Raw genomic sequence first — 57,671 nt, 5'->3', positions numbered from 1 at the left:
CTGATGAATTGGCTTGGCGCCAGCAATATGCTGCTGTCGATTTCGGTCATTTTCTTCGGCGGGTTTCTGCTGACGGCAGGGCTTTTGAGCAGCCCGTACGGCTTATATGCGGTCTCCGGCTCGTATGCGCTGTTTTATATCTTTCTATATTTTATTGCGGAGCCTTGCTACCAGCTGTTTTTCAAAATGATGCCTTTGTCCGAGCGGGACGGCTTCCGGTATTTCGCTCAAGGCATCGCTGCCTCCGGCGGGATACTGATTGGCTCTCTGCTGTCGCTGCTGCATTCCTCGCGTCTGCTGGGGCTTACGCCTCTTGCCTGGATTGGCGTAGCCTTGGCCCTGCTGTTGATCGCAGCGGCTTGGTATGGAAGGCATCTTTATATCCGTGAGCTCGTAATAAGCGTACAATCGCTGTACAACGACGTGTCGGACAGTGCGGCGTCCTTTTTCGGAAGCCTGCGCAGCTCCAAAGCATTAACAGTCATGTTAGGTTATTTGCGGCATCCGAACGATTATGTTCGGGAGGTCGCCCTGCAGCTGATCGGCAAAGCGAATGACTCTTCCTTCCTGCCGCACTTGATCTCGCTGCTCCCGGAAGGCAGCCCGAGAATCCGGGTCTGTGCGCTGCGGGCCATGAATTTGCAGGGCGCCTCGATCCAGGACCTGGTGGAAATCGCCTCGTATCTGGACGATGAAGATTATGAGGTTCGCGCGGCATGCGTGAAGCTGATCGCCAAGGCGTCGCATATGAAGGGCCAGGCGCACTTTTTCCTGCGCATCAAGCTGTTGGATAGCCACCCGCTCGTCGTCTCCGAGGGTGTGAAGGCACTGTACGCGCTGAAGAGCGAGGAGAGCTATCCGGCATGCCAAGAGGCCATTGTGAAAATGCTGGACACCGGCGGCGAATGGGCCGTCTACGGCAGCAGAACCGTGGCGGAGCTCAAGCTGAATGAATATGCGCCTTGGCTCATGAGCCTGCTGGAGGAACCGCGGCCAGCCGTGAAGGAGGCTGCCGTTTACGGCTTAGGCAAGCTGCAGCATCTGGAAGCGGTGGGCGTGCTGCTGGCGATGTATCCGATGGCGGACAAGGAGCTGCGAAGGGCCATACTGGAAGCCTTCGTCGATATGGGGGAGGCTGCCGTACCTCTGCTGATAGAGGGGACGGCGCATCTGAATCCTTTTACCTGGAACGTATGTGTGACTGCCTTGACCCGTATTTGGGAGGAGAGCCGGGTACAGTCCGAGCTTGCCGAGCTATGTACCCAGCGGCTCCTTGCCTCGACGATGGAAGGTACGCTGCCCGTCGCTTTGACGGAGCTGAGCTACAAGGATCTGGCCGAGCTCGCAGCCAAACGCTGTATGGAAATACACGAGGCTTTATGCGACGGGGCCTGGGCGGTGCTGGGAAGACTGACGGATGAACGGGTGGTGGCTTCGCTTCGCGAAACGGTACAGGACGATCATGCGGAAATTCGGGAGAACGGCTTGGAGATTCTGGCGGAGGGGTTCGGTGACCGCAGACTGGCCGGTGCATTGATGGAGCTGTATAGGCAGGATCGCATGAGCGAGAGGACGCTGGAGACCGATCCGCAGACCGTTCTTCGTGAGGCGGTGAATTGGCCGGATGAATGGCTTGCCAGAATCGCTGAATATGCAAGGAGCGATGGAGAGGAGAGCGGGATGAAGGAAGAACGCAAATTTTTATCGATGATGGATAAAGTGATGTTTTTGAAGCAGGCACCGCTCTTCTCGAGCTTATCCGTCGATGAGCTGGGACTTCTCGCAGGCATCGCTCAGGAAGAAGTACATCCGGATCAAGCGTATTTGCTGCGCAGAGGTGAACCGAGTGTCAGTCTGTATTTGATCGTGGACGGCAACATCGAGCTGAGCAATGAGACAGAGGAGGGCGGCGGCGGTACGATCGGCGTGCTGGGTTCCCATGATTCCTTGGGTGAAACGTCGGCATTCGACGGCTCGCCTTCCTCTGTGACGGCCCAGGCCATCTTCGACGAGGTGAGGGTGCTGGCCCTGCAGGGAGAGCAGCTGTCCCGGCTGATGAGACTGTACCCGGAGATTGGCATTGGCCTTCTTCATGCCGCGAGTGCGCGGGTTCGGCTGCTAGAGAATATGCTTTTGAAAATGGGTTAGTCTGCAGCGGCCGGAGCAGGCTCCGTCTTAGCTGCAGACATGAAATTGCCGAAGTTCAAAGGAGGCCGGCGTATGCTCGTATCCCGGGTAGATCTGAGAAACAATTTGCAGGAGCTGAATCGGTTGAATGCTTTTTTGACCGGGCTGACCGATCAAATGGCGATCGATGAGAAGATGCTGTTTCAATTGAACTTGATATGCGACGAATTGATTACGAACACGATTTTATACGGGTATGCGCCCGGAGAAGAAGGGTGTCATGTAATTGAGCTTCAAGTGTCCGTCTACCCCGACCGCCTTGAAATCGGAGTGACGGATGGCGGTGTCCCTTTTAATCCGCTGGACAAAGAGGCACCGGAGCTTGATTTGCCGCTGGACGAGAGACCCGTAGGGGGACTTGGGATACATTTTGTCCGTCAAGTCATGGATGAGCTTCGTTACGAGCGGATTGATGATAAAAATGTGCTTCGGCTCGTCAAGAGACGGGTGCCGATGGAACAGGAGGACCAGGATGAACATTTCGGAAACTATCCATGAGGGTGGAGACATCACGATCGTTACCATTGAGGGCAGGCTGGATGCCAATACTTCCTCCGTGCTGGAGTCACGCTTTGTGGAGCTGACAGAGCAGGGAAGGCGCAAATTCGTATTTGAGCTGCAGGGCTTGGAATATGTAAGCAGCGCCGGGCTCCGGAGTCTGCTGCTGGCAGCCAAGAAAACAAAGACGCTGCAAGGCAAGCTCGCGCTGGCCGGCATGAATGAAAATGTACGCGAAGTGTTTGATATGTCCGGTTTCAGCGCGATTTTCTCCATTTACGGCACGGAAGCGGAAGCTTTGGCAGCAGTACAGGGGGCCTAGAAGTTACAGGAAGGCGAAAGGCAAATCCATTTGGGAAGTGAAAGGTATGGAACTGCTCCCGGGCACAGGATATGGGATCGTGGGCCTTCTGCTGGTGCTGGCGTTAGCGGCAGGATGGTGGCACAGCCATCAAAAAAGGCGTGAGGCCGATTATGAGCTCAGCCGGACGCTGCAGCTGTTCGAAGTAAGCGTGGAGATGAATTCTACGATCCACAAGCAGGATTTGCTGCACAAAATTATGGAGACGAGCGCAAGGGTGATGAACGCCGAGGCGTCCTCTGTGATTTTGGTCGATACGGAACGGAGTGAGCTTTATTTCGAGGTAGCCATCGGGGATAAAGGCGACGAGGTGCAGGAAATTCGCCTGAAGCTGGGCGAAGGCATCGCGGGCTGGGTGGCGGAAACCGGCAAGTCGGTCAAAATCGACGACGCCTCCCAGGACCCCCGGTGGTCGTCCAAGGTGGCCAAAACCGTCGATTATACGACGAGGAATTTGCTTTGTGTGCCCATATTCAGCAAGGGCGCCGTCATCGGCGTCCTGCAAGTTTTGAACAAGCGCGACGGAGCGCGGTTTACGGACAAGGATCTGCGGCTGCTGGAATCCATCGCTTCGCCGACAGCCGTCTCCTTGGAGAATGCGATGCTGTACGAGGCGCTGCAACGATCGATTCAAGCGCTCAAAACAACGGTAGAGGCCAAGGAGCGAATGGAAAGCGAGCTGCGGATCGCGCAGCAAATTCAGCTTGGGCTGCTGCCCTCGGGGTCGCCGGTACGCAACTTTGAAACCGAAGTCGTCATGGACGATGCGGGGATTGGGACCTCCGCTACGTCCGCATTACCCTCGGAACAGACAGGCGGGGAGAAGCGGCTGGTTGATGTTCATTCGATCATCCGCCCGGCTCGGGAAGTCGGCGGCGATTTCTTTGATTATTTCTGGGTCAGCGACAAGGAGCTGTTTTTCACATTAGGGGACGTGTCCGATAAAGGCATTCCTGCAGCGCTGTTTATGACCGTTACCATGACCCTAATCCGAGGCAAGATGAAAGCGGGCATGACGCCGGGAGAGCTGCTGGATGAAGTCAACCGTGAGCTGTATAAGGACGACTCCACGATGTTCGCAACGATTTTTTGCGGTGTGTTGAATGTCGTGACAGGCGAGCTTCAATTCAGCGATGGCGGCCACTGTACGCCTTATTGCGTGAGAACCGCAGGGGAGCTGGAGCCTGTGCGGGGGGCCAAGGGGCTCCCGCTTGGCGTCATGGATGAGATGGCATATACAGATAATCTGCTGCAGCTGCACCCCGGGGACCTCCTCGTTCTGTACACGGACGGCATTACGGAAGCGGAGGATCCCGGGAGCAGCCAATATGGCTCCAGCCGACTGCAGCAGCAGCTGTCGACATGGGCCGACAGTCCGGAGGGAGAACGTTTGCGTCAGCTTGTTACGGATGTGGACCGTTTTGCAGCGGGAGCTCCGCAGTCAGACGATATTGCCGTGTTATCTATTGGCATTCGATTGGATTTATTACCCAAAACGGATCAAGATAATGATATAATAGAATAAATGAGAGTGACATGAGGAACGGACCTCACATGCAATCAACGAAGTAAGTCATGTTACTTATTCGACAAGCCATATCAGGACAAACAAACAGGGGGGATCCGTATGCCGATGTATCAAGCACCTCAACGTAAATTGCAGGATATGACGACACGTCAGCAGCCTTTATCCGGACAAACGGCGCCTGCGCCTTCGCTTGCGGCAGAAAGCGATCCCATGCAGCTGCAGCGTACATTTGGCAACCATGCGGTCGGCAGCATGCTGTCACAGGGCGGCATCGGAGTGCCAGGCTTTCAATCCATGCGGGTTCAAGCCAAAATGACGGTCAGGCCGGCAGGGGACAGCTTCGAGCAGGAAGCCGATCAAATGGCCAAGTCGGTTGTGGAGCGGCTTTCCGCTCCTGCGCCTACAGTCGAGGGAATCCAACGTGAAGCGGAAACGGCGGAGCTGGAGGAAGAAGAGCTGCAGCTGAAGCCTGCAGCGGAGGGAATCCAGCGCGAGGCGGAGTCTGCAGCGGAGGGAATCCAGCGCGAGGCGGAGTCTGCAGAACTGGAGGAAGAGGAGCTGCAGCTGAAGCCTGCAGTCGAGGGAATCCAGCGTGAGGCGGAGTCTGCAGAACTGGAGGAAGAAGAGCTGCAGCTGAAGGGATCGGGCAGCGGATTTGATGCAGCGCCCGCTATTGAGCAGGAAATCCAGATGATGAAGGGAAGCGGGAGCAAATTGGATGGGGTGACCCAACAAAAAATGGAGGGGGCCTTCCAGGCCGATTTCAGCTCTGTGAATATACATACGGATGGCAGGGCTGATCAAGTGAGCCAGGCGATCGGCGCCAGAGCGTTTACGACGGGCAGCGATATTTTTTTCAGGCAGGGCGAGTATAATCCCGAAAGCCGGGACGGTCAGGAGCTTCTCGGTCATGAGCTGACTCATGTCATCCAGCAAGGCAGCGGGAGAGTGTAGGTACACCGAGGCAGCGAAGCTTCCCCAGAAGACCGTCAGCGGTCAAATGAACATAAAAGGGATGTCCCCGGTTGAAAGGATTCAACCGCGAGACATCCTTTTTTTTGACCATATAAGCATTTCCACGTTTCCGGTGAATCGGAAAACAAAATTCGAGCCTTAGCTTAGCTATGTGTCCCGCCTCTAATGTAGGAAGAGACCTTATTTACGATGCAGGGAGGACCAGCCAGCGCACCAGCACATAACCGAAAACCGCCAGCAGCAGGGAAGCCAGCCCGGCCGAGGTGATCGACCGCAGACCTTCACGGCGGAACAAAGCTAGAGGGGTTTGCAGACCGAGCCCGGCCATGGCCATAGCCAGGAAGACATAAGCCAAATCGATGAGCCGCAGCGTTACCGGTTCCGGCAGCAGCTGCAGCGTGTGCACCCCGCTCATCAGCAGAAAGCCGAATAAGAACCAGGGCACGGGCGGACGCTCTTTAGCAGCTGTACGGCTCCGGTACGGGCCAGCGCTTGCGCTGTCGTTCCGCCCCGGCTTGTGCATACAGGAATCCTGGGCGGCATCGGCGTTATCCGCTAGCTGCGGCTTCCATAAGCCGAGCAGCAGCGAGACGGGGATGAGCAGTGCGACACGGGTCAGCTTCATGATGACCGCTGTGTCTACAGCCGCCGCCCCGCCGGGTGCGGCGGCGGCTACCACATGGGCCACCTCGTGGAGGGTGGCCCCGGCGAACATGCCGTACGCCGCTGTACCAAGTCCTAGGACTTGGTACAGCAAGGTGTACAGCAGCGTGAACAGCGTGCCGAGCAGCGCGACGGTCGCTGTGCTCACGGCGATGTCCGCCTGCTTCGCCTTCAGCTGCGGAGCCAGCGCAGCGACGGCGGCAGCCCCGCAGATGGCGGTGCCGCAGGCGGTAAGCAGCGCAAGGCGCGGCTCCACCCCGAACAGCCGCCCCAGGCGGTAGGCTGTCCATAGAGCCATGGCGAGGCAGCTGACTGCTATCGCCACATTGACGACGCCTGCATGGACGATGTCCAGCAGGTTCAGTCTCAGCCCGAGCAGGATGATGCCGAGACGCAGCACGCGCTTGCTTGCGAAGGCGATGCCGGGGGCTAACGCTGCCGGGAGCGGCAACGAGGAACGCCACAGCATGCCGAGCAGCAGGGCGGGGACGAGCGTCCCCATGACGGCCAATGCCGGGAGGGACGCCAGCCAGTTGCCGGCAGCGGCCAGCAGCAAGGTCATAAGAAGCCCCGGCAGGAACCTGGACCCGGGGCCGGACCGGGGTATGGAACCCTGGGATTTACCGAAGCGCAGGCGCTGGCGGAAAGCCGATGTGAAGCTTTTATGTTTCAGATGTGTTTTGGCTGGGTGGGGAATCATGGGAATCACTCCTGTGAGTCAGGTTGTGTCATGGACGGATAACGTCCTGCATGCGGTTCATTCCTGTGTCAGGTACGGGACGTGTCCTTCGTACGCATTTGTTATGCGTCCAATTTCATAGATATGGGTATCGGTTGGCATAACTATAAAGGATTGCCTCAGGAAACGGAAATACGAATACGGAATGGTCATGATAACAAAATCAAATGATTGGACGGAGGCAATGCGGGATGAGTATCGAAAACCTGAAGGTATTCGTGACGGTAGCCGAGCAGCAGCACTTTTCCAGGGCGGCGGAAGTCCTGCATTTGTCGCAGCCTGGCGTCAGCTCCCATATCCGCAATCTTGAGAACGAATTCGGCGCGAAGCTGCTGCACCGTTCCCCGAAGCAGGTGAAGCTGACGGAAGCGGGAACCGTGCTTTACAAGCAGGCCAAGCAAATACTCGCCTACTATGAGGAAGCGCGACAGCGCATTCAACAGCTGCAGCAGCAGGTTACGGGTACACTGCACGTCGGGGCCAGCTTTACGATCGGGGAGTATGTACTGCCCCGTCTGCTCGCCGAATATGTAGACCTGTACCCGATGGTCGATGTACAGGTACAAATCGGCAATACCGAGGAGATCGTACGCGGGGTGAGGTCGCATCAGCTGGATATCGGGCTGGTCGAAGGCCAGATTCCCTTCGCGGATATGGCAACGGAACCGTTTATGCAAGACGAAATGGTGGTTGTATCGCCAGTCGGGCACACCCTGACGCAGGCAGCCCGCAAACGCTCCAGACCTTCGATAGCTGCGGAAGCTTTGCACGATCAAGTGTGGATTGTCAGGGAAGCAGGCTCGGGAACAAGGGATTACAGCGACCGGCTGCTTCAGAAGCTGGGCTTGCGCGTGAAACGGATGTTTGTCTTCGGCAGCAGTCAAGGGGTGAAAGAGGCCGTTATGGCCGGGCTCGGCATCGCCGTGCTGTCCCGTTGGGTGGTTCGCAAGGAGCTGGCGGCCGGGGAGCTGGCGGAGCTTCGATTGGAGGGCCGACATGAGGCGCGAACCTTTTCCATTGTCAGGAGCCGGGAGGCGGTGGAATCGATGGCGGCAGCCATGTTTTTGCATAAAGTGAAGGAAACCGGGTCGGCAGACCCAACGGTTGGTTGATTTATCCTTGTATTTTTTATACGATGGGGTTATTGGGAAAACAAAGGAGACGGAAAGACGATGTCCAAAAAAGTAAAAGTGTCTGACTTGGTAGCAGAATTTCATTTGGAAGTCATTTGCGGCGAAGGCGGCCTGAAGCGGCTGATTACGGTTGCCGACTTGTATCGTCCCGGCTTGGAAATGGCAGGCTATTACGAATTTCACCCTTCAGAGCGGGTACAAATTTTGGGAAAAACAGAGCTGACCTTTTTCGAGGGACTGTCGTCTGCGGAACGAATGGATCGGATGGTCCGTCTGTGCTCTCCTGCGGATACGCCCTGCATTCTGATCAGCCGTGGTTTGGACGTTCCTATTGAGCTGCTGTCTGCGGCGAATGATACGAATATTCCGGTGCTGCGTACCCCAACCTCGACAACCATACTAGCAAGCCGGATTACCGGATTTCTGGAAAATAAATTGGCTCCGTCCACGACGATCCATGGTGTCCTGGTTGATGTGTACGGGATCGGGATGCTGATCTCGGGCAGCAGCGGTATCGGGAAAAGCGAGACGGCGCTGGAGCTTGTCAAACGCGGACATCGTCTTATTGCCGATGATGCGGTTGAAATTCGCCAGACGGCCGACCATGTGTTGAACGGCAATGCGCCGGAGCTGATCCGTCATTTGCTGGAAATCCGCGGCGTGGGCATTATCAACGTCATGACGCTGTTCGGTGCGGGTGCGGTGCGGAACATCAAAAAGATTTCCGTCGTCGTCAAGCTGGAAACCTGGCAGCAGGATAAGCAGTACGACCGCCTCGGGCTGGATGAAGAGACGACACGCATTATCGATACGGACATTCCACTGGTTACGATTCCTGTCCGTCCGGGCCGGAACTTGGCCGTTATTATCGAGGTAGCTGCGATGAACTACCGCTTGAAGCGGATGGGGTATAATGCAGCGTTGCAGTTTACGAACAAGCTGACCGAATCCTTGTCTGAAGATATGGATGATACGGAATAATCCGGCACGTCAATAAGTTTGAGGGGGAAACGTATGTTACTCGCAATCAATCCAATCGCTTTTGGGCTCGGCCCGCTGCAGGTGCACTGGTACGGCATTATTTTGGGGACCGCTGCACTGGTGGGACTGGTTCTTGCGATTCAGGAGGGCAAGCGGTTCGGGATGAATCCGGATTTTTTCATGGATCTGGTCCTGATCGGAGTTCCGTCCGCAATTGTCGGCGCCCGCATCTATTATGTGGCCTTTAAGTGGGAAGATTACCGAGATAATTTATCGGAAATTTATAAAGTATGGCACGGCGGCATTGCCATTTACGGAGCGCTGATCGGCGCCATCATTGCAGCGGTTATTTATGTTCGGAGGAAAGGCTACTCGTTCTGGCGCATTGCCGATTTTTGCGCGCCGGGCCTGATCGTAGGACAAGCCATCGGACGCTGGGGCAATTTTATGAACCAGGAGGCGCACGGGGGACCGGCTAGCGAGGCATTCCTGCGCAGCACGCTGCATTTGCCTGATTTTATCGTCAACCAAATGTACATAGAAGGTCAATATTATCATCCGACCTTTTTATACGAATCGTTGTGGAACCTTGCAGGGCTGCTTCTGTTGTTCTGGCTGCGCCGCAGACCGTTTCTGCGTGCCGGCGAATTGTTCATGAGCTATTTCATCTGGTACTCGATTGGACGTTTCTTTATCGAAGCCCTGAGAACGGACAGCTTGGACTTTACCGGTCCGGCTTGGCTGGCCAGCCTGATGCACGCGCTTTGGGCGCCGATGACGTGGCTAGGGTTCGAGCAAGGCTTTATGACCTACGGGGGCAACGTGCGGATTTCCCAGCTGCTGGCTGTGCTGATTGTACTGTTCGCATTTGTGTTTATGGCCTACCGGAGAAAAACGGGAGCGGCCTCCACCCGTTATTCGGACCCGGTAGAGCGCATCGGCGGTGGCGGAGCGCAGGAGCAGGAAAAGGCCGAAGCAGTACGGTCTGACCGCGATGCGGTACACATTCCATCCGCAGGCTCAGTATCCGAGGAGAAGGACCCGGCAGAACCGATCGGAAAGCCGGGCGAGCAGGGGTAAGCCACGGACTTATAGAGAAGAAGTACAAAGGAGCAGGAGCAGCATGATACAAACCGTACTGTTTGATTTGGATGGAACAATTATTGATACGAACGAGCTGATCATTCAGTCCTTTTTGCACACGTTCGAAGGGGTTACCCCGGAACCGGTGACGCGTGAGCACATCATTCCGAATATGGGGCGCCCCTTGGTGGAGCAAATGCAATATTTTACGGGCAGAACCGAGGTCGAGGACCTGGTGCAAAAGTACCGGGCCTTCAATGTAGGCAAGCATGATGACCTGGTGACGGAGTTCCCGCGGGTGAAAGAAACGGTTGCCCAGCTGCATGCGGCAGGCATCAAGCTCGGCATCGTCACAAGCAAGGTAAGGCTGACTTCGCTTATGGGATTGAAGCTTTGCGGCTTGTCCGATTATTTTCAGACCATCGTATCGGTAGATGACGTGCAAAAGGCGAAGCCTGATCCGGAAGGCATCCGCAAAGCCATGAAGGAGCTTGGCTCCAGTCCGGAAACGACTTTAATGGTAGGCGACAGCCACTATGATATTGACGCGGCGCACAATGCAGGTGTCCAATCGGCCGGGGTGGCCTGGTCCATGAAAGGCATCGAATACCTGAAAAGCTACAATCCCACTTATATCATCGATGATATTACGGAGCTGCTGCCGATCGTAGGCGTGAAGGGCTAATAGCTTACTGGAAAATAGCGCCGGATAGGGACATAGAAGAACAGAGGGGATTCCCGTTGAGAAAGACAGACCGATTTCCTGTGGAAGGACCGAATTCGCTGTGGCAGGTGTATCGGACGGTAAGCCGGTTTAAGGCGGTTCGTAACTTTATATGGATTCAAATTTCCAGGTATGCTCCCTCCTTGCCCCTGAAACGGTGGATTTACCGCCACATCCTGGGGATGAAGGTAGGGGAGCATGCCTCCTTTGCTTTGATGGTGATGGTGGATGTGTTCTTTCCGGAACGCATCGAAGTGGGGGACAATTGCATTATCGGCTACAACACGACGATTTTAACGCACGAGTATTTAATTAAGGAGTACCGGATTGGTACGGTTCGTATCGGGTCCCACGTCATGATCGGGGCGAATACGACGATTTTGCCAGGGGTGACCATCGGCGATCATGCGGTTATTGGGGCGGGCTCGGTCGTACATAAGGACGTTGCGCCCTACAGCTTTGTAGCCGGCAATCCGCTACGGGTTATCCGCGAGGACGTGCGGCAGCAGGACTCCTCTCAGGAAACCCGTTGAAATCGCAGCTGCGGGCGGAGTTCATCCGGTGAACCGTTAACGGGTAGGATGGGGTATAGGTGAAGCAGAGAGGGCGAAAGAAGCGGACGACTTCCATAGTCCTCTTTTTCATAGCATGGGGACTGCCTAAACGCACGCGCAGCCTCCAAGCCGGTTCCCCCTAATATCAGTGTGGTTTGGGTAATCTTGATTTCACAGGATGGAAGGCTTTATGAAAAACGAAGGGCTTGGGTCATCAGCTAAAAACGTTGACGGAAGAGGGCCGGAATGATAAACTTACGATTACATTCTTTATTTTGGTAGTATGGTAGCATATTAGCGAACTAAAGCGAATAAGATAAAAATCATTTATGTTTATATAGGCGGTGAGGATCGGTGTCGAAACCGAAAGTATTTGAAAAGCCGACCGGCGTGAAGGATTATCTTCCCGAGGCGGTAGCCAAATTGCGTACCATCAAGTCGAATGTGCTGGAATGTATGGAGCGGTGGGGATATCGCGAGATTATGACCCCGACGCTGGAATTTTACGATACAGTAGGGGTAGCCAGCTCGACAGAGGACCGCAAGCTCTTCAAGCTGCTCGATCGCAACGGCACCACACTGGTGATGCGTTCCGATATTACGGCGCCGATCGCTCGGGTGGTCGGGTCCTTGTTAAAAGAAGAGGCGTTTCCGATCCGGTTATCGTACCACGCCAATGTGTTCCGTGCCTTTGAGGCGGAGGCGGGCAGAGACGCTGAGTTTTTCCAGACGGGTGTCGAGCTTGTCGGGGATGCTTCGTCGGAATCTGATGCCGAAGTGATTGCTTTGGCCATTGCAAGCCTGCAGGCCGCGGGTGTGAAGGAGTTCAAGATTGCCCTGGGTCATGTCGGCTTCCTGACAGGATTGTTTAATGAAACGCTGCAGGCCCGGTCGGAAGCACAGCAAGCGTTGAAGGAATGTTTGTTGAACCGCGATTATGTCGGTTACCGCGACACGATCAAGTCGCTTGAGCTGGCTCCGGAAGTGCAGAAGGAGCTTGAAGGCATTCTCAGGCTTCGCGGCGGACAAGAAATTTGCGCCCAAGCGAAGCAGGTGACGAAGGATCCGATGGCTCAGCAATCCATCGCGCATCTGTGCGAGGTATGGGACGTGCTGCAGGCTTACGGTGTCAGCGAGCATGTACTGATTGATTTGACGATGATTGGAGATTTCTCCTACTATACAGGCATGACTTTCGAGGGGTATGCATCGGATCTTGGCTTCCCGGTATGCAGCGGGGGGAGATACGATAACCTGCTCACCCAGTTCGGACGACCGGCCCCGGCGACCGGCTTTGCCCTCAAAACAAACCGGATCCTTGAAGTGGTCAGCAAGCAGCCGAACGAGCCGCTCCAACGCATATTGGTTGCTTATACGGCAGCACAGCGGGAGGCGGCCTTTGCGAAAGCAAGGGAGCTGCGCGCTCTTGATGGAGTTATGGTAGAGACGCGATTAACTGAGGGTGCTACAATAGAGGCTGTCCGTCAGGGCGATGATTCGTACCGTGTGAACGGCATCGTATACCAAGACGTGATTCAACTAGGATAAGGAGGCGTGAAGCATGCAGGACGTATTGAAAGTGGCAATGCCCAAAGGGCGTATCTATAAGCAGGCCTCCAAGCTGTTTCGCGAGGCGGGACTCCCGATTCCCGAAGATATGGACGATTCCCGCAAGCTGATTATTCCGGTGCCGGAAGCGAACATGGAGTTCATTATGGCGAAGCCTGTAGACGTGCCTATTTATGTGGAATACGGCGTGGCCGATATCGGTGTGGTCGGCAAGGACGTACTGATGGAAGAAAACCTTGACGTGTATGAGCTGCTGGATCTGGGCATCGCCCGCTGCCGCATGTCGGTGATCGGTCTGCCGGACTGGCAGCCGGTACTGAATCCAAGGGTGGCTACGAAGTACCCGAATGTCGCTTCGCAATATTTCCGTGAACGGGGCCAACAGGTCGAGGTTATCAAGCTGAACGGTTCGATTGAGCTTGCACCTTTGATCGGCTTGGCCGACCGGATCGTCGATATGGTCGAAACCGGACAAACGCTGCGTGAGAACGGGCTGGTGGAGCAGGAGCAAATTTTTGCGATTACGAGCCGTCTGATTGCCAATCGCGTCAGCTACCGCATGAAGAACGAGTCCATACAGGCGCTGTGCGACAAGCTGCAGCAGACGATGGCGACGGCGGGGAAATAGGTTGTAAGGTGTATGCCTAACCGAAAGAATAGATCCGCTTGAAACCGGGCGGAACTTTTACACATACAGAATTGAAGGGGGAATGCGTGATGAAAATCATGCCGGCTAATGCGTTCGCGCTAAAGCGCGAGGTAGAATACGGCTCGCCGGAGCAGAACGAAAGCGTGCAGCGCATCATTGAAACGGTGCGCCGCGAAGGCGATGCGGCGCTGCGCCGCTACGCCGAGCAGTTCGACAGGGTAACCGTCGACGAGCTGCGCGTGAGCGAAGCGGAGATCGAGTCCGCCTATGCACAGGTGGACGAGAGCTTTCTCGCCGCGATCCGGGAGGCGGCGGACAACGTGCGGCGCTTCCACGAGAAGCAGAAGCGCACGTCCTGGATGGATCTGCAGCCCGACGGCAGCATCCTGGGACAAGTGATCCGGCCGCTGCGCCGGGTCGGCCTGTACGTGCCGGGCGGGAAGGCGGCGTACCCGTCCTCCGTTTTAATGAACGCAATCCCCGCACAAGTAGCGGGCGTGCCGGAGATCGTCATGGTGACGCCTCCGGCAACCGCTGGAGCCGCAGGCATCGATCCGCACATTCTCGTCGCCGCCTCGGAAGCGGGCGTACGTGAGATCTACCGCGTCGGCGGCGCGCAAGCCGTAGCGGCACTGGCCTACGGCACGGAGTCGATCGCGGCCGCGGACAAGATCGTAGGGCCCGGCAACATCTACGTCGCCTTGGCGAAGCGCTACGTCTTCGGCGCTGTCGACATCGACAGCATCGCGGGCCCTAGCGAAATCGTCGTGCTCGCCGACGAGACAGCCGACGCCGCTTATGTAGCGGCGGACCTGCTGTCCCAGGCGGAGCATGACGAGATGGCCTCGGCGATTCTCATCACGCCGTCGCAGGCACTGGCGGAAGCCGTGCAGGCGGAGGTAGCCCGCCAGCTCGAAACGCTGCCGAAGAAGGACATCGCTTCGCAGTCGATCCGCGACTACGGTGCGATTCTCACGGTCGCCAGCCTCGAGGAAGGCGTGCGCGTCGTGAACCAGCTCGCACCTGAGCATCTCGAGATCATCGCAAGCGAGCCGTTCCAGTATTTGAGCGCCATTGAGAACGCAGGCGCTATCTTCCTGGGTCCTTACAGCTCGGAGCCGGTTGGCGACTACTTCGCCGGGCCGAACCATGTGCTGCCGACGAACGGTACGGCGCGCTTCTCCTCCCCGCTGAACGTGGACGACTACATGAAGAAGTCCAGCGTGATCTACTACAGCAAGGAAGCGCTGCTGCAGAACGGAGACAAAATTATCGCGCTTGCGAAGCATGAAGGGCTCGAAGCCCATGCCCGCGCGATTCAAATACGACTTGAGAAAGAAGGGAAGTCCCGTGGCTGATTCCAATGCATTGTCCCGCACGGCCAGCATCGCGCGCAAGACCGGTGAAACGGACATTAAGCTGTCCTTGAACGTGGACGGCTCCGGTGTGGCGGAGATCGAAACCGATGTACCGTTCTTCAATCATATGCTGCATGCCTTTACCAAAAATGCAATGTTCGATTTGAAGGTAGAAGCGACGGGTGATATCGAAATCGATGACCACCATACGGTGGAGGATATCGGGATCGTGCTCGGCCAGGCCCTTCGTGAATCGCTTGGCGACAAGTCCGGCATTAAGCGCTATGCTAGTGCGTACATTCCGATGGATGAAGCGCTGGCACAGGTCATCATCGATATTAGCAACCGGCCGCATTTCGAATACCGTGCGGCGTATCCGTCCCACCAGGTGGGGAGCTTCTCCACCGAGCTGGTGCATGAGTTCTTATGGAAATTCGCGCTGGAAGCCAGAATTACGCTGCATGTCATCCTGCATTATGGCCATAACACGCATCATATGATCGAGGCCATTTTCAAAGCGCTTGGACGTGCGCTGGACGAGGCGACAAGCATCGACCCGCGCGTGAAAGGCGTGCCATCGACGAAGGGAGTGCTGTAGCATGATCGCCATTTTCGACTATGGTATGGGCAATTTGCACAGCGTGGCCAAGGCCGTCGAGAGACTCGGCTTTGAAGCCGTCGTCACCTCCGACGAAGCGCAGATTCTGGCAGCAGACGGAGCCATTCTGCCGGGCGTCGGCGCGTTCGGCGACGCCATGCAGCATCTGCGCGAGTCGCGTCTGGACGGCACGGCGATCCGCTATGCGCAGAGCGGCAAGCCGATGCTTGGCATTTGCCTCGGCATGCAGCTGTTGTTCAGCCACAGCGAGGAGCATGGCTCCCACGACGGGCTGAACCTGCTGCCGGGCAAGGTCGTCCGCTTCCGCGGCGACTACAAGGTGCCGCACATGGGCTGGAATCGGCTGCAATTCGTGCAGCCCAGCCCGCTGTTCGAGGGCGTAGAGCCGGGGCACGTGTACTTCGTGCACTCGTATCATGTACAGCCGGAGCAGCCGTCAGACCTGCTTGCCGTTACGGACTACTATCAGCAGGTGACGGCGATTGTGGGCCGTGACAACGTGTACGGCATGCAGTTTCACCCCGAGAAGAGCGGCAGCATCGGGATGCAGCTGCTCGGCAACTTTTTGAAGCTGTGCGAGAGGAGGGACGGTTAGCATGCTGGCGAAACGAATTATTCCCTGCCTGGATGTAAAGGACGGCCGAGTCGTTAAAGGCGTGAATTTTGTCAACCTGCGCGATGCGGGAGATCCGGTCGAGCTTGCGGCTATTTATGACCGGGAGGGCGCCGACGAGCTGGTGTTCCTGGACATCTCCGCTTCGGTGGAAGGGCGTGCGACGATGGTCGAGGTCGTGAAGCAGACCGCAGGCGAGATCACGATCCCGTTCACGGTGGGCGGCGGCATTTCGAGCGTGGAGGATATGAAACGGATGCTGCGCGCGGGCGCCGACAAGATTGGCATTAATACGGCAGCGGTCAAAAACCCGCAGCTTATTTCGGACGGGGCACGCCGCTTCGGCTCCCAGTGTATTGTTGTTGCGATCGACGCGCGGTACAATGAGGCCTGGGGCGAGTGGGAAGTATTCACGCACGGCGGGCGCAATGGTACGGGAATCAAGGCGCTCGAGTGGGCGAAGAAGGTCGAGGAGCTCGGAGCCGGTGAAATTTTGCTGACCAGCATGGATGCGGACGGCACGAAGGATGGCTTTGATCTGCCTCTCACACGGGCTGTTTCCGAGCGTGTAACGATTCCGGTTATCGCTTCGGGCGGGGCGGGAACGAAAGAGCACTTCTACGATGTGTTTACGGAAGGCAAGGCGGATGCCGGCTTGGCCGCCACCATTTTTCATTATAAAGAGATTACGATCGATGAAGTGAAGACGAACTTAAGAACCAAAGGGGTGGAAGTGCGGTGAGTACAGAACAAATCGAACAACTGGCTGCAGATATTAAATGGGATGCACACGGCTTGGTACCTGCCATCGTTCAGGATGCGGCAAGCAAAGAAGTATTGATGATGGCTTATATGAATCAAGATTCACTCAAGCTGACGGTCGAGTCCGGGGAAACGTGGTTCTGGAGCCGCTCGCGCAGCGAGCTGTGGCATAAGGGCGCGACCAGTGGCTATCTGCAAAAGGTGAAGTCGCTGAAGTACGATTGCGACGGCGATACACTGCTTGTTCTGGTTGACCAGACAGGCCCGGCCTGTCATACCGGCAAATACAGCTGCTTCTTCAACGAGGTGCAGCTGAACGGTGGAGACGTCACCGAAGCTGCTGAGCCGGCGGCCGATCGTTTCGAGATTTTGTCGAAGCTGGAAGCGACGATCGCTTCCCGCGAGGCGGAGCGTCCGGAGGGAGCTTATACGACGTACTTGTTCGAGAAAGGCGTCGACAAAATTTTGAAAAAGGTGGGCGAGGAAACCGCCGAGGTCATCATCGCCGCCAAAAACCGCGATCATGATGAGCTTCGTTACGAAGCCAGCGACCTGATTTTCCACCTGATGGTGCTGCTCCGTGAGCAGAAGCTGCCGCTGGATGACGTCATGAAAGAATTGGAACGCCGCCATCTTTCCAAAAAATAAACGACAATCATCGACAACCACGGTTGAACGGACCGTCGGGATGTCATAATAAGGGCATTGGACTGAAGTGATCCGAACAACGGGACTTCTTCCTTGCCCTTCCTCTATGTACGGATCGTGGCAGCACTTGTTAAATTCAGGATAGAGGGACACAATCGTGCAACCGAAACCGGCCTGCTGCGTAAGAAATGGGTAAAACTACCCTTCATTTCACGGAAATGCCTTTTTCTTAATCGAATCTTTTCATGTATAATGGGGTTGAGGACATTTTTATTGTATAATGACTCTTGGTGTCATAGATGCTCGGACAGCAACCCCTTGTGAATTTTTAAACGTAAACGTAAACAATCCATTGCGGAGGTAACCATGTTAAGCGACAACATTAAAGTATTTTCGGGTTCATCCAATCCCAAGCTTGCTCAAGCAATCTGTAAGGAGCTGGATGTTCCTCTTGGCCAAATCAAGCTTTCCCGATTCAAGAGCGGTGAAATTTACTGTCTTTTCGAAGAAACGATTCGTAACTGTGATGTATTTTTGGTTCAAACGTTCTCCCATCCGATCAATGAGCACTTTATGGAGCTGTTGGTTATGATGGATGCGGCCAAACGTGCATCGGCCAGAACCATCAACCTTGTCGTGCCATACTATGGTTATTCCCGTCAAGAACGTAAAGCGGCGCCGCGTGAACCGATTTCCGCGAAGTTGGTTGCCGATCTGTTGAATGCTGCGGGAGCCGATCGTGTTGTAACCATCGACCTGCACGCTCCGGCAATCCAAGGCTTTTTCAATATCCCTGTCGATCATTTGACGGCGATGGATTTGTTAAGCGATCATATTAAGAAGAAAAACATCCCTGACCTGATCGTCGTATCCCCGGATGCGGGCGGCGTGACACGGGCGGAAAACTTAGCGAACGTGCTGGAAGCGCCTATCGCGATGATGTTCAAGAAACGTTATGCTCATAATGAAGCGGTAGTTACCCACGTTATCGGTGATGTGAAAGGGAAGACGCCGGTTATTATAGAAGACTTGATCGATACAGGCACAACGATTGTCAATGTTGTCGAAGGCTTGAAAGAACGCGGTGCGAACGATGTGTACATCTGTGCGACGCACCCGGTATTCTCAGGACCGGCGCTGCAGCGTCTGGATCACCCGAACATCAAGGAAGTCATTATTACCGACTCGATTGCCATTCCTGAAGACCATTCTTCGAGATTCCAGGTGCTTTCTATCGCGGGACTTTTGTCCAATGCGATTCGCATCATCAAGGACGGCGGCTCCATCAGCTCGTTGTTCAAATACGGCGGTGTTTAACGGATATAGGCGTAGGCACAATGTGCTTGCGCCTGTCCTGCATGTGCATTTGTTTAATTTATGCTATACTTGCTAATGACTAACGCTGGTTTCTTACACAATTCCAGACGGAACCGGAGGTGCCTTACTTAATGGAGAAGAAAAAGCGTGCCACCCCAACCCAAGCTGCGAAGGTCATACCGATGAAAATGGATGCCACGTTCTTTTTCGAACGAGCTGTTCAGTCCCTGGACCGATATCATTACGATAAGGCATTAAAGTATTTTCGTCGCGCTGCCGAATACGAGCCGGAGAATCCGGTTAATCATTGTAATTTGGCAGGCCTTCTCTCGGAGATGGGGAATTATGAAGAATCCAACAATATTCTTCAACACGTATTGGATCAGATCGATCCGGCCATGACCGAATGTTATTTCTACATGGCTAACAATTTTGCGAATATGGAAAACTATGAGTCGGCGGAGAAGGCCATTATTCATTACCTCGAGCATGATGAAACCGGTCAGTTCCTGGAGGAATCTGAGGAAATGATTGAGCTGCTCAGCTACGAATTGGACCGCCCGACCAAGCTGACTTCGATCAAAAGCCGGGAAGGCATGTTCGAGCACGACCGTGCCCGCAGTATGCTGGAGGAAGGCAAGTTTGGCGAAGCTGTTCGGATTCTCGAGAAAATTATAAAAAAACACCCTGATTTCATGGCCGCACGCAACAATTTGGCGTTGGCTTACTACTATATGGGTCATTTTGACAAATCCGTCGAAAAGATCAAGGAAGTGCTGGAGCTTGACCACGGAAACCTTCATGCGCTGTGCAATCTGGCTATCTTTTACCAGCATTTCGGCGATAAAGAGAATCTGGGCGAGCTGCTTACGGTGCTTCGCAAGACGTATCCGTTCCACCAGGATCATGTGTTTAAATTAGCTACCACAATGGGTATCTTAAGTGAGCATGAGACAGCTTTCCGTCTGTTCAAGCGGCTGCTTAAGACCGGAGAGGCGGGACTTGATCCCTGCTTGTTCCATTACACAGCGGTGGCCGCCTATAACACCCAAAGGTACGATGAGGCGGAGCGTCAGTGGCGCCAAGCGGATAAATTCGACCCCGGGTCGGAGATTCCGAAGTTTTATTTGAACATTTTGCGCAACTCACGCAATGAATCGGTCAAACCGCCGGTGAGCTATCATTACCATCTTCCATTCGAAGAGCAATTCCGCGGACTGGAGAAATCCACCGAAGGCTTACCCGACCATTTGAAACGGGACCCGCTGGTGCGCTCTTCCTTCTTCTGGGCGCTGCGCCACGGGGATACGGACACCAAGCTGCAGGTGATTCAGGCGTTCGGCCTCATAGCCGATAACGAAGTGAAGGAAGCGCTGCTTGAGTTTATTCAAGAGCCGAGCGAGGACGACTATTTGAAAAAGGTCGCCATCTTCGTGCTTCGCAATATGGGCCTGCAAGAGCCGGTTACAGCTGTGCTGGACGGCTTGAAGCGGACCGTGCCGGCTGCGCCTTTCTCCCCGAATCTCCCGGTTTGGGAGCCGAAGTGGCAGGCGATAATGGATATGGCCTTGCAGCAAATGAGCCGCAGATACGATATGGTTCAGCAATATGATTTACAAACCTTATGGGTGGAGTTCTTAACCCGCATGTACCCGAACACGCCGAAGATCGCCAAGATCGAAGGATGGGCCGCAGCACTGGAATATTTGACGGCCAAGATGCATCGCCGGGCCATCTCATTTCATGAGCTGTCCAATCGGTACAACGTATCGGTAGCCACCATCAGCAAGCATGTAAAAGTGATTGATGAAGCCTGCGGACTGAAGGAGAAAATGGAAGCTATTTTCCCGACCTTCCTCAAGCTTTAGCTATATTGCCTAATCTATAGGAGGAGTTCTTCATGTACAAAGCAATCGTCATCGGGACCGGACCTGCCGGTCTGACAGCAGCTATTTATTTGGCTCGCGCCAACCTGAACCCACTGGTCATTGAAGGACCGGAGCCAGGCGGGCAGCTGACAACCACGACCGAGGTGGAAAATTTCCCCGGCTTCCCTGAAGGCATCATGGGGCCTGAGCTTATGGACAATATGCGCAAGCAAGCGGAGCGTTTCGGCGCCGAGTTCAAAACAAGCTGGGTCACGAAGGTCGATCTCTCCAAACGTCCTTTCAAGCTGACGGTTGAAGGTGTCGGTGAGATTGAAACCGAGAGTCTCATTATCTCGACAGGCGCTTCCGCGAAGCTGCTCGGTATCGAGAATGAAAGAGAAAGCATCGGACGCGGTGTGAGCACTTGCGCAACCTGTGACGGCTTTTTCTTCCGCGGTAAAAAAATTATCGTCATCGGTGGCGGGGATTCCGCTATGGAAGAGGCGAACTTCCTGACGCGCTTCGCAACAGAGGTTCGCGTAGTGAACCGCCGCAGTGAGCTGCGCGCCTCCAAAATTATGCAGGATCGTGCCCGCGAGAATGCAAAAGTAACCTGGAGCTTGAACCGGACGCCGCTCGCGGTCATTTCCGGTGATAAGGGCGTAATCGGCTTGAAGGTGAAGAACAACGAGACCGGCGAAGAAGAAGTCATTGAAACCGACGGCATCTTCGTAGCGATCGGGCATAAGCCGAACACGGACTTCCTGGGCGGCCAAATTACAACCGACGATCATGGCTATATCTTGGTGAAGCCGGGCACGTCCATGACGAACATCGAAGGCGTATTCGCTTGCGGAGACGTACAGGACAGCAAATATCGCCAAGCGATTACAGCGGCAGGCAGCGGCTGTATGGCAGCCCTCGATTGCGAGAAGTTTTTGGATGGGCATGCGGTTCATGACTGGAGCCAATCGGTATAACTATAAGGAAAAACGTGGGGCGGAAGTTCCACGTTTTTTTCAGTAGCTAAGAAGTGTTCTCATACTTCGTCTACCTTGACAAAGGAACGCCATCTTGAAAGACGGCTTAGGTCGTTTATCCTTGTGATAAAGATATAACGCTTGAGCACGTGCCTTGACCTGTAGTTAGGGTTGGCTTATAGTTAAAATGGAGCATTTATGCATGACCGTCGTAACCGTCCGCTGCAGGACGGTGCATTCGTTTATTTTTCTTATGTGATCATATGTTTATGAGGTGACCAAGGCATGGTAGAAAAAGTGTACGTTGGAGTCGATTTGGGCGGAACGGCCATCAAGGTGGGACTTTGCGATGAGTTTGGAAAGCTGCTGCAAACCTATGAAGGTCCGACGGGGACCGAGCATGGAGCCGATGTCGTTCTGGAGAACATCGCGCAATATGTTCGTAAGCTGGTAGCGGATTCTCCGTATGAATGGGAGCAGGTTGCAGGTATCGGAGCAGGTATCGCCGGATTTATGGATATTCCCGAAGGCTTCATCAAGCTGTCCCCGAATTTGGGCTGGCGCAACGTGCCTGTCAAAAAAATACTCGAAGAAAAGCTCGGCAAAACAGTGAAGATTGATAATGACGCTAACGTGGCTGCGCTGGGCGAAGCTTGGAGCGGCGCCGGAGCAGGCTTGCCGAATGTGGTATGCTATACGCTTGGAACAGGCGTAGGCGGCGGAATCATTATAAATGGAAAGATCTTTCAAGGCTATAAAGGGATGGCCGGCGAGCTCGGGCACATGAGCGTGGTACCGGATTTGGAAGCAATCAACTGCAACTGCGGCCTAAAGGGCTGCCTGGAGACCGTTTCTTCAGCGACGGGCATTATCCGTATGGCGAAGGAAGCGGTGGAACGCGGAGAACATACTTCTCTGGCACTGGTGGAGAACATCATGGCGAAGGAAGTATTCGAGGCGGCGGATTCCGGTGATGAGGTTGCCCTGCGTATCGTGAATCGCGCAGCCTTATATTTGGGTAAATCGATGGCCGCTGTATCTGTTGTCCTGAACCCGCAGCGATTTATTGTGGGCGGGGGCGTATCGAAGGCCGGAGATATTTTATTCGATGCGATCCGCAAATATTTTAATGAGTATGCACAAGAGTCCGCCAAGGAAGGCGTGGATATCGTTCCGGCCATTTTGGGTAATGATGCGGGTGTTGTAGGTGCGGCAGGCTTGAACCTCCGTTCTTAGTCGCCTCAAGCATATAATAACTTTATTCCACAGGTCGCAGCCGGCCGCAGCCTGCATAAGATACAGTAAAGGCTTATCGGGCGGTGGCATGCAACAGAATCGGCGCAGAATGCAAGCTGTATCGGCAGGCTTGAACGTCTAGCCGTGTTTGGCTTCGCTTTTTTGCTTGGTCATAGTTTCTCATAAGTTGATAGATTGATAGTTTTGAAAAGGGGAGGGAACCATCCCATGGAAGAAATGCATACCTTAGGAAAGCTGGTTATCATTACCGGCATGTCCGGCGCAGGCAAAACCATTGCGGTACAAAGCTTGGAGGACTTGGGCTTTTTCTGCGTGGATAACCTTCCTCCTGTGTTGATTCCCAAATTTGCCGAGCTTATTGAACAATCCAAAGGCCGTATCGGCAAAGTAGCGCTTGTGATCGACCTACGGGGAAGAGAGTTTTTCACTTCTTTGTCGGAGTCGCTGCGCTACGTGCAGGAGAACCATACGCTCACCTACGAAATCCTGTTTCTTGACGCCACCGATGGAGTACTGGTTCAGCGTTACAAGGAGAGCCGCCGCAAGCATCCGCTGGCCCCGACGGGTGCCCCTCTGGAAGGCATCCATCAGGAGCGCAAGCTGCTGGAGGAGCTCAAGGGATTGGCAACGCAGGTTATCGATACAAGTAATCTGAAGCCTGCGCAGCTGAAAGAGAAGATTATTGCCAGGTTTACGAACATCGAGTCGAATGGCATTTCCATTAATGTCATCTCGTTCGGGTTCAAATATGGCGTGCCGATCGATGCCGATCTGATCTTTGATGTGCGATTCCTGCCCAACCCCCACTATGTGGAGACGCTTCGGCCGAACACGGGCCAAGATCCGGACGTGTACGAGTATGTAATGAAATGGAACGAAACACAGGAGTTTTTGACGAAGCTGCTGGATATGCTGCACTTTCTTGTACCACAGTATAAGAAGGAAGGCAAGAGTCAGGTGGTTGTCGGTATCGGCTGTACGGGAGGCAAGCACCGTTCCGTAGCGATTGCCGAATATTTGGGTAAAGTGATGGGCAACAGCGAAACCGAGATTGTCAGGGTTAATCATCGGGATGCTGAACGCGATCGGGTCGAGGTGAAAAAATGACAACCGGCCATGGGGGAAGAGGTCGGCCTCGGATTGCCGTGATCGGCGGTGGCACCGGACTCTCCGTCATGCTGCGCGGATTGAAGGAGAAGCCTTTGGACATTACGGCGATCGTCACGGTTGCCGATGACGGGGGCAGCTCAGGCATTTTGCGCTCAGAGCTGGAGATGGTGCCGCCCGGCGATATACGCAACGTTTTGACGGCAATGGCGGATGTGGAGCCGATGCTCGGCAAGATGCTGGAGTACCGATTTGAGAAAGGGCAGGGATTAGCCGGCCATAGTTTGGGTAATCTAATTTTGGCAGCGATGAGCGATATTACCGGTGATTTTGTTACGGGCGTTCGCGAGCTAAGCCGTGTGTTTGCCGTTCGGGGGCAGGTGCTGCCGGCTGCGAATCATGCGATTGTGTTAAAAGCGGAAATGACCGACGGTACGATTGTCGAGGGCGAGTCCAAAATTCCGAAGGCTGGGAAAACCATCAAGCGGGTATTTATCGAGCCGGAGCAGGTATCTCCTTTGCCCGAAGCGATCGAGGCTCTGGAGCAGGCAGATGCGATTTTGGTCGGGCCGGGCAGTCTGTACACGAGTATTTTGCCGAACCTGCTTGTACCTGAAATTACCCGTACCATTGTCGAATCCAAGGCGCTTAAAATGTTCATTTGCAATGTGATGACGCAGCCTGGAGAGACGGATCACTATGCCGTCAGCGACCATTTGAGGGCAGTCCGAGATCATGTCGGGCAGGACTTATTCGATTATGTTATCGTCAATAATGGGGAAATTCCGCCTCAGGTGCAGGATCGTTATGCGGAGAAGGGTGCAAAAGTGGTTCATCTGGATCTGGATGAGGTCACGAAGAAAGGCTATAAAGTCATTGCAGACCAGCTGATTTTGTTCCGGACCTATTTAAGGCATGACGCGGAGAAGCTGAGTCAGCATATTTATCAATTGGTGGAGAGCTGGATGCTCAAGAAGGGGTGATTGCCATGTCCTTCGCCGCGCAAACGAAGAAAGAACTGACCATGATCCAATCCGAGGCGTGCTGCGAGACGGCTGAGCTGTCCGCACTCATTCGGATGAACGGCTCCGTTCAGTTGACGAATCAGCGTATCGTGCTGGATATTTCAACCGAGAATGCGGCCATTGCCCGACGGATTTACTCGCTTCTGAAGAAAGAGTTTCATGTCCATACCGAGCTGCTGGTTCGCAAAAAAATGCGGTTGAAAAAAAACAACGTCTACATCGTCCGCGTGCCGAATCAGGTACAGGAAATTTTATCAAGGATGCACATTGTATCCGAAGGATTTATTTTCACGCCTGGCATCGAGAAAGAGATTATTAAGGAAGACTGCTGTAAGCGTGCGTATTTGCGTGGAGCTTTCCTCGCCGGAGGCTCGGTAAATAATCCGGAAGGCTCATCGTATCATCTGGAAATATCATCGATGTATGAAGAGCATTGCCAGGCCCTTTGTGAGCTGGCCAATGAGTTTGATCTGAACGCCCGTTGTATCGAACGCAAGAAGGGCTTTGTGCTGTATATTAAGGAAGGCGAGAAAATTATCGAGTTTCTCAGCCTGATCGGGGCGCATCAAGCGCTGCTTCGTTTCGAGGATGTGCGGATTATGAAGGATATGCGCAACTCGGTCAATCGTCTGGTGAATTGTGAAACCGCGAATTTGAACAAAACGATCGGTGCGGCTGTGCGTCAGATTGATAATATTCGATTGCTGCAAAAGGAGCTCGGCCTGGAAAACCTGCCGGACAAATTGCGCGAGGTGGCTGAAATTCGGCTGAAGCATCCGGATATGAATTTAAAAGAAGTCGGCGACCTGCTTAAGGGTCAAGTCAGCAAGTCCGGTGTGAATCACCGTCTTCGTAAAATTGACGAGATGGCCGAGAAAATCCGGAAATCGTAGGCGCACCATCGGTAAATATAGATTTTTTGTGTAATTTTGCAATATTCCTAGTGTATCGGTTAGGAAAATGGTATAATAGTTGAAAAATCGCTTTTTCATGGTCATTTATATGAAGAATGGTCATTTGCAATTTATGATTGTAGGGGGTATGGGTTGGAATGTCGAAACGCCCAGTAGTTGTGAAGTTGAAAACAGGCCTTCATGCCAGACCAGCGGCACTTTTCGTTCAAGAAGCGAACAAATTCTCTTCCGAGATCTTTGTGGAGAAGGATGAGAAGAAAGTGAACGCCAAGAGTATCATGGGTATCATGAGCCTAGCCATCAGTACAGGTACAGAAGTATACATTAGTGCAGAGGGTTCGGACGCCGAGCAGGCTGTAAACGCTTTAGTCACTTTGGTCAGCAAAGAGGAACTGGAGAATCAATAATACTGCCACGGGCTTCCGTTAAGGAAGCTTTTTTCTCTGGTACAAGGAGTACCGTTCATCGGTATGTCAAATGATGGACGGTATGCGAACCGCAGAAAAGCGCAACCTTTTCTTGAGTAGAGCGTCTATAAAGACGTGTCTTCTGTAGGAAAGGTTTTTTGCTGTCCTTATTTATTTATTTTAAAGGAGTAGAGAGATGAAACAGTTAAAAAGAGAAATGTCGCTAATGGTTCTCATCACCATGCTTTGTACCGTTCTCTTCACACCGTTGGCCTCTGCGGCCGGTATTGCGTCGACCTCGACGTACATCCTGCTGTATGTGGACAAAACGGACGCTTTTCTGAACGGACAGCAGGTGAAGCTGGAGTCCCCGGCGACGATCATTAAGGACAAGATGTATGTGCCGGCTAAGTTTTTGGGCGATGCGATGGGGTTGAAGGTAGAATGGAACGACAAGACCCGTCAAGTGGAAATGAATACCCCAGGCTATAACATTATTTTGGACAGCGATCGCAAGCAAGTTTGGATTAACGGCGTCATGGAGCCATTCGATTCCGCGGCGGCGATTAGTCCGGAAGGCAAATTGATGGTGAAGCTGACTTGGTTGGCTGATTATATGGGAGCACGCTACACATACAACGACGAGCTTCGTCGGGTAGAGGTGATTCACACTCAACTGCCTAACGGCATTTATATTCCGAACACGGGCAACTCCAAGCCGGTTGCGAAGTTTTCCTTTGCGAAGGACACGTACCGTATCGGGGAACCTGTGAAATATGTGGATCTGAGCTATGATCCGGATGCGGAAGGCATAGCCAGAGCGGAATGGACGAATAAAGAGGAAGCTTTCTTTCAACCGGGAAAATACAATGTGACTTTGACCGTATGGGATGCGCACGGCAACAAAAGCGAGACGTATTCCCGTGTCATTACGATTTCGAATGAAACCTACTTAAGTGCAATTGAGTACCCGATCTACATGAAGCCTGTCGGCGGCTTTATCAAAACGGATTGGAGCACGCTGTGGGGCAACTTCTGGAAGCTGCCTGAGCTCCCTAAGACAGTGACGGAAGACTCATCCCGCAAGCTGCTCGTGAGTGACAGCCCTGAGGAATTCACGGAAAAAGGAATCCTATACCAGGATACGGTGAACGGGAAAGGACGCCTTTACGCAGATCACGTGAATGGAACGAAGGAAAAGGTCAATCTTGCCATCCTGGCAAAGAATACGACCGATAAGCCGGTCACGATCAAAACGACCAACAAAGGGGAAGTATGGCCTTCTGTTTACGCCAACCTGATTGGGAATGAAGCGAGCGTGGAATTCCTGATGAATGATCCGCAAAACGGAAGTATGGTCATTCCTCCGAAAACAACGCTTATTTATTCGCAAATGCCGGAATTTTATCCGAGCCAAGGTGTTAATCTGTTCTATGACGTAGAAACAGACGGTGAAATTCAGTTTTCCTTCGTAGCTACATCGGAAGTGAATCAGAACTCGTTGAACCTCCCGCTGCTGCCGTTTACCGGCCATGTTCGCGGCTCGTTCCAGGTATCTCAAGTGAATTGGAACATCGATGCGAGCTCCTTCACGACACCGTCGCGGCTTATTATCGGAGACGGGAAATCGGATCCGTTCCAGCCAGGGTATGACCCGATGCGCAAGGAGAACGTGAAGAACGAAGGAAACTATGGCATGGTGTACAAGATTCATGCCGACAAGCCAAGAAAGATGGCGGTCATGATAATGCCGTACGGCGGTATTTTCAAGGGGCCATTCAAAATTAACGGTGAAATCCGTTTGGTGCCGGAATCCGGCGTGCTGACTGCTTTTGACGGCATGCAGATCCTGGCGAAGACAACGGGCAAGGAAGACTCCCTGGATATCGAGTTTACGCCACCGGCAGGTTCGGCGTTCCCGATTGATCTTATCTTCTATCCTTTGGACGATAAAGAGTAGGGCGTAGAGAAAAGGCAGCTCGCTTCGCACCTGCGACACACTCCTTTCCCCTCCGTCGGTGCCTTTTCTCCACGGAAGTGGGAGTACAAAAGAGCAACGCTGCAAAAGAAACAGGACAGTCCGATTCGGACTGTCCTGTTTCTTTTTTTTCAGCGAATTATACTCTCTCGATCACTTTATCGATCAAGCCGTAAGCTGCCGCTTCTTCAGCATACATGAAGTTGTCGCGGTCCGTATCCTTCTCAATTTGCTCGAAGGTTTGGCCTGTGCGCTCAGCCAGGATGTGGTTCAGCTTATCGCGCATTTTGAGAATGCGCTTCGCGCGAATTTCGATGTCGCTCGCTTGGCCTTCGGCTCCGCCCAGCGGCTGGTGAATCATGACTTCGCTGTTCGGCAGCGCAAAGCGTTTGCCTTTGGCTCCGGCAGCGAGCAGGAACGCGCCCATCGAAGCGGCCATACCGACACAGATGGTCGATACATCCGGCTTGATGAACTGCATTGTATCGTAGATAGCCATGCCCGCAGTAATGGAACCGCCAGGGCTGTTAATGTACAAGGAGATGTCTTTATCCGGATCCTGAGCAGCCAGGAACAACAGTTGAGCGATGATGGCATTGGCCACAACGTCATTAACCGGGGTACCTAGAAAAATAATGCGATCCTTCAGCAAACGGGAGTAGATGTCATAAGCGCGCTCTCCTCTTGCATCCGGTTCAACGACCATGGGAATGAAACTCATAAGCTGCAGCCTCCTTAAAGTTCATATATGGTAACACTATAACCATCATAGCGGAAAAACAAACAAAGGTCAAGAAAGGTCAAACAAGAGGCACAAAAAAACCTTTGATCAGGTTCATTGCCCAAGGACAACGATGCAAGAATCAAAGGTTCTTTCATGGTAGTACCATATTACGCGCCCGTAAGGAATCGAACCTTAATCTCAGGCTCCGGAGGCCTACGTCATATCCATTGGACCACGGGCGCACAGCGTGTACGAAAAATGCGAAGCAAGAGTTATTATATGATACGCGGGAAGAAAAATCAACCCTCTTGCGAAAAACTATGGATTCGCCAGCTCGATCCGCCCGTTATCGGGGTCGGCTCCATGCTGAATACAGCTGAAGAAGGCCTGCTCCGCCGGGGTAAGACAAGAGCTTTTCCGGTGAATAAAGCCGTTCTTTCGGCTGATGTGAAGCCCGCAAACCGGAATGGTTCTCAACTCCCCTTTGCTGATTTGCTCCCGGACGGCGTAATAGGGAAGGAAGGCAATGCCCAACCCGGATTTGACGGCTTCCTTGATCACCTCGAAATTACTCATGGCTACGGTCGTCAATTGAATTCGTGCCGATTGGAGAGGGGAAACAATGCAGCTCTGCAGCAAACGGCTTTGGGGCAGCAGCAGCGTCGTATGGTTCAAATCGCGGGTGTACAGCAGCTTTCTGTCGGTCCATGGATGGCCGCTCGGGAAGACCAGAAGAAACTGATCCTCGAAAAGCACAGTACGGTAAAACTCCGACTGAATGTACGGATCATTCTCGTATAGCGGCATGAAGGCAGAATGGATTTTATCCTGTTTCAATAACTGATGCAGCGCATCATAGCCGTACGTATGCAGCTCGAACTGCTGGGCAGGGTAGCTCTCATGATATTGGCGCAGCCATTCGGGTACAACATAGACGCCCATATAATTGCTGGCATAGACGGAGAGTATCGTTTTGGGCGGGGCGGCCTGTTTTATCGCAGCGGCGGCTTCGTCGAAGAGCCGGGTTATTTTTTGAGCGTATTCATAAAAGATTTTCCCCTGCAGGGTTAGCTCGACCGACTTGCCCGAACGCTCAAAAAGCTTCGTACCAAGCATTTCCTCCAGCTGCTGGATGTGATTGCTGATGGTTGGCTGTGAGCAGAACAGCTGCCGGGCTGTCTCAGTGAAAGAACCGCAGGCGGCGAGGATTAGAAACGTTTCCAGCTTCTCAAACATTTTCACGGATTGGATCTCCTCCAAGATGCGATTCTGAATAAAATTATACCTTAAATGATAATGATTATCAATATCATATAAAACAAGCGAATTCTGCTTATTCAAGATGGTAATAACATTATTAAAAATTAAAATGATAGCGCTATCACCAGGGTAATAAGCGAATTTTTCATTTTTAGGCCATCTAATTGATATTGATAATTATTCTCACTAGTATTATGATCACTTTTAGATATCCGGACATTATCACTGTAAATCTTACATAGGAGTGGTTTTTCATGCTATCCCGATCCAGACGGTCGTTGGCCGTATTGTTAAGTTCTATCGTTATCTTATCCGGCTGCAGCTCTGCAAGCTCTCTGTCATCAACGGATGCGAGCAAGGAAAAGGCGCCGGCAGCGGAAAGTAAAGCAACCGTCGCTCAGGAGAAGCCTTCGATCCGAATCGGCTGGCAGAAGAGCGGTTATCCGTCGCCATTTGCTTTCAGCTCCTCCGGGCCCGGGGGCTACTTGCATAACAGCTTCCTGTTCGACACGCTTACATGGAAGGATGATAAGGGCGTTATTCCGTGGCTCGCGAAATCGTGGAAGCAGTCGGATAGCGGTCTCAGCTACACGTTTGAACTGGAGCAAGGTGTGAAGTGGCACGACGGCACGGCATTTACAGCGGACGATGTCGTATTTACGTTCGATTATTACAAAAAGTACCCGTTCCCTTGGACGGGCGATATCAGTCAAATCGAATCCGTGAAGAAACTAAACGAAACGACCGTCGTTTTCCAGCTGAAAAACAAATACGCTCCGTTCTTGAGCGACCTGGTCGGCATTATGCCGATTATTCCCAAGCATATTTGGGAGAAGGTCGATAAACCGATGGCTTACCGTGACCCGGGCGCTGTCGTCGGGACAGGTCCTTTTACATTGAAGGCGTATGACGAGAAGTCGGGACAGTATTTGTTTGCGGCCAATGAGCAGTACTTCAAAGGTCAAGTGAAGGTGAAGGATGTCGCTTACCTGGATGTGCAGAACAAGGTGCTCTCTTTGCAGAAAAACGAGATCAATGCCGGAACGACATTGAACTATCCGGAGGTCGAGCTGATTCAAAAGGACGGCTTCGATACGATGAAAAATGAGCAGACCGGCAGCGCCGTTCGTGTCGTGTTCAACCCGGAGCATCCGCAGCTGAAGGACAAGCGGCTCCGCCAAGCGATCGCCTATGCACTGGACCGCCAGGATATGGCGAAAAAAATTGTCGGGGGTGAGCCGCTGGTGGGCAGCGCAGGGGTGATTCCTCCGGATTCGGCTTGGTATAACAAGGACGTACAGCAGTATGCGTACAATACCGCCAAAGCGGAGGAGCTGCTCGACCATCTGGGCTACGTTAAGCAAGCGAGCGGTACAAGGGAGGCGCTTAAGCTTAACATGATGGTTTCCTCCACCTCCAAGGAAGCGCAAATGATGCAGGAAATGCTGAAGAAGGTAGGTGTTTCCCTTCAGATCCAGCAGGTGGATACGGCAACCTTCACTTCTGCCATGGGCGAAAACAAATATGATATGGCGATTACCGGGCACATCGGCTTGAGCGGCGATCCCGATTTCTTGCGGCTGTGGTTCTCCGGTGCGGCCAGCAATGCGTTCGCGGCCAGAGGCAAGGCGTTCGCTAATGCACAATTTCAGCAGCTGGCCGAGGCGCAGCTGTCCGAGCTGGACCCGGCGAAGCGCAAAGCGGAGGTGTACCAGATGCAGTCGATTTTATCCGAGGAGCTGCCCACACTGGTGCTGTATCACCGCCCGTTTTACTTGATGTACAAAAAGACGGATTTTAACGGTTGGTTCAATACGTTCGGCGGGATTGCGGACGGCATTCCTTTATGGGACAACAAGGCGGCCTTTATCGATGTCCGGAAATAAGCGGGCGCTAACTTATGGCAATGTACTGTTGTTTGTGCTCGTACTGAACTTTTTCCTTCCGCGGCTTCTGCCTGGAGGACCGATTGATTATATCTTGGGCGGAGAGAACGGAGCCGTTCTAATGAGCGAGGCGCAGAAGACGGCTCTGCTAGGCTACTACCAGTTGGATAAGCCGATGGGACAGCAGTTTCTGCACTACGTAAAAGGCTTGGTTACCCTGGATTTCGGCCCCTCGATCACTTACAAATCTCCTGCTCTTGAGGTGATTAAAGGCCGGCTTCCATGGACGCTGCTTATTGTCGGCTCCTCCGCCGTCTTATCCATCCTCATCGGTCTTGGCGCGGGACTCATGTCCGCCTGGCGGCATGCCGGTCGGGCAGACAGGGCCCTGCTGCTGTCTATGGTCGGACTGAGCGCTATTCCGGAATTCCTCATCGGCATGCTGCTGCTTATAGGCTTCTCTGTGCAGTGGAGCTGGTTTCCGCTTGGCGGGGCCAGCACTCCGTTCTTGCCGTCGCACTTGTGGTGGGACCGCGTAGGGGATGTGTTACGGCATGCGACCTTGCCGATCCTTACCTTAACCGCCGCTCAGGTTGCGAGCTTGTATTTGTTCATGCGCAATGAAGCTGTCCGTGTGCTGCAGGAGCCTTTTGTCGAGTTCGCATGGGCCAAGGGGCTGAACAGGCGGACGATCCTGCTTCGGCATGCTGCCCGCAATGCACTGCTTCCCATTGTAACGATGATTACACTGCGTATTGGCGGGCTTATGGCCGGTTCGGTGCTAGCAGAGACCGTGTTCTCATATCCGGGCATCGGGAGGCTGCTCCAGGAAGCGATACTATCGCGCGATTACCCGCTGCTTCATGCTTTGTTTCTGGTCATGACCGTATTCGTGCTCCTGTTGAACATGATGGCGGATGCCATCTACCCCCGGTTGGATCCAAGGGTAGGAAGAGGGAACGGGGACGGACCGGCAATGCTGCGGCGTGCGGAAGGCGTAGAAGGGCGAGGAGGGCTGTTATGAAATGGACACGAGTTCAAATTGTTGGTCTTGGCATGCTGCTTCTCTTCCTCGCGTTTGCGGTTGCGGGTCCGATGGCAGCCCGGTTCGGGCCGATTGCTTTTGAGGGCGAACGGCTATCCCCGCCGACGGCGATCCATTGGCTCGGTACGAACTCGCTCGGCCAGGATCTGTTCAGCCAACTGGCCTATGGGGCACGAAGTACACTTGCCATAGGGCTTATGGTCGCGGTGCTGAGCACGGTGCTAAGCGGTGTACTGGGGCTTGCTGCCGGCTACTCGAAGCGGCTGGATCCGGTCATCAACGGCGCCGCGAATGTGCTGCTGGTGATTCCGTCGCTGCTGCTCATCCTTATCGTCATTGCCTTCACTAGAGGAGGGATCGGGCAGCTGGTTTTGACGCTGGGCTTGCTGACATGGCCGGGATATATGCGGCTGATTCGCGCCTCCGTGCTCTCCCTGAGGGAAAGGGAGTTCGTCAAGGCGGCCCAGCTGTACCGTGCCAAGCCCGGTTATATTCTGCGCAGGCATTTGCTGCCTTTCATCATGCCGCTGCTGAGGACGAAATTTCTGATGTCGTTCCGGCAAGCGGTGGCTATGGAGGCCGGCTTATCGTTCCTTGGTCTTGGCGACCCCAACCATGCGACATGGGGGAAAATGCTGGAGCAGGCGTTTCAGCAAAATGAAACGTGGCTGACTGCCGCATGGCAGTGGACCGTGCTTCCGCCGGTCGTTTCGCTGCTGCTGGTAACCGTCAGCCTGGCGATGCTCGGCGAGGGTGCCGGCCGGAGCAAGCCTGCGGGCTGGTCCATGCTCAGCTCCCGGCTGGGTACAGGGCCGGCTGAGCAGCTGTCAGCCTTCTTGGCCCCCGCCGGTGCGGCAGAGCCGCTGGCCACTCTGGCTGTCGGCGATGTGGCTGGACCGCCCGCGTCCCTAGCTTCCGCCGGGATTCCCGAACCGCCCGCGTCCCTGGCAGCCGCGGATGCGCCAGAGTCGCCCAAGACTCTGGCTGTCGATGGTAGGCTTCAGCCACCCGTAGCTCCGTCTGCCGCCGGTGCGCCTGAGCCACCCTACACAATGGCCGGAGTCCCTGCTCCTGTGCCGGTATCCGCTGCCCCTGCGGTTGTCCCATCGCCGACTGGACCTGCGCCGCGCGCCTCTGCACCGGGGGCTGCTGTGGCCGCGGACAGCTTGCGGGTGGCCTATGACGGGCAGGCCGTCCTCCACCCGCTCTCGTTCGCCCTCGCTGCCGGCAGCATAACGGCCGTTGTCGGCGAGTCCGGCTCCGGCAAAACGACGCTGGCGCGCACGCTGTACGGCCTGCAGCCTGAGCACACGGTACAGGGCGACGCCTATGTATGCGGCCGGCGGATGTACGGCGGCGGGCCTGGGATGAAGCGGTGGCAGGATGCCGCGTTCATCTTCCAGGATGCCCGCCTCAGCCTGAATCCGCTGTTAACCATTGGGCGGCAGCTTCAGGAGGTGCTGCCCAAGGGCTTCCCTTCAGCGAAGAGAGCGCGAAGGGAAGCCGCGGCCCAGGCGCTGCGGGAGGTGCAGCTGGAGGAGCGGGTACTCGATTGCTACCCGCACGAATTAAGCGGCGGGATGCTGAGCCGCGTCGTTATTGCTCTCGCGCTGATCAATAAGCCGTCAGTGCTCATTGCCGACGAGCCTACGGGGGCCTTGGACCCGATCGTCAAGCAGGAGATCATGGAGCTGCTTGTCTCCAAGGTGAGGCAGCACGGGATGACACTGCTTTTGATAACGCATGACATTGGTGCAGCTCTTTATGCGGCTGAAGAGGTCATGATCTTAAAAGACGGACGGTTGCTTGAGCATACGTCCAAGCAGCGGTGGCGGACAGCTCCGCAAAACGGATACAGCAAGGAGCTGCTAGGCTCCTATAGACGGCGGGACAGGAGGCGTATGGATGCTTGAAGTCAGTGGATTGTCCAAGAAGTTCGATCGGAATAAGGAACAACGATATGCGGTACAGGATGTCTCCCTGACGATTGCAGACAACGAAATCTTCGCGCTGGTCGGGGAGAGCGGCTCGGGGAAGTCCACCTTGGCCGAAATGATTGTCGGCCTGCAGCGGCCCTCGGCCGGACGGATTTACTGGCAAGGGCAACGGATAGAACGGAAGCCGGATTACTGGCAGCAGGTGCAAATGATTTTCCAAAATCCGGACCGCTCGTTAAATCCCTACTGGAAGGTTCGCGATCTCATCGCAGAGCCGTTGATCCTGCAAAGAGTGCCAAGAGAGGACGCATACCATCGGGTCGCACGGCTGCTTGAACAGGTGAGTCTTCCCAGGGAGCTTGGGCTGCGGAGCACCTCGGAATGCTCGGGTGGGCAGAAACAGCGTGTTGCCATTGCAAGAGCGCTGGCTTTGCCCCCGCAGCTCCTCATAGCGGATGAGATGACATCGGCTCTCGATCCGCTTACCGAGAGGGAAATGCTCAGGCTCCTGCTTGAGTTGAAGCGGGAGCATCGGTTATCGCTCCTGTACATCACCCATCGGTTGGAGACGATCGACGGATTCGCAGACCGTCTCGCGGTTATGAAAGACGGGCGTATCGTCGAGACTGGCTCCTGCGCCGATATATTGAACGCTCCCCAAGCGCTGTATACGAAAAGGCTGCTCGATGCTTGTGATTACAGTGCAGAGCCGGGTGTGATGAAGTGAGGACGACAGATGTAAGGAGTGAAGCCTGTTGACGGAACGTAAAGACATTGCTTACCTTGACTCTCATATGGACGGCCCGGGCCGGGTGTACAGACATGAGTTTTTCCGTGACCGAATGGAGCGGATTCCGCTCTATGCATGGGAGCGGTATGATCTGGAGCCTTACGAGGCGCTGATCATTCCGAACAATATCGACGAAGAATGGCTGTATCCGCGGAGAGAGCGCATTGCGGAATTTATGGCATCGGGCCGTATTCTGGTGTCGTTCGCCCAACCTTTTCTCCCATGGCTTCCAGGGGGTGTGCTGTGGCGGCAAAGCCCTTTGGGGATCCAAGAGAGGACGGTTCTGGCGCATGAAGAGCATCCTATTTTCCAAGGGGTCACCGAGTATGATCTGAATTACCGCCGGGGAGTGAAGGGGTTCTTCTCCCGCGGGTATTTCGAGGCGCCGCAGCAGGCGGAGATCGTACTCAGGGACAATGCCGGGGCAGTGGTTGTGTATATTGACCGCTTGACGACGAACGGAACAATTCTTGCTGGAGCGGGGACGGATCTTCTGGGGTACGGGCTGTCGGACACGACGACCGCACGCAGGATCGGGCTCCAGCTTGTCGCGTGGATTGATTCCGAGAGGAAGGGGAGGGGCAGATGAGAAGCGCGATATTATACAGCGGGATCAGCTATCAGCATTATTTTCTGAACCGAAATAACGGCAAGTACAAGAACAGGTTCGACGACATCATTTATGTAATGGATCTGCATGAGACCGAGTTGCAAAGCTATGATTATGTGGTCGTTCCGACCCGTCTGAATCAAGATATCCTGCTTGAGCATGCCGGGAAATTCGAGGACTATTTGCATGGCGGCGGGCATTTGATCAGCTTCGGTGATTTCGAACGGTCGTGGATTTCCCATGTACGGTGGAAATTTTACCCGACCAACTTTCATTGGTGGGTCAACCCCGGGGCAGATCTGCCGTTATATCCGGTGGATCCGGAGCATCCGCTGTTTCAGCGCATTACCGTAGACGATGCCAAATGGCATTATCACGGCGTGTTTTTGCCCCATGACAGGGTGGAGCGCATATTGGTCAATGAAATCGGTGAGGCGATTATTTATGTGGACCGGCTTTCGTATCGAGGCCATCTATATATGACGACGCTGGACCCGGATTATCATCTGGGGCAGGGATTTATTCCGAAGGCGGAAACGTTCCTCGACGGCTACCTCGCCTGGATTGAGGAAGATATCGCAAGAAGCAGGCAAGGAGAAACGAATAAGGATAAGGAGGCATCTTAATGTCAGTTATTTATGTGCTTGATGATACAGATCGTCTGGAGATTGGCTTTGAGGATATTCGCAAATACCACGGAGGGTTAGCCCTAATGGCGGTAGCGGTAGGCTTCCGTTCTTTGCAGGCCGCTTTTGCCGAGCTGTTCGGCAGCGAAGCCCCGCAGCGGAAAGCAATCAGCATCGTATCGGGACATGCCGGACCCGGCTTTCGCGATGCGTTCGAATATGTGACGCGCGCCGTTACCCGCGGGGCCTACGAGGTCAAGGTGGACTATCCCGCCGCCCAATACGATCCGCATCGCGCCCAGTCCTACGCGTTCGTCATATCCTCTGCCGACGGATCGTCGGTCGAGGTTGCTTTGAAGGATAACTTCCTGCCGATGAAGTTTTATGATTTTTTGGCCAAGGGGCGCGCCGGTACGATGACGGAGGAGGAGAAGGAGGAATTCCGCGACCTGAAATGGTCGTTATCCAAGAAGGCACAGGCGCTGCCGCAGGAGGAGCTCCTTTCGGTGAAACGCATTTCATAGCGGAGTTTCGACAGGAAGCTGCACGGCTATATTAATTATTTGTCTATTTTGTGATTTATGAGTTGAAAACGTCGCTTGGATTTTATATAATGAAGGGGCTAAGTGAAAGCTTAGCTCTTTATTTGGACTATGTGGGACTGAAAATGTAGTAGCGGGACGAAAAGTGTCCAACGTTTCTGGCGGGAGTGAAAGACCATGAGAGAAATGCTCAATATTCAAAAACAACTTCTGCCGGACTTGATCGACACAATGAAGAAGCGCTACACGATTCTTCACCACATCATGGTGTCTGGCATCGTTGGCCGCAGAACGCTGGCGGGCTCGTTGAATACAACGGAGCGCATCATGCGAGCGGAGGTCGATTTCCTGAAGGCGCAAGGCTTGCTGGAGGTGGAAGCCTCAGGCATCCGTATCAGCGCTGCAGGAAGGCAGCTGCTGGAGAGCATCGAACCGCTCGTCAAGGATTTATTCGGCCTGACGGAGCTGGAGGAACGGATCCGTTCCCATTTCGGCTTGAAGCAGGTGGTGATCGTACCGGGAGATTCCGATACGTCGCCGCACACGAAGAAGGAATTAGGCAGAGCAGGTGCTGCCGTTCTTCTGAAGCATGTTTCCCAGGACGAGGTGATTGCAGTCACCGGGGGCTCCACAACGGCGGAGGTTGCTTACCACTTATCGTCGTCGAACTCGCTTAAGGGAAGCTGGTTCGTCCCGGCGAGGGGCGGTCTTGGCGAAAGTTTGGAGTTCCAAGCGAACACCATCGCATCGACCATGGCCAAGAAGACGGGCGCCAAATACCGGCTGCTTCACGTACCGGATCATCTCGGCGAGGAAGCTTACCAGTCTTTAATGCAGGACAGCACGATCCTGGAGATCATCCAGTTTATCCGCAAGGCTCGTATTGTGGTTCATGGCATCGGGGAAGCTATGGTGATGGCCCGACGGCGCAAAGTCGATGCCGGAACGACCTCGAACCTGCAGCAGGACGGAGCGCTGGCGGAAGCGTTCGGGTATTATTTTGACCGCGGGGGCAAGATTTTACATAAAATGCCGACCGTGGGCTTGCGAATCGAAGATATACAAGAAATGGACTGCGTCATCGGCGTTGCAGGCGGGAAGAGCAAGGGGGAAGCTATCGCTTCCGTGCTCCGTTTTGGCCAGGAGGATATTCTGGTTACCGATGAGGCGGCAGCTATCGAGATCGTTCACCTTTTGACATCATGACGGGCTATGCCTGTCTTGACATAAATCCAAATTAACTATTATTAGGAGGCTATTACACATGGCAACTAAAGTTGGTATTAACGGTTTTGGACGTATCGGTCGTAACGTATTCCGCGCTTCTTTCAACAACCCTGAGGTAGAAATCGTAGCAATCAATGACTTGACTGACGTGAACACTTTGGCTCACTTGTTGAAATATGACACAACTCACGGCAAATTTAACGGTACAGTTGAAGCTACAGAAGGCGCTTTGATCGTTAACGGTAAAGAAGTGAAAGTTTTCGCTGAGCGTAACCCTGAAAACCTGCCTTGGGGCGCTAACGGTGTAGAAATCGTTGTTGAATCCACTGGTATTTTCACAGCGAAAGAAAAAGCTTCCCTTCACTTGAAAGGCGGCGCTAAGAAAGTTATTATCTCCGCTCCAGCTACTGACGAAGATATCACTATCGTTCTGGGCGTTAACGAAGATAAATATGATCCAGCTAGCCACACAATCATCTCCAACGCATCTTGCACAACGAACTGCTTGGCACCATTTGCAAAAGTATTGAACGACAAGTTCGGTATCGTTAAAGGTATGATGACAACTATTCACTCCTACACGAACGATCAATCCGTTCTTGATCTTCCACATAAAGATCTTCGTCGCGCTCGTGCAGCGGCTGAGAACATCATTCCATCCACTACAGGTGCTGCTAAAGCCGTATCCTTGGTGCTTCCTGAGCTGAAAGGCTTGCTGAACGGTATGTCCTTCCGCGTGCCTACTCCTAACGTATCCGTTACGGATCTGGTTGCTGAATTGAAAGTAAACGTAACAGTTGACGAAGTCAATGCAGCTTTGCAAGAAGCAGCTAACGGTTCTTTGAAAGGCGTGCTGAACTACTCCGCAGAACCGCTTGTATCGAGCGACTACAACGGAGATCCAGCTTCCTCTACAATCGACGCATTGTCCACTATGGTTGTAGGCGACAACATGGTTAAAGTAGTTTCCTGGTATGACAACGAGTGGGGCTATTCCAACCGTGTCGTTGACTTGGTAGCTTTCATCGCGAAAAAAGGTCTGTAAGTTAGAAAAATTGTGGTCATGAACTGATAAGTTTCATAACGTTTTGCTTTTTTTACGCAAAGGGGATGTACTTCCGGGTCCTGTTGAGATTGTATTCTTTTGATTAGAATTTATAGTAGTGTGAATACACTCTCAAAGGAACCTCGCTGACGCTCTACGGTACATCCCCTTTTGCTTATTTGCAAAAACGTTTTGAAACGGAACTCAGACATTACCACATTTTTTGTGTGCGGGTAGAAAAACATAGGAGGCGTGAGAATAGATGAATAAGAAAAGCGTTCGTGACGTAGAAGTAAGCGGCAAAAGAGTATTTGTGCGGGTGGATTTCAACGTGCCCATGGAAAACGGCCATATCACAGACGATACGCGTATTCGTGAGACCGTACCAACGATTCAATATTTGACTGAAAGAGGCGCGAAGGTTATTCTTGCGAGCCACATGGGACGTCCGAAAGGTCAAGTGGTAGAAGAGCTTCGCTTGACTCCTGCAGCAGCGCGTTTGTCCGAGATTATTGGCAAACCGGTAGCCAAAGCGGACGAGGCCATTGGTGACGCGGTAAAAGCGCAAGTGGCTGCTTTGAACAACGGCGACGTGCTTTTGCTTGAAAACGTGCGTTTCTATGCAGGCGAAGAGAAGAATGACGCGGAACTCGCCAAAGCTTTTGCCGAACTCGCTGACCTGTACGTAAACGATGCTTTCGGTGCGGCTCACCGTGCTCACGCTTCTACTGAAGGTATTGCGCACCACCTGCCAGCGGTTTCCGGTCTGTTGATGGAGAAAGAGCTGGATGTATTGGGCAAAGCGTTGAACAACCCTGAGCGTCCTTTCACAGCCATTGTAGGCGGCGCGAAGGTTAAAGATAAAATCGACGTCATCAACAACCTGCTGAACATTGCAGACAACATCATCATCGGCGGCGGCTTGTCCTACACGTTCCTGAAAGCACAAGGTCTGGAAATCGGTAAATCCCTTGTGGACAACGACAAAATCGATCTGGCTCTCAGCTTCATCAACAAAGCCAAGGAAAAAGGCGTAAACTTCCTGCTTCCTGTAGATATCGTCGTAACAGATGATTTCAGCCCGACGGCAAATACGCAAATCGTAGATAAAGAAGCGATTCCTGCGGATTGGGAAGGTATCGACATAGGTCCAAAAACGCGTGAAATTTACGCTAAAACGATCGCTGAATCCAAATTGGTTGTGTGGAACGGTCCTATGGGCGTGTTCGAAATCGAGCCATTCTCTCACGGTACACGCGCGGTAGCGGAAGCTTGCGCAACGACAACCGCTTACACGGTCATCGGTGGCGGAGACTCTGCAGCGGCTGTTGAGAAATTCCATCTGGCTGACAAAATGGACCACATCTCCACCGGCGGCGGCGCTTCCCTGGAGTTCATGGAAGGTAAAGCTTTGCCAGGCGTTGTAGCCCTTAACGATAAATAACATTAATTCTATTTCGAAGGAGTGAACACTCATGCGTAAACCGATCATTGCAGGTAACTGGAAAATGTTCAAAACGGTTAGCGAAGCGACAGCTTTCGTTAACGAAGTGAAGGGCCAAGCGGAAGTGGACGGCGTGGAAAGCGTAATTTGCGCTCCTTACACGAACTTGCCCGCTCTGGTAGAAGCCGTTAAAGGCACTACGCTGAAAGTCGGCGCACAAAATCTTCACTGGGAAGACAACGGCGCATTTACGGGCGAAATCAGCGGTGTTATGCTGAAGGATCTGGGCGTTCATTATGTAATTATCGGCCATTCCGAGCGCCGCGCTTACTTCGCGGAAACGGACGAAACGGTTAACAAAAAAGTACACGCGTCGTTCAAGCACGGCTTGACACCGATCGTGTGTGTGGGCGAGAAATTGGAAGAGCGTGAAGCAGGTCAAACCAAAGCGGTTTGCAAAGTGCAAACCGAAGCGGCTTTTGCTGGCCTTAGCGCAGAGCAAGCGGTAGAGGTTGTCGTAGCGTACGAGCCGATCTGGGCTATCGGTACAGGCAAATCGTCCACAGCTGCTGACGCTAACGAAGTCATTGCTTACATTCGTGAGCTGATTGCCGGCTTGTACAGCCAAAGCGTAGCGGATGCGGTTCGTATTCAATACGGCGGCAGCGTGAAACCGAACAACATTGCCGAGTACATGGCGGAGTCGGATATCGACGGCGCGCTTGTAGGCGGTGCCAGCTTGGAGTCCGCTTCCTACATTCAGCTCGTTCAGGGGGCAAAGTAATTATGTCGAGACCGAAACCGGTAGCACTGATTATTCTCGACGGCTTCGGCCTTCGCAGCGAGACAACGGGGAATGCCGTTGCTCAAGCAAAGAAGCCGAACTATGACCGTTACTGGGCGGAATATCCACATACGACTTTGACAGCTTGCGGAGAAGCGGTTGGTCTTCCGGAAGGCCAAATGGGCAACTCCGAGGTTGGCCATTTGAATATCGGCGCAGGCCGGATTGTATACCAGGACTTGACCCGGATTTCGAAATCGATTCGCGACGGCGAATTTTTCGAGAACGAGACGATTCTTGGCGCAATTCGCCATGCGAAGGACAACGGACGCAAGCTGCATTTGTACGGCTTGCTGTCCGATGGCGGCGTACACAGCCACATCGCTCACTTGTTCGCTTTGCTAGAAGTGTGCAAGAAAGAAGAATTTAGCGAAGTGTACATTCACGCATTTTTGGACGGCCGCGACGTAGCGCCGGACAGTGCGAAGAAGTACATGGAGGAGCTGCTCGCCAAAATCGCAGAGGTAGGCGTAGGCAAGCTGGCTACGGTACAGGGCCGCTACTATGCGATGGACCGCGACAAGCGCTGGGAGCGTACGGAGAAATCGTACCGCGCTATGGTTTACGGCGAAGGTCCTCAGTACACGGATCCGATGAAAGCGATCGTGGAGTCTTATGAGAAATCGGTTTTTGATGAATTCGTTATGCCGACGGTCATCGTCAAAGAAGACGGCTCTCCTGTAGGCTTGGTGGAATCGAACGATTCCGTCGTGTTCTTCAACTTCCGTCCGGACCGTGCGATCCAGCTGTCCCAAGTGTTTACGAACAGCGACTTCCGTGGCTTCGATCGGGGACCGAAATGCCCTTCGAGCCTGTACTATGTTTGCTTGACCTTGTTCAGCGAATCGGTTGACGGTTATGTAGCCTACAAGCCGAAAAACCTGGATAACACGCTGGGTGAGGTATTGGCACAAAATAACCTGAAGCAGCTGCGTACGGCTGAAACGGAGAAGTACCCGCACGTCACGTTCTTCTTCAGCGGCGGCCGTGATGCCGAGCTTCCGGGTGAAACGCGTATTCTGATCAACTCTCCGAAGGTAGCTACGTATGATCTTCAGCCTGAGATGAGCGCATACGAGCTGGCGGCGTCGACTGCAAAAGAAATCGAAGCGGAAAATCACGATGTGATTATCCTTAACTTCGCTAATCCGGATATGGTAGGCCACTCTGGCTTGCTGGAGCCTACGATCAAAGCGATAGAAGCTACCGACGAGTGCCTCGGTCAAGTGGTTGAGGCGATCCTCGCCAAAGGCGGCGTGGCGCTGATTACAGCCGACCACGGCAACGCGGACGTAGTGACGAACCCGGATGGTAGCCGGAATACGGCCCATACGACAAACCCTGTCCCTTTTATTGTGACAAGCAAACATGTTACACTAAGAAACGATGGGATTTTGGCGGATATCGCACCGACCGTTCTGAAGCTGCTTGAAGTGAAGCAGCCGGAAGAAATGACAGGCGCGCCGTTAATCTAACAAGCAGCGGATAACGATGCTTTTTTCAAAACTAATTCAAATATAAGGAGTGTTTCTGAATCATGACTATGATTGCTAACGTGTATGCTCGCGAAGTGTTGGATTCCCGCGGTAATCCAACAGTAGAGGTTGAAGTGTTTTTGGAGTCCGGCGCAAGAGGCCGCGCTATCGTTCCATCCGGTGCTTCCACAGGCGCTTACGAGGCTGTTGAGCTTCGTGACGGCGACAAATCCCGTTACCTGGGCAAAGGCGTTCTGAAAGCTGTTGAGAACGTGAACGACATCATCGCTCCTGAATTGATAGGCTTGGACGCTTTGGACCAAGTGGGCATCGACAACAAAATGATCGAGCTGGACGGTACGCCGAACAAAGCGAAATTGGGCGCTAACGCGATTCTGGCTGTATCCATGGCGGTTGCTCGTGCAGCTTCCGAGGCTTTGGACATTCCTTTGTATGTATACCTGGGCGGATTCAACGCGAAGCAGCTTCCGGTTCCAATGATGAACATCATCAACGGCGGCGCTCACGCGGACAACAGCGTAGACGTTCAAGAGTTCATGGTTCTTCCTGTAGGCGCACCTACTTTCAGAGAAGCGCTTCGTACAGGCGCGGAAATTTTCCACAGCCTGAAAACAGTTTTGAAAGAAAAAGGCTTGAACACAGCAGTTGGCGACGAGGGCGGCTATGCTCCTAACTTTGCTTCCAACGAAGAAGCGATCACTTCCATCCTGACAGCAATCGAGCGCGCAGGCTACAAGCCAGGCGTTGACGTATTCTTGGGTATGGACGTTGCTTCCACTGAGTTCTACAAAGACGGCAAGTACCACCTGGAAGGCGAAGGAAAATCCTTCACATCCGCTGAGTTCGTAGACTTCCTGGCTTCTTGGGTAGACAAATATCCAATCGTTACCATCGAAGACGGCTGCTCCGAAGACGACTGGGAAGGTTGGAAGCTGTTGACTGAGAAATTGGGCAACAAAGTACAATTGGTTGGTGACGACCTGTTCGTAACCAACACAGTTCGTTTGTCCGAAGGTATCGAAAAAGGCATCGGTAACTCCATCCTGGTTAAAGTAAACCAAATCGGTACTTTGACTGAAACTTTCGACGCTATCCAAATGGCGAACCGTGCAGGCTACACTGCGGTTATTTCCCACCGTTCCGGTGAGAGCGAAGACAGCACAATCGCTGATATCGCTGTCGCTACGAACGCAGGCCAAATCAAAACGGGTGCTCCTTCCCGTACAGACCGCGTAGCGAAATACAACCAATTGCTTCGTATTGAGGATCAATTGGCTGAATCCGCTCAATACTTGGGTAAAAAAGCGTTCTTCAACCTGAAGAACTTCAAATAAGTATAAAGCTATTCTTTCTCGATCAGGAGCATCCTTTGTGATGCTCCTTTCGAGTATTCATGGCGCTAAAAAAGCAAACAGCTGGAGCTATGCGTTCTGCTGAGGGGTTCTCGAACTCTAAATACAATAATATATTGTATTTATTGCATTGGTTTAAACCACAGGCGAGGCGGGGGCGGGAGAGGTCGGAGGGACAGGTGACTACCGGAGAGTTTACGTGCGGCCTTTGAAGTCGTGTTCTTTCCGCAAGGAAAGTTCAAATGGGAACACGACTTTAACAGCCGCCGAAGGTAGACACCTGTCCCGGAGACCTGCCCCCGCACCCTCCGAGCCGTCATCTTTTAAACAAAACAAAGTAATAAATACAATCACACTCCCGGAGGGATCCGCTCATGAGCAACTGGTTAAAGACTGTATTTTTTCTCATAGGGTCAGCCTTTCTCACGCGCTGGATCCCTTTTTCTTCCTTCTTCCGTAATCTCGATACGACGATCCACGAGTTCGGTCATGCTGTGGTGACCCTGGCTTTGTCGGGTAAAGTGATGTCTATCGAGCTATACGCCAATCACAGTGGTGTGACCTATTCGTCCGTGGTTAACAATTGGAGCGTCATTCCCATTTCATTGGCGGGGTATATGACAGCGTCGTTATTTGCCGTATTCCTGTTTAAAATGCGCGCGCAGGACAACCAACGGCTGGGACTGCAGATCATGACCTTGATCGGTCTGATCGCACTGGTCCTGTTTGTCCGCAATGAGTTCGGCATTATGTGGCTGATCGGCTTTATCGCTCTCAATATCATTATGCTGGCTATCGTTCCGCGTTGGCTGAGAGATTTTTATTACTTGCTTCTGGCGTTCTTGACGCTGGAGGAATCGGTCATGGGACCCATCTCGCTAGTCATTTACGCTTTGCAGAATCCGGCCTCCGCAGGGGATGCGACGAATTTGGCCCGGGTTACCTTTTTGCCGGCAATATTCTGGGCGGGGTTGTTCACTTTGTTTGCCTTATGGTGCGCGAAGAATGCGATTCAGGCATTTTTGGGCCGGCGGAAGGCCAGACCTGTCAGACAACAGCCTTATCCGAATTATGAGTAATAGCTAGGGAAATTCGGTGAATGGAGCCGCTCTGGCCGCGCCCGGCTCTTCATTATACTTCTTCAATAGTAATGAACATTGTTTGTCAGGTGGACAAGAATGTGATATAATACAGATGCTGTCTATTTTCGACTTGCTCGCAGGAGGTGGAATTATGGAAATTGCTTTGAAAATTGTACTGGTCATCGCTTCGCTTGGATTGATCGCAGCGGTTTTGCTTCAACCAGGTAAAAGCTCAGGGTTGTCCGGTGCCATCTCCGGAGGTGCGGAGCATTTGTTCGGAAAGCAAAAGGCTCGTGGCTTGGAGTTGTTCTTATCTCGTTTAACGATGGGTTTGGCGGCTGCGTTCTTTATCTTGTCGCTCGTCGTTGCGTTCTTCGTAAAACAAGCGTAACATAAAAGGGAAGCAGCAGGGGAATGATACTCCTGCTGCTTTTTTGTTCATACATAAGTGAACGGAGCATAGGCAGCCTTTTCCTGCAAATTGCAGTGCTCAGGAGGTTGGGCCATGAACCGGGAATATAGAACGCCGGAACCTTTTTTTCTGGAGGGCCATGGGGATCGGGCTGCGGTGCACCTTATGCTGATTCACGGTTTCACCAGCTCCCCGGCGGAATTTCGCAAGCTAGGCTACTACTTGAATGACATGGGCTACACGGTGGACGCTGTGCTGCTGCCGGGTCATGGAACGTCCCCGGAGGATATGATCAAGACCGGGCACGGACATTGGACGGGACATGTTGTGAAAGGGTATGATGAAATAGTAGACCGCAGGAAAAAAAAGGTGGTCGCTATCGGACATTCCATGGGCGGGCTGCTCGCTCTTCAGCTGGCGCTGGAACGTCGGCTGGATGGGGTCGCGGCGCTGGCCGCGCCGATTTTTTTAATGAGCCGGAAGACGGTATTCGCCGTGCTGCTGCAGTATGTACTGAAATATATTGAAAAAAAGCCCTCTGTATCGGCTCACCTGCTTCAAGAAACGTGGACCTACACGAAGACGCCTATTCCGTGCGTAGTCGATTTGCGGAGGCTGCTCAAGCAAGTCAAATCGAAGCTAGGCGAGGTGAAGACGCCGATTTGGATAGGGCAGGGTGAAATGGACAGGCTTGTGCATCCCAGGAGCGCAGGCTATATTTACGAGCATGTTGCGTCCGCATCGAAAATCATCAAGCATTATCCGGGGATGTCCCACGCCCTGCTGCTGGACGAAGGCAGGGACCTGGTATATAAAGATATTCATGCTTTTATCGCTTCATTACATGCACCCGTTGAACCATCCGACAAGGAGCGTCAGCGGATTGGCAAAGAAGTGTTTTCATAACGATAAAAAGGGTAAAACTAAAGAGAAGAAAGAGAAGGAAGGTGAGAGATTTGATTCAACGCGATGAAGTATTGGATTTTATGAGAGAAACGGCCTATAAACCGATGACATATCAGGAGTTGGAAAAACATTTTCGCATCAGCAACTCGCAGGATTTCAAAGATTTCCTGAAGCTGCTCAATGAGCTGGAAAATGAAGGTCAAATTTTGCGGACGAGGACGGAGCGGTACGGAGTACCGGAACGGATGAATTTGCTGAGAGGAAAGCTGCAAGCGCATGCCAAGGGCTTCGGGTTTCTGATTCCCGATGAGCAGGACCACCCGGATGTATATATTCATGCGAACGATATGAACGGCGCCATGAATGGGGACATCATTCTGGTTCGGATTACGTCCAAAAGCGCTGCAGGAGGCAAGCTGGAGGGGGAAGTGGTTCGTGTGGTAAGCCGCGCGAATACCCAAATGGTCGGCTTGTTCCAGGCCAATGAAGGCTATGCCTTCGTCGTTCCGGATGATAAACGGGTCATTCGGGATATTTTCATTCCGAAGCATGCTTTTAACGGGGCGATGGACGGACACAAGGTCGTCGTCAAGCTGGTTACCTATCCGGAAGGGCGGGCAGCCGCGGAAGGGGAAGTCATCGAGATTTTGGGGCATAAGAATGACCCGGGCGTCGATATTATTTCCATTATCCGCAAGCATCAGCTGCCGGAGGCTTTCTCGGATGAAGTGATGGAGCAAGCTTCGGCTGTACCGGAAGTGATTTCGGACAGTGATCTGGTGGGACGCAGAGACTTGAGGAACAAACGGATCGTTACCATCGACGGCGAGGACGCCAAGGATTTGGATGATGCGGTCAACGTCGAGCTGCTGGACAACGGGAATTACGTGCTGGGCGTTCATATTGCGGATGTCAGCTACTATGTCCGGGAAGGCTCCCCGCTGGATCGCGAGGCCTATAACCGGGGCTGCAGCGTCTATCTTGTTGATCGGGTCATCCCGATGCTGCCGCACCGGCTGTCGAACGGCATTTGCTCCTTGAACCCGCAGGTGGATCGCCTGACGATGTCCTGCGAGATGGAATTTGATGCGAACGGTACGGTTGTACGTCATGATATTTTTACGAGCGTCATTAAAACCAGTGAGCGTATGACGTATACGAATGTGCGGAAGCTGCTGTCCGGTGAGGCGGAGCCGGAGCTGGTGGAGAAATATGCTTATTTGATGGACGACTTCAAGCTGATGGAAGAGCTGGCCATGAAGCTGCGCAATCGGCGGATGAAGCGCGGTGCGATTGACTTTGATTTTCAGGAATCGAAAATTTTGGTCGATGCAAACGGCAAGCCGACGGATATTATTAAAAGAGAGCGCAGCATCGCCGAGCAGATTATCGAGGAGTTCATGCTCGCTGCGAACGAAACGGTGGCCGAGCATTTTCACTGGATGAAAGTACCGTTCCTGTACCGGATTCATGAGGACCCGGATTCGGAAAAGCTGATGCACCTCATGGAGTTCATTACGAATTTCGGTTATGTGGTCAAAGGCAAAGGCAACACGATTCATCCGCGGGCGCTGCAAACGCTCCTGGAGGAGATCAAAGGAACCAAGGAAGAAACGGTCATTGCCACTGTCATGCTTCGTTCTATGAAACAGGCGAAGTATGATGCGCAGAGCACCGGTCACTTCGGCTTGGCAGCGGAGTTTTACTCGCATTTCACCTCGCCGATTCGCCGGTATCCCGATCTTATCATTCACCGTGTGATCCGGGAAGTGCTGGAGCAGGGTGATATGAGCGACAAGCGGTATGAGTATTTGTCCGAGCGGATGGTCGATATCGCAAAGCAATCGTCCGAGCGCGAACGGGCATCGGTCGATGCCGAACGGGAAACGGAGGCGCTCAAGAAAGCCGAGTTTATGCTGGATAAGGTCGGAGAAGAATTCGAGGGGATTATCAGCAGCGTGACCAACTTCGGTATTTTCATCGAGCTCGACAATACCGTCGAAGGCCTGATCCGCTTGAGCGATATGCATGACGATTATTATCACTATCACGAAGCGCAGCATGCGTTGATTGGTGAACGGACATCAAGGGTATTCCGGCTTGGGGACGAAGTGAAGGTTCGCGTGGCCCGAGTCAGTACGGAAGAGCATACGATCGATTTTGAGATGGTCGATATGAAGCCGCGCCAGCAAAAAGTAAGCCTCGTCGACGCGCTGAAAGCGGTTCGGCGCGATAAACGCGGCGGCGGCAGAGGCCGTGCCGGCGAAGCCGCAGGACGAGGAGCGCGGGGCCGCGGCGGAGACCGCGAGCGCGGTGCGGCGGAAGCGGCACGCAGCGGCAAGCGCAAAGCCAGCGGCGCGGGCAGCAGCCGGCGCGCTAAGGGCGGACCCGCCGCAGGAACGGACGCGCCGACGAGCGGAGGCAAACGCGGCCGCGGGGGCATCGCGACGGGCGGAGCCGCAGAGGCTGCCGGCAGCAAGCGCAGCCGTGGCGCCGACGCGATCGCGGGCACCAGCACAGGCGCGGCGGCGAGCAGCGGCAAAAGCGGCCGCCTGCGGCGCAGCGGCAGCGCGAGCGCCGGGGCGGCAGGCAGTGCCGGTGCCCTGCGGGCCACCGGCGTCGAAGCCGCCAAGGCGCGGGCGCTGGAAGGCGCAGGCAAGGGCGCCGGAGCCGAAGGCGGGCGCCCGGGCGCGAAGAAGCGCAAGCGCAAGGCCGCGAAAAAGTAGCCGCGCGCGCTTGCTTCAAGGGATTGGAGTCTGGTAAAATGGACTCCAATCCCTTTGTGTGTGACATGTGCTATGTTGCTTAGTACATGCTGCTTTTTATTGGGGAAGGAGTGAGCCGGCATGGGGCAAAAAGCGGACGGCAAGGTTCTGGCACAGAACAAAAAGGCGTCTCACGATTATTTTATTGAAGACACATATGAATGCGGTATGGTACTGACCGGTACCGAGATCAAGTCGCTGCGGCTGGGCCGTGCGAATATCGGCGATGCGTTCGCTACGATCCGGAACGGGGAAGCCTTCATCCATAACGTGCATATCAGTCCGTTCGAGCAGGGTAATCGCCACAATCCGGATGATCCGACCCGGACGCGTAAGCTGCTGCTGAAGAAGGATCAGATCAAGAAGCTGTTCGGGCTGGCCAAGCAGGAAGGCTACACGCTGGTGCCGCTCAAGATCTACGTCCGCAACGGCTATGCCAAGCTGTTGATAGGACTCGGCCGAGGCAAGAAGCAGTATGACAAGCGGGATTCCGCGGCCAAGCGGGATGCTCAGCGCGATATCCAACGCGTGCTTCGCGAGAAGCAGAAGGTCGCGCGGTAGTGAAAAGGTTGAATGTTGCAGGTGCTTGATAGGCAATATTCGCCGCAGGGTCAACTACTGGAACGGCTTCCAGCAAGACATGCTTCATTTTGAACAAAAATGTGTTATACTAAGTAAGCATCACAAGCGGATGCATGCTTTACCTTTTGCGGCTTTCCTGGCAGAAAGCCCACTTATGCGGGGACGTTCTTGGATTCGACGGGGATAGTTCGAGCATGGGTAGCGGGTAGTGGGGACGCGACCACTTCATCAACGCTAAAGCCTATTAAATGGCAAACAACAACAACCTGCTCTTTTAGCAGCCTAAGAAACTGCTGGAGCGCTTCTACTCTCCATCGCCCATGTGGCGGGATAGGGGCTCAACCTTTAGTGGGATACGCTGTCTAGTCTCCGCCTGCGGCTAGCTGAAGAAGACAACCAGGCTGACCCAACGCAGAGCCGGTTACGGGGCGCTGCTCGGGTGACATCAAAACTGTGGCTACACCCGTAGAAGCCTATGTGGCGAGATCTTCGGACAGGGGTTCGACTCCCCTCGTCTCCATAAAAAGCAAAAAGCGTCGACCTAAGCGGTCGGTGCTTTTTTGCATTAGGAGACGCGAGGAGGGAGGTGAAGCCCTGTAAGGGGTTCAGTCCCGCGCGGACCGGAGCGAAGCGCAGGGAGAACGGCATCGAAATCTACCGCTAAAGTTATCCTCGTTGGGTGGGCTTCGTGAGCAGGGAGATGGAAGATTTCGATACTCTCCTCGTCTCCATACTAAAAACCCGCTCAATGAACGGGTTTTTGCCTTTTAAAGATAAAATTGTAGACGAATTGTAGGCATCTCTCGTCTCTAACATACATAACCACGAATCAAATAATCCATTTGCCTGTGGTTATGGTCTAACTTTTGCTTTAGGAGGCGATTGACTATGATAACAGTGCTCAATTTGGACGGCCAAAAACTAACCCCATGTTTGCTTCACCGGGCTTGGAGGGAAGTTAATCGAGCCCGTGCCGTCTGGATTGACGAGCAGACAATCCAATTACTTTACAACCCATTTTCATTTCGAGACTATCGAAAAGCTGCATTAAAACGGGATCGTTACACTTGTTTGTGGTGTGGGCGTCACGCAACGACTGTAGACCACATTGTCCCTTCAAGCAAGGGCGGCTCAGATCTTCCTCAAAACTTACTCGCTTCTTGCATGGAATGCAACACGAAACGAGGAAACCGTTCAGCGTTCTCATATCTTATAGAAAAAGCACTTTCCGTGCCGAATCTTATAAAGCTCTGTTACCGGATCATTAAAGCTAACTATAATCATCGTCAAGCGAACTGATGTAAGTACTGAATTCACCGCCGTAAGGCGGTTTTATCTTTATAGGGCATCCAACCGGCATAGTTGTGCTCACTATTTGATAGGACAAGCTGTTGTTCTAACTTGTTCCAGGATGTTGATGTTAGGAGACCCTACTGCCACATGACGTTCGATCATGTCTTTCATGTTTATCTCTATCGACTTTTGGTTGGAGGCACCTATAGTTTTCAAAGATAAATTATCTATTTTAACAAATTTTGATAATTTTTACACGGGAAATAATATGCTTATCAGGGATATTAAATATACTAAGGGTGATTTTCATTGAATAACGCTAAGAAATACTGGGAAATCATCGAAAGTGTTAGAAACGAAATTATAGCTTGGGCAAAAGAATAAGGAATGAATATACACAGGATGGAATATGTTGCCACATTTGAGAAATGGGATAATAGTATTGGGGTTTATGTATTCTTTAATTGTGAAAGTGAAAAGAATACAGCAGATGAAACGGGAAAGTTCCAGATGATCAAACAAGAGCACTTACATTTACTTGAGCGTTACAACTATCCATTTGATAAATACCCAAACGTGAATTTCATTTTTGATTCCCAAGAGAATGTTGTTAAGAATTATGAAGGAAGCTACTTCTTATATTGAGATGAATTAGAAGAAAATGTTCCGTCGGTATTAATAAATGGCGAGAGTACTTCGTTAGGTTGTTCTCACTGATTACTCAACACATGTGAAGTGCTGTGTGTCGCTCGTGAGGAAACAGTAGTTAAGAGCCGCATTGGCCTGTATATTGAAGCCTGAATGTATGTCGTATTCGGGTTTCTGTATTTGTGGTGGCTAACGGGTCAAAACGAAATAAGTGGAGGCTATGGGGCCCCCGCAAAATCATCGGAAGACGCCACAATGTGGGGTAAGAAAACGTGTATGAATTTACTCGGTGAAAAAAATGTGGTCATGGCGTTGGGCATTACTTGACGCTGTTGACCCATTTTTTATTCATTCCACTTGCATGTAATCAACTCCATGTCTGGAACGGTAAATTGAACTAGGTTGCCAGAGTGCCTTGAGAGCGCGAACTTAAAGTTTTCTTTGAGTTTCACGAATGGGCTAATCTACGATGTTAAGATATAAGAAAAAAATAGTGGGGAGAATATTCATGAATTTTCTAGTCTTTTAATTTTCACGACGGTATTTAGTATGTTTTTTTCGTCAGGCGATAGTAATGTCACAGCTTCAACTGGTGAGAAGGTTCCCAGGTTTGATAATCACTCATGCCATGAGCTCAGCAGCTGGGCTAGAGATGCCGTTGCTCAATCTGTGAGTGCAGGCGTGGTAGAACAGCTACCACCTTCTCACCTAAAGAGAATGCAAGCCGCGCAGAAGCAACGGTGATGCTGAAGCGGATGCTTCAAATTTTACAGTTCATTAACTAGTAATGTATTCTCACATGTATTTTATATCATATCCGAAGAATTAAAGGGGGCTTAAGAACTACAATCGCTTTAAGGCTTCATTAATACATAATTAAAAGGAGAGTTGACACCATTGATCACGAAACTCAAGTTGCCTTCACGTTTCTTGGCAGTTGCCTTATGCTTACTGCTATCATTTGCAGACCTGCCGGGAACGATTGCAGCAGCAGGCGGTACGCCGCCAATTCCGGTTCAAGCTTCCAGTGGTTATTCTCATTCGTTACTAAGGTTTAATGATGGCAGCGTATGGGGCTGGGGGTATAACGAGGAGGGCGAAGCCGGTCACTCACCGGAGCAAAAAGCCGTAACTTCTCCAGCCAAAATACAAAATCTTGAAGATATCACGGAGATCTCTGCAGGCGCTTACCACAATCTGGCGCTGAAGGGAGACAAAACGGTATGGGCATGGGGATATAACGGAACAGGGGAACTCGGGCAAGTCACTTCCGTGACCTATAACCATATTCCCACGCAGGTCGTGGGAGAGTTAAATTCAGGCTTTAGCGATATCACGTCAATAGCTGCAGGCGCTGATCACAGCTTGGCGTTGAAGCAGGACGGCACGGTCTGGGCTTGGGGCAGTAATGAGCTGGGGCAGCTCGGACAGACGGTGGATCCGCAGAACCCTGCTACCACTATGATTTCAGTACCCGTTAAATTAAAAGTAAAGGATGGCAACAATCAGGATGTTGATTTTGATCAAGTTATCGCCATAGCTGCAGGCATCTATTTCAGTGTCGCGCTCAAGGCTGATGGTACGGTTTGGGGCTGGGGGAGAAACCTTGGCAATTCAGTGGCTAATGGTGCCGGCGGCAGCACCCCGGTTAGAATCGATGGACTGAACGACATTGTTCAAATTTCAGCCGGTAACGGATTTATCCTCGCACTTGATGCAGGCGGAAACGTCTGGGGTTGGGGCAACAATGCTAACAATCAGCTTGGTATTAACTCGACAACGGCTTGGATAAGCACTCCTACGAAAGTGAAGAATGAATCAGGTACCGGTTTTTTATCCAATATCAAAGCCGTTTCAACACTCAGTGAAGGAGCTAATGCGTCATATGCGCTGTCCAATGATGGGACCGTGTATTCTTTTGGTCTCAATACGGCAGGACGTCTAGGGGATGGTACTACGACGCAAAGAAATCTGCCAGTCAAAGTGGTCGGGATAAGCAACATCGTGGCGATCGGTCCGGGTTTGCAGCATGGCCTTGCTATTGGCGGGGACGGAAAAATATATACTTGGGGAAATAACGCTCACGGGCAATTAGGCAACGGTTCGACTATTAATCGGACGACAGCATTAAAGGGGAGCTCGATCCTATCGAGTATCACCCTAAATACTTCCACGTTACAGCTCAAAATCGGAGAACCTGCAGCTCAGTTGACTCCAACGATCGAATTAAATAATCCTTTGACGAGTGGGACGATCGAGTGGAGCAGCAGCGACGAAACCGTCGCAACCGTTGATACAAGCGGATTGGTAACGGCCAAAGGACCGGGAACCGCGACGATAAAAGCAGCGGCGAGCGACAACAGCAGCATTAATGCGGCAAGCCAAGTAACGGTGTTAGACAATAATGCAGGAGTGGCAGCATTAAATCTGAGCGGCATCAACATCACCCCATCCGTGAGCGCAGACGTCTATACTGCAACGGTTCCTTATGCGGTGACATCGACGACGGTAACGGCAACGGCCGCTAGCAGCAAAGCGACGGTATCCGCTTTGAAGCTGAACGATAACCCTGTTACTAATCCGGTCGGCTTGAGCGTAGGCTCGAATGTAATCACTGTAGAAATAACGGCAGAAGACGGCACAGTCAAGCCTTATCGTGTGACGGTTACACGGCAGCCGAAGAGCAATAACGCTGGAATCGGCACATTAAGCTTAAGCGGGATCGTTATGAGTCCAACAGTTAGCGCGAGCGTGTATGACTATACAGCAACCGTTGCCAATTCCATAGATTCGACAATGATAACTGCAACGGCCGCACATCCTTTTGCAGCCGTAACCGCCTTGAAGCTTAATGGAAATCCGGTCACGAATTCGATCGGCTTAAGCGTAGGCTCGAACGTTATCACGGTGGAGGTCACGGCGGAAGACGGTACGGTTCAGCCTTACCAAGTTACGGTTACGCGCCTGGGCTCGAGCGTTACATCATTGGGTAACATGTCCATCAGCGAGGGAAGCATTTCCCCTGCATTTGAGAATACAACATATGCCTACACGGCCGATGTGCCTTTCAGCACAACTTCGATCACGGTGGGAGCGTCTGTATACGATGCGCATGCATCATTTCAGTTGACTACGCCGAAAGGCCAACAGCCGACCTTCTCTCTAGACGTAGGAAATAACCTTGTTATCTTCAAGGTGACGGCGGAAGATGGACAGTCGACGGCGACTTATACGCTGCAAATTCGCAGAGCTGGAAGCTCGAATGCCGATTTGAACCATCTCGTATTGTCGGATGGGAGTTTGGAACCGAATTTTACTGCAGGTACGACAGCTTATAATGGATCGGTGAGCAACAGTACGGCTGCCATTACTGTTACGGGAATAGCCAGTGACTCGAACGCCTCAATGATGATAAACGGAGCCTCTGTACCTAGCGGGCAGCAGAGTCAGCCACTAGCGCTTCAGGTCGGGGACAATGAGGTCACGATTCGTGTTACCGCGCAGGATGGCAGCACGGTCAAAACATATACCGTACGGATTCACAGAGCAGCGAGCTCGAACGCCGATTTGCAGGAACTAACATTGTCGGAGGGCACTTTAAATCCGTTATTCACCGCAGCTGGGACTGCTTACAACGCTTCTGTCGCCGATAAGACGGCCTCCGTCACCGTAACGGGTACGGTATACGATGCGAACGCTTTGCTGACGGTGAACGGAAGCCCGGTTGCTAGCGGTCAACCAAGCCAGCCGATTGCGCTGACTGTAGGAGACAATATGATTACGATTCAAGTTAAGGCGCAGGACGGTACGACGGTCAAGACATATAGCGTGAACATCAATAGGCCAGCCGAATCTCCGCAAGTTCCAGCACCCGGGGCACCGATACTGGATCGCGCCACACCGGGCAATAGACAAATAAGGCTATCATGGAGTCCGGTGATCGGTTCCACAGGGTATAAAGTATTCAAGAGTACGACTTCCGGAGCGTATGGATTGGAAGAAGCTTCAGTCAGTGATTCGGTATACAGCTATGATGTAACCGGACTAACGAATGGCACATTGTACTACTTTGTCGTTAAAGCTACGAACCTGGGGGGAGACAGCGTTGCGTCTAATGAAGTTAGTGCAACATCCCGAGCTGTTTCGGGACGGGGGTCTGCTCCAGAGCAAACACCCGTTCCTCCACAGCAGACGCCTATTCCTCCAGAACAGACACCTGTTTCTCCACAGCCTAAGGTTGGAGCATTTATCAGTAGCATTGTTAATGAAGCCAATTTAGTAAATACGATTGAATCCAAAGTAGCGGAAGCGAAGGAAGCAAACACTACAATTGATTTTGCTGACACTCAAGGGCACTGGGCGAAGAAGACAATCGATGCTTTCATCAAATTGCAACTGATTAATGGCTACGAAGATGGTACGTTTAGGCCGGATAGTCCTATCACACGCGCTGAGTTTGCAGTGATTCTGAATCGCGGATTCAATATCCAAGGTGGCAGCAATACGAGTATTGTATTGAAGGACAATGGTGATAACTGGGCTAAAGGAGCTATTGAGAACCTTGTAGCGGCAGGGGTAATCAAAGGCTACGATGACGGTACGTTCAAACCGGATAAAACGATTACACGTGAAGAAATGGTTGTAATGCTGTCCCGCAA

Annotated in this window: 50 protein-coding genes, 1 tRNA gene and 1 other RNA gene (1 of these 52 running past the window's edge); 48 read left to right on the top strand and 4 right to left on the bottom strand. The window is 52.8% G+C overall.

What is annotated here, in order from left to right; genetic code table 11:
* From CF651_RS17590 to CF651_RS17570, 5 genes are all read left to right on the top strand, one after another.
* Positions 1–2,148, top strand: the 3' portion of a protein-coding gene (locus CF651_RS17590; protein ID WP_094016182.1) for a cyclic nucleotide-binding domain-containing protein. Its footprint begins 900 nt before the window's first position; only the last 2,148 of its 3,048 coding nucleotides appear in the window; the start codon falls outside the window, past its left edge; its stop codon occupies positions 2,146–2,148.
* A 72-nt stretch (positions 2,149–2,220) separates the two neighbouring features.
* On the top strand, positions 2,221–2,685 hold the full coding sequence (locus tag CF651_RS17585) for an ATP-binding protein (protein WP_179232858.1): 465 nt from the start codon (positions 2,221–2,223) through the stop codon (positions 2,683–2,685).
* Complete coding sequence (locus tag CF651_RS17580; protein ID WP_179232857.1) at positions 2,660–3,007, top strand: STAS domain-containing protein; 348 nt, start codon at positions 2,660–2,662, stop codon at positions 3,005–3,007. The genes CF651_RS17585 and CF651_RS17580 overlap by 26 nt, the downstream gene beginning before the upstream one ends.
* Before the next feature lie 46 nt (positions 3,008–3,053).
* Entirely contained in the window at positions 3,054–4,571 is a 1,518-nt protein-coding gene (locus CF651_RS17575) for a PP2C family protein-serine/threonine phosphatase (RefSeq protein ID WP_179232856.1), read from the top strand.
* Between the two features lie 102 nt (positions 4,572–4,673).
* Positions 4,674–5,528 carry an eCIS core domain-containing protein gene (locus CF651_RS17570; RefSeq protein WP_094016178.1) on the top strand — a complete coding sequence of 285 codons (855 nt, stop codon included), beginning with the start codon at positions 4,674–4,676 and terminating at the stop codon, positions 5,526–5,528.
* 205 nt (positions 5,529–5,733) lie between these two features.
* On the opposite strand, the gene CF651_RS17565 is transcribed toward CF651_RS17570, so the two are convergent.
* Entirely contained in the window at positions 5,734–6,774 is a 1,041-nt protein-coding gene (locus tag CF651_RS17565) for a YeiH family protein (protein ID WP_245856013.1), read from the bottom strand.
* Positions 6,775–7,142: 368 nt separating this feature from the next.
* Here CF651_RS17565 and CF651_RS17560 point away from each other — a divergent pair, with 368 nt between their 5' ends.
* From CF651_RS17560 to CF651_RS17460, 21 genes are all read left to right on the top strand, one after another.
* Positions 7,143–8,063 carry a LysR family transcriptional regulator gene (locus CF651_RS17560; protein WP_094016176.1) on the top strand — a complete coding sequence of 307 codons (921 nt, stop codon included), beginning with the start codon at positions 7,143–7,145 and terminating at the stop codon, positions 8,061–8,063.
* A gap of 60 nt (positions 8,064–8,123) precedes the next feature.
* Complete coding sequence (gene hprK, locus CF651_RS17555) at positions 8,124–9,065, top strand: HPr(Ser) kinase/phosphatase (protein ID WP_094016175.1); 942 nt, start codon at positions 8,124–8,126, stop codon at positions 9,063–9,065.
* 33 nt (positions 9,066–9,098) lie between these two features.
* Positions 9,099–10,145, top strand: a complete 1,047-nt coding sequence (gene lgt, locus CF651_RS17550) for a prolipoprotein diacylglyceryl transferase (RefSeq protein WP_094016174.1) — start codon at positions 9,099–9,101, stop codon at positions 10,143–10,145.
* A gap of 43 nt (positions 10,146–10,188) precedes the next feature.
* Positions 10,189–10,833 carry a pyrophosphatase PpaX gene (gene ppaX, locus CF651_RS17545; RefSeq protein ID WP_094016173.1) on the top strand — a complete coding sequence of 215 codons (645 nt, stop codon included), beginning with the start codon at positions 10,189–10,191 and terminating at the stop codon, positions 10,831–10,833.
* Between the two features lie 56 nt (positions 10,834–10,889).
* Positions 10,890–11,405 carry an acyltransferase gene (locus CF651_RS17540; RefSeq protein WP_094016172.1) on the top strand — a complete coding sequence of 172 codons (516 nt, stop codon included), beginning with the start codon at positions 10,890–10,892 and terminating at the stop codon, positions 11,403–11,405.
* A gap of 375 nt (positions 11,406–11,780) precedes the next feature.
* Positions 11,781–12,974: an ATP phosphoribosyltransferase regulatory subunit gene (locus CF651_RS17535; RefSeq protein ID WP_094016171.1), complete on the top strand. Its 1,194-nt coding sequence runs from the start codon at positions 11,781–11,783 to the stop codon at positions 12,972–12,974.
* Between the two features lie 13 nt (positions 12,975–12,987).
* Positions 12,988–13,623 carry an ATP phosphoribosyltransferase gene (hisG, locus tag CF651_RS17530; RefSeq protein WP_094016170.1) on the top strand — a complete coding sequence of 212 codons (636 nt, stop codon included), beginning with the start codon at positions 12,988–12,990 and terminating at the stop codon, positions 13,621–13,623.
* Positions 13,624–13,712: 89 nt separating this feature from the next.
* Complete coding sequence (gene hisD / locus CF651_RS17525) at positions 13,713–15,002, top strand: histidinol dehydrogenase (RefSeq protein WP_094016169.1); 1,290 nt, start codon at positions 13,713–13,715, stop codon at positions 15,000–15,002.
* Positions 14,995–15,600, top strand: coding sequence for an imidazoleglycerol-phosphate dehydratase HisB (hisB, locus tag CF651_RS17520; protein WP_245856008.1), 606 nt, complete (start codon positions 14,995–14,997; stop codon positions 15,598–15,600). The genes hisD and hisB overlap by 8 nt, the downstream gene beginning before the upstream one ends.
* Before the next feature lies 1 nt (position 15,601).
* Positions 15,602–16,216: an imidazole glycerol phosphate synthase subunit HisH gene (gene hisH / locus CF651_RS17515; protein WP_094016167.1), complete on the top strand. Its 615-nt coding sequence runs from the start codon at positions 15,602–15,604 to the stop codon at positions 16,214–16,216.
* A 1-nt stretch (position 16,217) separates the two neighbouring features.
* Positions 16,218–16,976, top strand: a complete 759-nt coding sequence (gene hisF, locus CF651_RS17510; protein WP_094016166.1) for an imidazole glycerol phosphate synthase subunit HisF — start codon at positions 16,218–16,220, stop codon at positions 16,974–16,976.
* Positions 16,973–17,644, top strand: coding sequence for a bifunctional phosphoribosyl-AMP cyclohydrolase/phosphoribosyl-ATP diphosphatase HisIE (hisIE, locus tag CF651_RS17505; RefSeq protein ID WP_245856004.1), 672 nt, complete (start codon positions 16,973–16,975; stop codon positions 17,642–17,644). Before hisF ends, hisIE begins: the two co-directional genes overlap by 4 nt.
* Before the next feature lie 366 nt (positions 17,645–18,010).
* The gene (locus CF651_RS17500) at positions 18,011–18,961 is read left to right on the top strand and encodes a ribose-phosphate diphosphokinase (protein WP_094016165.1); all 951 of its coding nucleotides are present in this window, start codon (positions 18,011–18,013) and stop codon (positions 18,959–18,961) included.
* A gap of 131 nt (positions 18,962–19,092) precedes the next feature.
* Complete coding sequence (locus tag CF651_RS17495) at positions 19,093–20,829, top strand: tetratricopeptide repeat protein (RefSeq protein WP_094016164.1); 1,737 nt, start codon at positions 19,093–19,095, stop codon at positions 20,827–20,829.
* A 32-nt stretch (positions 20,830–20,861) separates the two neighbouring features.
* A complete protein-coding gene (gene trxB / locus CF651_RS17490; protein ID WP_094016163.1) occupies positions 20,862–21,809 on the top strand; it encodes a thioredoxin-disulfide reductase in 948 nt (315 codons plus the stop codon).
* Positions 21,810–22,094: 285 nt separating this feature from the next.
* The gene (locus CF651_RS17485; protein ID WP_094016162.1) at positions 22,095–23,045 is read left to right on the top strand and encodes an ROK family glucokinase; all 951 of its coding nucleotides are present in this window, start codon (positions 22,095–22,097) and stop codon (positions 23,043–23,045) included.
* A gap of 228 nt (positions 23,046–23,273) precedes the next feature.
* The gene (gene rapZ, locus CF651_RS17480; protein WP_094016161.1) at positions 23,274–24,173 is read left to right on the top strand and encodes an RNase adapter RapZ; all 900 of its coding nucleotides are present in this window, start codon (positions 23,274–23,276) and stop codon (positions 24,171–24,173) included.
* Positions 24,170–25,156, top strand: a complete 987-nt coding sequence (locus tag CF651_RS17475) for a gluconeogenesis factor YvcK family protein (RefSeq protein ID WP_094016160.1) — start codon at positions 24,170–24,172, stop codon at positions 25,154–25,156. The genes rapZ and CF651_RS17475 overlap by 4 nt, the downstream gene beginning before the upstream one ends.
* 5 nt (positions 25,157–25,161) lie before the next feature.
* Complete coding sequence (whiA, locus tag CF651_RS17470; protein WP_094016159.1) at positions 25,162–26,091, top strand: DNA-binding protein WhiA; 930 nt, start codon at positions 25,162–25,164, stop codon at positions 26,089–26,091.
* A 158-nt stretch (positions 26,092–26,249) separates the two neighbouring features.
* Positions 26,250–26,519, top strand: coding sequence for an HPr family phosphocarrier protein (locus CF651_RS17465; protein WP_076230567.1), 270 nt, complete (start codon positions 26,250–26,252; stop codon positions 26,517–26,519).
* A gap of 196 nt (positions 26,520–26,715) precedes the next feature.
* Positions 26,716–28,479 carry a copper amine oxidase N-terminal domain-containing protein gene (locus CF651_RS17460; protein WP_094016158.1) on the top strand — a complete coding sequence of 588 codons (1,764 nt, stop codon included), beginning with the start codon at positions 26,716–26,718 and terminating at the stop codon, positions 28,477–28,479.
* A 157-nt stretch (positions 28,480–28,636) separates the two neighbouring features.
* Here CF651_RS17460 and clpP read toward each other — a convergent pair whose 3' ends face one another.
* The 3 genes from clpP to CF651_RS17445 all read right to left on the bottom strand — a co-directional run bounded on the left by clpP (position 28,637) and on the right by CF651_RS17445 (position 30,457).
* Positions 28,637–29,218, bottom strand: a complete 582-nt coding sequence (gene clpP, locus CF651_RS17455; protein WP_094016157.1) for an ATP-dependent Clp endopeptidase proteolytic subunit ClpP — start codon at positions 29,216–29,218, stop codon at positions 28,637–28,639.
* Positions 29,219–29,391: 173 nt separating this feature from the next.
* Positions 29,392–29,463, bottom strand: a tRNA-Arg gene (locus CF651_RS17450).
* Positions 29,464–29,539: 76 nt separating this feature from the next.
* A complete protein-coding gene (locus CF651_RS17445) occupies positions 29,540–30,457 on the bottom strand; it encodes a LysR family transcriptional regulator (protein WP_245856012.1) in 918 nt (305 codons plus the stop codon).
* A 278-nt stretch (positions 30,458–30,735) separates the two neighbouring features.
* On the opposite strand from CF651_RS17445, the gene CF651_RS17440 reads away from it, so the two are divergent.
* The 22 genes from CF651_RS17440 to CF651_RS17335 all read left to right on the top strand — a co-directional run.
* Positions 30,736–32,367 carry an ABC transporter substrate-binding protein gene (locus CF651_RS17440; RefSeq protein WP_094016155.1) on the top strand — a complete coding sequence of 544 codons (1,632 nt, stop codon included), beginning with the start codon at positions 30,736–30,738 and terminating at the stop codon, positions 32,365–32,367.
* Entirely contained in the window at positions 32,354–33,391 is a 1,038-nt protein-coding gene (locus CF651_RS17435; RefSeq protein WP_094016154.1) for an ABC transporter permease, read from the top strand. The genes CF651_RS17440 and CF651_RS17435 overlap by 14 nt, the downstream gene beginning before the upstream one ends.
* Positions 33,388–35,325, top strand: coding sequence for an ATP-binding cassette domain-containing protein (locus CF651_RS32885; protein ID WP_245856002.1), 1,938 nt, complete (start codon positions 33,388–33,390; stop codon positions 35,323–35,325). Before CF651_RS17435 ends, CF651_RS32885 begins: the two co-directional genes overlap by 4 nt.
* Positions 35,318–36,076, top strand: coding sequence for an ABC transporter ATP-binding protein (locus CF651_RS17425; RefSeq protein WP_094016153.1), 759 nt, complete (start codon positions 35,318–35,320; stop codon positions 36,074–36,076). Before CF651_RS32885 ends, CF651_RS17425 begins: the two co-directional genes overlap by 8 nt.
* Before the next feature lie 28 nt (positions 36,077–36,104).
* Complete coding sequence (locus tag CF651_RS17420) at positions 36,105–36,728, top strand: aspartate/tyrosine/aromatic aminotransferase (RefSeq protein ID WP_245856001.1); 624 nt, start codon at positions 36,105–36,107, stop codon at positions 36,726–36,728.
* Complete coding sequence (locus CF651_RS17415; protein WP_094016151.1) at positions 36,725–37,375, top strand: hypothetical protein; 651 nt, start codon at positions 36,725–36,727, stop codon at positions 37,373–37,375. The genes CF651_RS17420 and CF651_RS17415 overlap by 4 nt, the downstream gene beginning before the upstream one ends.
* Entirely contained in the window at positions 37,375–37,899 is a 525-nt protein-coding gene (locus CF651_RS17410) for a hypothetical protein (protein ID WP_094016150.1), read from the top strand. Before CF651_RS17415 ends, CF651_RS17410 begins: the two co-directional genes overlap by 1 nt.
* A gap of 195 nt (positions 37,900–38,094) precedes the next feature.
* Positions 38,095–39,123: a sugar-binding transcriptional regulator gene (locus CF651_RS17405; RefSeq protein ID WP_094016149.1), complete on the top strand. Its 1,029-nt coding sequence runs from the start codon at positions 38,095–38,097 to the stop codon at positions 39,121–39,123.
* Between the two features lie 58 nt (positions 39,124–39,181).
* Entirely contained in the window at positions 39,182–40,189 is a 1,008-nt protein-coding gene (gene gap / locus CF651_RS17400) for a type I glyceraldehyde-3-phosphate dehydrogenase (protein ID WP_094016148.1), read from the top strand.
* Between the two features lie 262 nt (positions 40,190–40,451).
* Entirely contained in the window at positions 40,452–41,633 is a 1,182-nt protein-coding gene (locus CF651_RS17395; RefSeq protein ID WP_094016147.1) for a phosphoglycerate kinase, read from the top strand.
* A gap of 31 nt (positions 41,634–41,664) precedes the next feature.
* On the top strand, positions 41,665–42,417 hold the full coding sequence (gene tpiA / locus CF651_RS17390) for a triose-phosphate isomerase (protein WP_094016146.1): 753 nt from the start codon (positions 41,665–41,667) through the stop codon (positions 42,415–42,417).
* A gap of 2 nt (positions 42,418–42,419) precedes the next feature.
* Positions 42,420–43,952, top strand: a complete 1,533-nt coding sequence (gene gpmI, locus CF651_RS17385) for a 2,3-bisphosphoglycerate-independent phosphoglycerate mutase (RefSeq protein ID WP_094016145.1) — start codon at positions 42,420–42,422, stop codon at positions 43,950–43,952.
* A 62-nt stretch (positions 43,953–44,014) separates the two neighbouring features.
* Positions 44,015–45,307 carry a phosphopyruvate hydratase gene (gene eno / locus CF651_RS17380; protein ID WP_094016144.1) on the top strand — a complete coding sequence of 431 codons (1,293 nt, stop codon included), beginning with the start codon at positions 44,015–44,017 and terminating at the stop codon, positions 45,305–45,307.
* A gap of 392 nt (positions 45,308–45,699) precedes the next feature.
* Positions 45,700–46,404: a M50 family metallopeptidase gene (locus tag CF651_RS17375; RefSeq protein ID WP_094016143.1), complete on the top strand. Its 705-nt coding sequence runs from the start codon at positions 45,700–45,702 to the stop codon at positions 46,402–46,404.
* A gap of 154 nt (positions 46,405–46,558) precedes the next feature.
* On the top strand, positions 46,559–46,798 hold the full coding sequence (secG, locus tag CF651_RS17370; RefSeq protein ID WP_094016142.1) for a preprotein translocase subunit SecG: 240 nt from the start codon (positions 46,559–46,561) through the stop codon (positions 46,796–46,798).
* Positions 46,799–46,912: 114 nt separating this feature from the next.
* Positions 46,913–47,725 (top strand): alpha/beta hydrolase, encoded by an 813-nt coding sequence (locus CF651_RS17365; RefSeq protein WP_094016141.1) that lies wholly within the window; start codon positions 46,913–46,915, stop codon positions 47,723–47,725.
* A gap of 50 nt (positions 47,726–47,775) precedes the next feature.
* Positions 47,776–50,451, top strand: a complete 2,676-nt coding sequence (rnr, locus tag CF651_RS17360) for a ribonuclease R (protein WP_094016140.1) — start codon at positions 47,776–47,778, stop codon at positions 50,449–50,451.
* 120 nt (positions 50,452–50,571) lie between these two features.
* On the top strand, positions 50,572–51,051 hold the full coding sequence (gene smpB / locus CF651_RS17355; RefSeq protein ID WP_094016139.1) for an SsrA-binding protein SmpB: 480 nt from the start codon (positions 50,572–50,574) through the stop codon (positions 51,049–51,051).
* Between the two features lie 179 nt (positions 51,052–51,230).
* Positions 51,231–51,595, top strand: a transfer-messenger RNA (tmRNA) gene (ssrA, locus tag CF651_RS17350).
* Between the two features lie 365 nt (positions 51,596–51,960).
* Positions 51,961–52,371, top strand: coding sequence for an HNH endonuclease (locus tag CF651_RS17345; RefSeq protein ID WP_094016138.1), 411 nt, complete (start codon positions 51,961–51,963; stop codon positions 52,369–52,371).
* A gap of 396 nt (positions 52,372–52,767) precedes the next feature.
* A complete protein-coding gene (locus tag CF651_RS17340) occupies positions 52,768–53,010 on the top strand; it encodes a hypothetical protein (protein ID WP_094016137.1) in 243 nt (80 codons plus the stop codon).
* A gap of 900 nt (positions 53,011–53,910) precedes the next feature.
* A partial coding sequence (locus CF651_RS17335; protein WP_179232855.1) for an RCC1 domain-containing protein occupies positions 53,911–57,671 on the top strand: 3,761 nt, incomplete at its 3' end.

The sequence above is a fragment of the Paenibacillus rigui genome (assembly GCF_002234615.1).
Classification (GTDB): Bacteria; Bacillota; Bacilli; order Paenibacillales; family NBRC-103111; genus Paenibacillus_S; species Paenibacillus_S rigui.
This window is presented reverse-complemented; position numbering and strand designations above follow the sequence as displayed.

Coding starts and splice junctions, on each gene's coding strand:
- CF651_RS17585 (WP_179232858.1), top strand. CDS start 2,221: ATGCTCGTATCCCGGGTAGATCTGAGAAACAATTTGCAGGAGCTGAAT.
- CF651_RS17580 (WP_179232857.1), top strand. CDS start 2,660: ATGAACATTTCGGAAACTATCCATGAGGGTGGAGACATCACGATCGTT.
- CF651_RS17575 (WP_179232856.1), top strand. CDS start 3,054: ATGGAACTGCTCCCGGGCACAGGATATGGGATCGTGGGCCTTCTGCTG.
- CF651_RS17570 (WP_094016178.1), top strand. CDS start 4,674: ATGCCGATGTATCAAGCACCTCAACGTAAATTGCAGGATATGACGACA.
- CF651_RS17565 (WP_245856013.1), bottom strand. CDS start 6,774: ATGACCTTGCTGCTGGCCGCTGCCGGCAACTGGCTGGCGTCCCTCCCG.
- CF651_RS17560 (WP_094016176.1), top strand. CDS start 7,143: ATGAGTATCGAAAACCTGAAGGTATTCGTGACGGTAGCCGAGCAGCAG.
- hprK (WP_094016175.1), top strand. CDS start 8,124: ATGTCCAAAAAAGTAAAAGTGTCTGACTTGGTAGCAGAATTTCATTTG.
- lgt (WP_094016174.1), top strand. CDS start 9,099: ATGTTACTCGCAATCAATCCAATCGCTTTTGGGCTCGGCCCGCTGCAG.
- ppaX (WP_094016173.1), top strand. CDS start 10,189: ATGATACAAACCGTACTGTTTGATTTGGATGGAACAATTATTGATACG.
- hisG (WP_094016170.1), top strand. CDS start 12,988: ATGCAGGACGTATTGAAAGTGGCAATGCCCAAAGGGCGTATCTATAAG.
- hisD (WP_094016169.1), top strand. CDS start 13,713: ATGAAAATCATGCCGGCTAATGCGTTCGCGCTAAAGCGCGAGGTAGAA.
- hisH (WP_094016167.1), top strand. CDS start 15,602: ATGATCGCCATTTTCGACTATGGTATGGGCAATTTGCACAGCGTGGCC.
- hisF (WP_094016166.1), top strand. CDS start 16,218: ATGCTGGCGAAACGAATTATTCCCTGCCTGGATGTAAAGGACGGCCGA.
- CF651_RS17500 (WP_094016165.1), top strand. CDS start 18,011: ATGTTAAGCGACAACATTAAAGTATTTTCGGGTTCATCCAATCCCAAG.
- CF651_RS17495 (WP_094016164.1), top strand. CDS start 19,093: ATGGAGAAGAAAAAGCGTGCCACCCCAACCCAAGCTGCGAAGGTCATA.
- trxB (WP_094016163.1), top strand. CDS start 20,862: ATGTACAAAGCAATCGTCATCGGGACCGGACCTGCCGGTCTGACAGCA.
- CF651_RS17485 (WP_094016162.1), top strand. CDS start 22,095: ATGGTAGAAAAAGTGTACGTTGGAGTCGATTTGGGCGGAACGGCCATC.
- rapZ (WP_094016161.1), top strand. CDS start 23,274: ATGGAAGAAATGCATACCTTAGGAAAGCTGGTTATCATTACCGGCATG.
- CF651_RS17475 (WP_094016160.1), top strand. CDS start 24,170: ATGACAACCGGCCATGGGGGAAGAGGTCGGCCTCGGATTGCCGTGATC.
- whiA (WP_094016159.1), top strand. CDS start 25,162: ATGTCCTTCGCCGCGCAAACGAAGAAAGAACTGACCATGATCCAATCC.
- CF651_RS17465 (WP_076230567.1), top strand. CDS start 26,250: ATGTCGAAACGCCCAGTAGTTGTGAAGTTGAAAACAGGCCTTCATGCC.
- CF651_RS17460 (WP_094016158.1), top strand. CDS start 26,716: ATGAAACAGTTAAAAAGAGAAATGTCGCTAATGGTTCTCATCACCATG.
- clpP (WP_094016157.1), bottom strand. CDS start 29,218: ATGAGTTTCATTCCCATGGTCGTTGAACCGGATGCAAGAGGAGAGCGC.
- CF651_RS17445 (WP_245856012.1), bottom strand. CDS start 30,457: ATGTTTGAGAAGCTGGAAACGTTTCTAATCCTCGCCGCCTGCGGTTCT.
- CF651_RS17440 (WP_094016155.1), top strand. CDS start 30,736: ATGCTATCCCGATCCAGACGGTCGTTGGCCGTATTGTTAAGTTCTATC.
- CF651_RS17435 (WP_094016154.1), top strand. CDS start 32,354: ATGTCCGGAAATAAGCGGGCGCTAACTTATGGCAATGTACTGTTGTTT.
- CF651_RS32885 (WP_245856002.1), top strand. CDS start 33,388: ATGAAATGGACACGAGTTCAAATTGTTGGTCTTGGCATGCTGCTTCTC.
- CF651_RS17425 (WP_094016153.1), top strand. CDS start 35,318: ATGCTTGAAGTCAGTGGATTGTCCAAGAAGTTCGATCGGAATAAGGAA.
- CF651_RS17415 (WP_094016151.1), top strand. CDS start 36,725: ATGAGAAGCGCGATATTATACAGCGGGATCAGCTATCAGCATTATTTT.
- CF651_RS17410 (WP_094016150.1), top strand. CDS start 37,375: ATGTCAGTTATTTATGTGCTTGATGATACAGATCGTCTGGAGATTGGC.
- CF651_RS17405 (WP_094016149.1), top strand. CDS start 38,095: ATGAGAGAAATGCTCAATATTCAAAAACAACTTCTGCCGGACTTGATC.
- gap (WP_094016148.1), top strand. CDS start 39,182: ATGGCAACTAAAGTTGGTATTAACGGTTTTGGACGTATCGGTCGTAAC.
- CF651_RS17395 (WP_094016147.1), top strand. CDS start 40,452: ATGAATAAGAAAAGCGTTCGTGACGTAGAAGTAAGCGGCAAAAGAGTA.
- tpiA (WP_094016146.1), top strand. CDS start 41,665: ATGCGTAAACCGATCATTGCAGGTAACTGGAAAATGTTCAAAACGGTT.
- gpmI (WP_094016145.1), top strand. CDS start 42,420: ATGTCGAGACCGAAACCGGTAGCACTGATTATTCTCGACGGCTTCGGC.
- eno (WP_094016144.1), top strand. CDS start 44,015: ATGACTATGATTGCTAACGTGTATGCTCGCGAAGTGTTGGATTCCCGC.
- CF651_RS17375 (WP_094016143.1), top strand. CDS start 45,700: ATGAGCAACTGGTTAAAGACTGTATTTTTTCTCATAGGGTCAGCCTTT.
- secG (WP_094016142.1), top strand. CDS start 46,559: ATGGAAATTGCTTTGAAAATTGTACTGGTCATCGCTTCGCTTGGATTG.
- CF651_RS17365 (WP_094016141.1), top strand. CDS start 46,913: ATGAACCGGGAATATAGAACGCCGGAACCTTTTTTTCTGGAGGGCCAT.
- smpB (WP_094016139.1), top strand. CDS start 50,572: ATGGGGCAAAAAGCGGACGGCAAGGTTCTGGCACAGAACAAAAAGGCG.
- CF651_RS17345 (WP_094016138.1), top strand. CDS start 51,961: ATGATAACAGTGCTCAATTTGGACGGCCAAAAACTAACCCCATGTTTG.
- CF651_RS17340 (WP_094016137.1), top strand. CDS start 52,768: ATGGAATATGTTGCCACATTTGAGAAATGGGATAATAGTATTGGGGTT.